Source organism: Streptomyces sp. NPDC001093 (assembly GCF_040298985.1).
In the GTDB taxonomy this organism is placed as follows: Bacteria; Actinomycetota; Actinomycetes; order Streptomycetales; family Streptomycetaceae; genus Streptomyces.
In genome coordinates, this window is record NZ_JBEPBF010000027.1 from 1 (window position 1) to 56,548 (window position 56,548).

The 56,548-nt window shown below is 71.3% G+C and carries 51 protein-coding genes, 1 pseudogene and 1 riboswitch (1 of these 53 cut by a window edge); of the genes and pseudogenes, 36 read left to right on the forward strand and 16 right to left on the reverse strand.

From position 1 onward, the window contains the following. Positions 1–93 (reverse strand): annotated as a pseudogene (locus tag ABT288_RS16160) (DNA-3-methyladenine glycosylase); the annotation flags it as partial. Positions 94–421: 328 nt separating this feature from the next. Between ABT288_RS16160 and ABT288_RS16165 the strand changes: the two are divergent. Together ABT288_RS16165 and ABT288_RS16170 are read left to right on the forward strand one after the other, a co-directional pair. Continuing rightward, entirely contained in the window at positions 422–1,963 is a 1,542-nt protein-coding gene (locus tag ABT288_RS16165) for an RNA polymerase sigma factor (protein WP_351607515.1), read from the forward strand. A gap of 121 nt (positions 1,964–2,084) precedes the next feature. Then, complete coding sequence (locus ABT288_RS16170) at positions 2,085–2,945, forward strand: serine protease (RefSeq protein WP_351607518.1); 861 nt, start codon at positions 2,085–2,087, stop codon at positions 2,943–2,945. Between the two features lie 100 nt (positions 2,946–3,045). Here the strand turns inward: ABT288_RS16170 and ABT288_RS16175 are convergent, their stop codons facing one another. Further along, entirely contained in the window at positions 3,046–3,276 is a 231-nt protein-coding gene (locus tag ABT288_RS16175; protein WP_030735014.1) for a DUF7455 domain-containing protein, read from the reverse strand. 440 nt (positions 3,277–3,716) lie between these two features. Here ABT288_RS16175 and ABT288_RS16180 point away from each other — a divergent pair, with 440 nt between their 5' ends. The 6 genes from ABT288_RS16180 (at position 3,717) to ABT288_RS16205 (ending at position 11,330) form a co-directional block, all read left to right on the forward strand. Next, the gene (locus tag ABT288_RS16180) at positions 3,717–5,840 is read left to right on the forward strand and encodes a DNA gyrase/topoisomerase IV subunit B (protein ID WP_351607521.1); all 2,124 of its coding nucleotides are present in this window, start codon (positions 3,717–3,719) and stop codon (positions 5,838–5,840) included. Between the two features lie 927 nt (positions 5,841–6,767). Continuing rightward, the gene (locus ABT288_RS16185) at positions 6,768–7,289 is read left to right on the forward strand and encodes a DUF1453 domain-containing protein (protein ID WP_351607524.1); all 522 of its coding nucleotides are present in this window, start codon (positions 6,768–6,770) and stop codon (positions 7,287–7,289) included. Continuing rightward, positions 7,286–8,437, forward strand: a complete 1,152-nt coding sequence (locus ABT288_RS16190) for a sensor histidine kinase (RefSeq protein WP_351607527.1) — start codon at positions 7,286–7,288, stop codon at positions 8,435–8,437. Before ABT288_RS16185 ends, ABT288_RS16190 begins: the two co-directional genes overlap by 4 nt. Continuing rightward, positions 8,434–9,123 carry a response regulator transcription factor gene (locus ABT288_RS16195; protein ID WP_351607530.1) on the forward strand — a complete coding sequence of 230 codons (690 nt, stop codon included), beginning with the start codon at positions 8,434–8,436 and terminating at the stop codon, positions 9,121–9,123. The genes ABT288_RS16190 and ABT288_RS16195 overlap by 4 nt, the downstream gene beginning before the upstream one ends. 69 nt (positions 9,124–9,192) lie before the next feature. After that, positions 9,193–9,741, forward strand: coding sequence for a DUF485 domain-containing protein (locus ABT288_RS16200; protein WP_351607532.1), 549 nt, complete (start codon positions 9,193–9,195; stop codon positions 9,739–9,741). Further along, a complete protein-coding gene (locus ABT288_RS16205) occupies positions 9,738–11,330 on the forward strand; it encodes a monocarboxylic acid transporter (protein ID WP_351607535.1) in 1,593 nt (530 codons plus the stop codon). The genes ABT288_RS16200 and ABT288_RS16205 overlap by 4 nt, the downstream gene beginning before the upstream one ends. 27 nt (positions 11,331–11,357) lie before the next feature. Here the strand turns inward: ABT288_RS16205 and ABT288_RS16210 are convergent, their stop codons facing one another. Beyond that, positions 11,358–12,050 (reverse strand): response regulator, encoded by a 693-nt coding sequence (locus ABT288_RS16210; protein WP_351607538.1) that lies wholly within the window; start codon positions 12,048–12,050, stop codon positions 11,358–11,360. 158 nt (positions 12,051–12,208) lie between these two features. On the opposite strand from ABT288_RS16210, the gene ABT288_RS16215 reads away from it, so the two are divergent. The 3 genes from ABT288_RS16215 to ABT288_RS16225 all read left to right on the forward strand — a co-directional run bounded on the left by ABT288_RS16215 (position 12,209) and on the right by ABT288_RS16225 (position 15,134). Next, positions 12,209–13,024, forward strand: a complete 816-nt coding sequence (locus ABT288_RS16215) for an ABC transporter ATP-binding protein (protein WP_351607540.1) — start codon at positions 12,209–12,211, stop codon at positions 13,022–13,024. After that, entirely contained in the window at positions 13,014–13,877 is an 864-nt protein-coding gene (locus ABT288_RS16220) for an ABC transporter permease (RefSeq protein WP_351607542.1), read from the forward strand. Before ABT288_RS16215 ends, ABT288_RS16220 begins: the two co-directional genes overlap by 11 nt. 204 nt (positions 13,878–14,081) lie before the next feature. After that, the gene (locus ABT288_RS16225) at positions 14,082–15,134 is read left to right on the forward strand and encodes an ABC transporter substrate-binding protein (RefSeq protein ID WP_351607544.1); all 1,053 of its coding nucleotides are present in this window, start codon (positions 14,082–14,084) and stop codon (positions 15,132–15,134) included. Positions 15,135–15,152: 18 nt separating this feature from the next. On the opposite strand, the gene ABT288_RS16230 is transcribed toward ABT288_RS16225, so the two are convergent. From ABT288_RS16230 to ABT288_RS16245, 4 genes are all read right to left on the reverse strand, one after another. After that, complete coding sequence (locus ABT288_RS16230) at positions 15,153–15,833, reverse strand: response regulator (protein ID WP_351607547.1); 681 nt, start codon at positions 15,831–15,833, stop codon at positions 15,153–15,155. Beyond that, positions 15,830–17,509: an ATP-binding protein gene (locus tag ABT288_RS16235; RefSeq protein WP_351607550.1), complete on the reverse strand. Its 1,680-nt coding sequence runs from the start codon at positions 17,507–17,509 to the stop codon at positions 15,830–15,832. Before ABT288_RS16235 ends, ABT288_RS16230 begins: the two co-directional genes overlap by 4 nt. Positions 17,510–17,610: 101 nt before the next feature. Continuing rightward, positions 17,611–18,552 carry a ferredoxin family protein gene (locus ABT288_RS16240; protein WP_351607553.1) on the reverse strand — a complete coding sequence of 314 codons (942 nt, stop codon included), beginning with the start codon at positions 18,550–18,552 and terminating at the stop codon, positions 17,611–17,613. Positions 18,553–18,653: 101 nt separating this feature from the next. Next, positions 18,654–19,910 carry a citrate synthase gene (locus ABT288_RS16245; protein ID WP_351607556.1) on the reverse strand — a complete coding sequence of 419 codons (1,257 nt, stop codon included), beginning with the start codon at positions 19,908–19,910 and terminating at the stop codon, positions 18,654–18,656. A 113-nt stretch (positions 19,911–20,023) separates the two neighbouring features. On the opposite strand from ABT288_RS16245, the gene ABT288_RS16250 reads away from it, so the two are divergent. Continuing rightward, positions 20,024–21,190: a citrate synthase gene (locus ABT288_RS16250; RefSeq protein WP_351607558.1), complete on the forward strand. Its 1,167-nt coding sequence runs from the start codon at positions 20,024–20,026 to the stop codon at positions 21,188–21,190. A 66-nt stretch (positions 21,191–21,256) separates the two neighbouring features. Continuing rightward, on the forward strand, positions 21,257–22,351 hold the full coding sequence (locus ABT288_RS16255; protein ID WP_351607560.1) for a CobW family GTP-binding protein: 1,095 nt from the start codon (positions 21,257–21,259) through the stop codon (positions 22,349–22,351). On the opposite strand, the gene ABT288_RS16260 is transcribed toward ABT288_RS16255, so the two are convergent. Further along, entirely contained in the window at positions 22,348–24,807 is a 2,460-nt protein-coding gene (locus tag ABT288_RS16260; RefSeq protein ID WP_351607563.1) for a DNA gyrase/topoisomerase IV subunit A, read from the reverse strand. The genes ABT288_RS16255 and ABT288_RS16260 overlap by 4 nt on opposite strands. Positions 24,808–25,065: 258 nt before the next feature. Between ABT288_RS16260 and ABT288_RS16265 the strand changes: the two genes are divergently transcribed. The 4 genes from ABT288_RS16265 (at position 25,066) to ABT288_RS16280 (ending at position 29,888) form a co-directional block, all read left to right on the forward strand. Further along, entirely contained in the window at positions 25,066–26,460 is a 1,395-nt protein-coding gene (locus ABT288_RS16265; protein ID WP_351607566.1) for a M16 family metallopeptidase, read from the forward strand. Continuing rightward, positions 26,457–27,845: a M16 family metallopeptidase gene (locus ABT288_RS16270; RefSeq protein ID WP_351607568.1), complete on the forward strand. Its 1,389-nt coding sequence runs from the start codon at positions 26,457–26,459 to the stop codon at positions 27,843–27,845. The genes ABT288_RS16265 and ABT288_RS16270 overlap by 4 nt, the downstream gene beginning before the upstream one ends. Positions 27,846–28,083: 238 nt before the next feature. Next, positions 28,084–28,246: riboswitch (cyclic di-AMP (ydaO/yuaA leader) on the forward strand. A 12-nt stretch (positions 28,247–28,258) separates the two neighbouring features. Continuing rightward, complete coding sequence (locus ABT288_RS16275) at positions 28,259–29,002, forward strand: M23 family metallopeptidase (protein WP_351607570.1); 744 nt, start codon at positions 28,259–28,261, stop codon at positions 29,000–29,002. Positions 29,003–29,201: 199 nt separating this feature from the next. After that, positions 29,202–29,888, forward strand: a complete 687-nt coding sequence (locus ABT288_RS16280) for a GntR family transcriptional regulator (protein WP_351607573.1) — start codon at positions 29,202–29,204, stop codon at positions 29,886–29,888. Between the two features lie 145 nt (positions 29,889–30,033). On the opposite strand, the gene ABT288_RS16285 is transcribed toward ABT288_RS16280, so the two are convergent. Then, positions 30,034–30,315 (reverse strand): HPr family phosphocarrier protein, encoded by a 282-nt coding sequence (locus ABT288_RS16285; protein ID WP_003993478.1) that lies wholly within the window; start codon positions 30,313–30,315, stop codon positions 30,034–30,036. A gap of 178 nt (positions 30,316–30,493) precedes the next feature. Between ABT288_RS16285 and ABT288_RS16290 the strand changes: the two genes are divergently transcribed. The 5 genes from ABT288_RS16290 to ABT288_RS16310 are packed head-to-tail and all read left to right on the forward strand — an operon-like array spanning position 30,494 to position 36,260. Then, positions 30,494–33,331, forward strand: a complete 2,838-nt coding sequence (locus ABT288_RS16290; RefSeq protein ID WP_351607575.1) for a bifunctional acetate--CoA ligase family protein/GNAT family N-acetyltransferase — start codon at positions 30,494–30,496, stop codon at positions 33,329–33,331. 13 nt (positions 33,332–33,344) lie between these two features. Further along, entirely contained in the window at positions 33,345–33,758 is a 414-nt protein-coding gene (locus tag ABT288_RS16295) for a hypothetical protein (protein WP_351607579.1), read from the forward strand. A gap of 10 nt (positions 33,759–33,768) precedes the next feature. Then, a complete protein-coding gene (locus ABT288_RS16300) occupies positions 33,769–34,356 on the forward strand; it encodes a DUF5998 family protein (protein WP_351607581.1) in 588 nt (195 codons plus the stop codon). After that, complete coding sequence (locus ABT288_RS16305; protein WP_351607584.1) at positions 34,356–35,552, forward strand: alkaline phosphatase family protein; 1,197 nt, start codon at positions 34,356–34,358, stop codon at positions 35,550–35,552. The genes ABT288_RS16300 and ABT288_RS16305 overlap by 1 nt, the downstream gene beginning before the upstream one ends. Before the next feature lie 57 nt (positions 35,553–35,609). Further along, a complete protein-coding gene (locus ABT288_RS16310; protein WP_351607585.1) occupies positions 35,610–36,260 on the forward strand; it encodes a thymidine kinase in 651 nt (216 codons plus the stop codon). A gap of 38 nt (positions 36,261–36,298) precedes the next feature. Here ABT288_RS16310 and ABT288_RS16315 read toward each other — a convergent pair whose 3' ends face one another. Further along, entirely contained in the window at positions 36,299–37,090 is a 792-nt protein-coding gene (locus ABT288_RS16315) for a VOC family protein (protein ID WP_351607586.1), read from the reverse strand. Between the two features lie 320 nt (positions 37,091–37,410). Between ABT288_RS16315 and ABT288_RS16320 the strand changes: the two genes are divergently transcribed. Beyond that, positions 37,411–38,262, forward strand: a complete 852-nt coding sequence (locus ABT288_RS16320) for a sulfurtransferase (RefSeq protein WP_351607588.1) — start codon at positions 37,411–37,413, stop codon at positions 38,260–38,262. Positions 38,263–38,379: 117 nt separating this feature from the next. Here ABT288_RS16320 and sepH read toward each other — a convergent pair whose 3' ends face one another. The 4 genes from sepH to ABT288_RS16340 form a co-directional block, all read right to left on the reverse strand. Beyond that, entirely contained in the window at positions 38,380–39,420 is a 1,041-nt protein-coding gene (gene sepH / locus ABT288_RS16325) for a septation protein SepH (RefSeq protein WP_351607590.1), read from the reverse strand. Positions 39,421–40,184: 764 nt separating this feature from the next. Continuing rightward, the gene (locus tag ABT288_RS16330; RefSeq protein ID WP_351607592.1) at positions 40,185–40,523 is read right to left on the reverse strand and encodes a hypothetical protein; all 339 of its coding nucleotides are present in this window, start codon (positions 40,521–40,523) and stop codon (positions 40,185–40,187) included. A 23-nt stretch (positions 40,524–40,546) separates the two neighbouring features. Next, on the reverse strand, positions 40,547–41,866 hold the full coding sequence (locus tag ABT288_RS16335) for a D-arabinono-1,4-lactone oxidase (RefSeq protein WP_351607594.1): 1,320 nt from the start codon (positions 41,864–41,866) through the stop codon (positions 40,547–40,549). Further along, positions 41,826–43,064, reverse strand: a complete 1,239-nt coding sequence (locus ABT288_RS16340; protein WP_351607596.1) for an MFS transporter — start codon at positions 43,062–43,064, stop codon at positions 41,826–41,828. The genes ABT288_RS16335 and ABT288_RS16340 overlap by 41 nt, the downstream gene beginning before the upstream one ends. A 172-nt stretch (positions 43,065–43,236) precedes the next feature. Between ABT288_RS16340 and ABT288_RS16345 the strand changes: the two genes are divergently transcribed. Together ABT288_RS16345 and ABT288_RS16350 are read left to right on the forward strand one after the other, a co-directional pair. Continuing rightward, a complete protein-coding gene (locus tag ABT288_RS16345) occupies positions 43,237–44,364 on the forward strand; it encodes a ferrochelatase (protein WP_351607599.1) in 1,128 nt (375 codons plus the stop codon). Positions 44,365–44,372: 8 nt separating this feature from the next. Then, on the forward strand, positions 44,373–45,188 hold the full coding sequence (locus tag ABT288_RS16350) for an inositol monophosphatase family protein (RefSeq protein WP_351607601.1): 816 nt from the start codon (positions 44,373–44,375) through the stop codon (positions 45,186–45,188). A gap of 81 nt (positions 45,189–45,269) precedes the next feature. On the opposite strand, the gene ABT288_RS16355 is transcribed toward ABT288_RS16350, so the two are convergent. Beyond that, complete coding sequence (locus ABT288_RS16355) at positions 45,270–45,443, reverse strand: hypothetical protein (RefSeq protein ID WP_023546087.1); 174 nt, start codon at positions 45,441–45,443, stop codon at positions 45,270–45,272. A gap of 416 nt (positions 45,444–45,859) precedes the next feature. Here ABT288_RS16355 and ABT288_RS16360 point away from each other — a divergent pair, with 416 nt between their 5' ends. The 4 genes from ABT288_RS16360 (at position 45,860) to ABT288_RS16375 (ending at position 49,428) form a co-directional block, all read left to right on the forward strand. Then, positions 45,860–46,513, forward strand: a complete 654-nt coding sequence (locus ABT288_RS16360; RefSeq protein WP_023546086.1) for a response regulator transcription factor — start codon at positions 45,860–45,862, stop codon at positions 46,511–46,513. A gap of 6 nt (positions 46,514–46,519) precedes the next feature. After that, positions 46,520–47,767: a sensor histidine kinase gene (locus ABT288_RS16365; protein ID WP_351607604.1), complete on the forward strand. Its 1,248-nt coding sequence runs from the start codon at positions 46,520–46,522 to the stop codon at positions 47,765–47,767. 436 nt (positions 47,768–48,203) lie between these two features. Next, positions 48,204–48,500: a DUF4193 domain-containing protein gene (locus tag ABT288_RS16370; RefSeq protein ID WP_003997302.1), complete on the forward strand. Its 297-nt coding sequence runs from the start codon at positions 48,204–48,206 to the stop codon at positions 48,498–48,500. A 13-nt stretch (positions 48,501–48,513) separates the two neighbouring features. Continuing rightward, on the forward strand, positions 48,514–49,428 hold the full coding sequence (locus ABT288_RS16375; RefSeq protein ID WP_351607606.1) for a hypothetical protein: 915 nt from the start codon (positions 48,514–48,516) through the stop codon (positions 49,426–49,428). A 37-nt stretch (positions 49,429–49,465) separates the two neighbouring features. Here ABT288_RS16375 and ABT288_RS16380 read toward each other — a convergent pair whose 3' ends face one another. Continuing rightward, positions 49,466–49,930 carry a DUF3093 domain-containing protein gene (locus tag ABT288_RS16380; protein ID WP_351607608.1) on the reverse strand — a complete coding sequence of 155 codons (465 nt, stop codon included), beginning with the start codon at positions 49,928–49,930 and terminating at the stop codon, positions 49,466–49,468. A gap of 113 nt (positions 49,931–50,043) precedes the next feature. On the opposite strand from ABT288_RS16380, the gene ABT288_RS16385 reads away from it, so the two are divergent. From ABT288_RS16385 to ABT288_RS16415, 7 genes are all read left to right on the forward strand, one after another. Continuing rightward, a complete protein-coding gene (locus ABT288_RS16385) occupies positions 50,044–50,628 on the forward strand; it encodes a PaaI family thioesterase (RefSeq protein WP_351607611.1) in 585 nt (194 codons plus the stop codon). Beyond that, positions 50,625–51,176 (forward strand): dUTP diphosphatase, encoded by a 552-nt coding sequence (gene dut, locus ABT288_RS16390; RefSeq protein WP_351607614.1) that lies wholly within the window; start codon positions 50,625–50,627, stop codon positions 51,174–51,176. The genes ABT288_RS16385 and dut overlap by 4 nt, the downstream gene beginning before the upstream one ends. Position 51,177: 1 nt before the next feature. Continuing rightward, entirely contained in the window at positions 51,178–51,942 is a 765-nt protein-coding gene (locus ABT288_RS16395) for a DUF3710 domain-containing protein (RefSeq protein WP_351607617.1), read from the forward strand. Positions 51,943–52,204: 262 nt separating this feature from the next. Further along, positions 52,205–54,763: an ATP-binding protein gene (locus ABT288_RS16400; protein WP_351607620.1), complete on the forward strand. Its 2,559-nt coding sequence runs from the start codon at positions 52,205–52,207 to the stop codon at positions 54,761–54,763. Further along, entirely contained in the window at positions 54,760–55,446 is a 687-nt protein-coding gene (locus tag ABT288_RS16405; RefSeq protein WP_351607623.1) for a response regulator, read from the forward strand. The genes ABT288_RS16400 and ABT288_RS16405 overlap by 4 nt, the downstream gene beginning before the upstream one ends. A gap of 59 nt (positions 55,447–55,505) precedes the next feature. Beyond that, positions 55,506–55,904, forward strand: a complete 399-nt coding sequence (locus ABT288_RS16410; protein WP_351607625.1) for an OB-fold nucleic acid binding domain-containing protein — start codon at positions 55,506–55,508, stop codon at positions 55,902–55,904. Positions 55,905–55,907: 3 nt separating this feature from the next. After that, positions 55,908–56,548 carry the 5' portion of a DUF3159 domain-containing protein gene (locus ABT288_RS16415; protein WP_351607627.1) on the forward strand. The gene runs 136 nt beyond the window's last position, so 641 of the gene's 777 nt are visible here — the first part of the coding sequence; it begins with the start codon at positions 55,908–55,910; its stop codon lies off the right edge, out of view.

Here is a 56,548-nt window from a genome sequence, read left to right on the forward strand (position 1 = left end):
ATGTGCCCGATAGGGGCTCACCGTAGGGTCGCCCGCCACCCAGTAACGCCAGGGATGGATGTCGCCATTCCCGCCTTCGCCGGCGACTCCGGTGCTGGCGGGGTCCAGCGGCGCGACGGGCAGCCGGGGTCATGCGCGCGACCGGGCAGGGCGACAACGGTGATCTCCTCTGCCCATGTCTGACCGCTTTTGGCTGCTTACGGGGTGTGACTCGGGCCACGCAGATTGGGCGTAACACTCGTGGGAACAGCGCGATGACCTAAGAGGTGACAGCCGCGGAGGGAATACGGACGCCATCACAGGCGCTGTGCACCTTCCCGGCCCCCGCCCGCGCCGTCGGCCCATCCCCAGGCCGGTGGTCGGCTCCTGTCCGAAGTGGACGGTGCCGGAAGCCGTTTTCCAACGTTCCGAGAGGTTGTTCGTGTCGGCCAGCACATCCCGTACGCTCCCGCCGGAGATCGCCGAGTCCGTCTCTGTCATGGCGCTCATTGAGCGGGGAAAGGCTGAGGGGCAGATCGCCGGCGACGATGTGCGTCGGGCCTTCGAAGCTGACCAGATTCCGGCCACTCAGTGGAAGAACGTACTGCGCAGCCTCAACCAGATTCTTGAGGAAGAGGGTGTGACGCTGATGGTCAGTGCCGCAGAGCCCAAGCGCACCCGCAAGAGCGTCGCAGCGAAGAGCCCCGCGAAGCGCACCGCCACCAAGACGGTCGCAGCGAAGACGGTGACGACGACGAGGAAGGCCACCGCCACGGCCGCCCCCGCGGCGCCCGTCGCTCCGGCCGCAGCCGATTCCGCCGAGGAAGCCGAATCCGCCAAGAAGGCCGCGGCCAAGAAGACGACCGCCAAGAAGGCGACCGCCAAGAAGACCGTCGCCAAGAAGACGGCGGCCAAGAAGACCACGGCCAAGAAGGACGACGTCGAGCTTCTCGAGGACGAGGTTCTCGAGGACACCAAGGTCGCCGACGAGCCGGAAGGCGCCGAGAGCGCGGGCTTCGTCCTGTCGGACGAGGACGAGGACGACGCGCCCGCGCAGCAGGTCGCCGCGGCCGGCGCCACCGCCGACCCGGTCAAGGACTACCTGAAGCAGATCGGCAAGGTCCCCCTGCTCAACGCCGAGCAGGAGGTCGAACTGGCCAAGCGCATCGAGGCGGGTCTGTTCGCCGAGGACAAGCTGGCCAACGCCGACAAGCTGGCGCCGAAGCTCAAGCGCGAGCTGGAGATCATCGCCGAGGACGGCCGCCGCGCCAAGAACCACCTCCTGGAGGCCAACCTCCGTCTGGTGGTCTCCCTGGCCAAGCGCTACACCGGCCGCGGCATGCTCTTCCTGGACCTCATCCAGGAGGGCAACCTCGGTCTGATCCGCGCGGTCGAGAAGTTCGACTACACCAAGGGCTACAAGTTCTCCACCTACGCCACCTGGTGGATCCGTCAGGCCATCACCCGCGCCATGGCCGACCAGGCCCGCACCATCCGTATCCCGGTGCACATGGTCGAGGTCATCAACAAGCTCGCGCGCGTGCAGCGCCAGATGCTCCAGGACCTGGGCCGCGAGCCCACTCCGGAGGAGCTGGCGAAGGAGCTCGACATGACCCCGGAGAAGGTCATCGAGGTCCAGAAGTACGGCCGCGAGCCCATCTCCCTGCACACCCCGCTGGGTGAGGACGGCGACAGCGAGTTCGGTGACCTCATCGAGGACTCCGAGGCCGTCGTCCCCGCCGACGCCGTCAGCTTCACGCTCCTGCAGGAGCAGCTGCACTCCGTTCTGGACACCCTGTCCGAGCGCGAGGCCGGCGTCGTCTCCATGCGGTTCGGTCTCACCGACGGTCAGCCGAAGACCCTCGACGAGATCGGCAAGGTGTACGGCGTGACGCGTGAGCGCATCCGCCAGATCGAGTCCAAGACCATGTCGAAGCTGCGCCACCCGTCGCGTTCCCAGGTGCTGCGCGACTACCTCGACTAGGTCGCGGTCGTACGGCGGCGAAGGCCCGGCCCCCCTCGCGGGAGCCGGGCCTTCGTGCTGCGCGCCACGGCGCATTGGATCACTCTGGGTTTTCCGGTAACACCGAGAGTGAGGAGTCTGCATGCGCCGTTCCCTAGGGCGGGCACTGGTCGGGCCGCTGGCCCTGGCCGCCGCCATGACCGCCATACCGCTGGTGAACGCGGCTCCGGTGGTCGCCGACAGCGTAGTGGTCGGAGGCTTTCCGATAGACGTCTCCCAGGCCCCGTGGACGGTCGCGCTGTCCAGCCGTGACCGGTTCGGAGGTACGCGGGCGGGCCAGTTCTGCGGCGGCGTCGCGATCGCACCGACGGCGGTGCTCACCGCGGCCCACTGCCTGAGCGAGGACGTCCTCGGGGCGCCCCCGAACCGCGTGCCCGACTTCCGGGTCATCGCGGGGCGCACCGATCTGCTGTCGGATGAGGGCCAGGAGATCGCCGTACGCGACGCCCGGATCAATCCCGGGTACGACAGTGCGACCAACGCCGGCGACTTCGCCGTACTCACCCTGGCCAAGCCGCTGCCGCAGAGCGCGGTCATCGGCATGGCGGGCGCGGGCGATCCGGCCTACAAGGCGGGAACGCAGGCCCTGGTCTCCGGGTGGGGGGACACGACCGGTAAGGGCGCCTATGCGCACAGGCTGTACGCCGCACACGTGCGCGTGCTGCCCGACGACCTCTGCGCCCGCTCCTATCCGAGCGGTCCGGACGGTACCTACCGGGCCGGCAGCATGCTCTGCGCCGGAGAGGCTGCCGGCGGGCCGGACGCCTGTCAGGGAGACAGCGGCGGCCCGCTGGTGGCGGGAGGACGGCTGATCGGGCTCGTGTCATGGGGGAGCGGCTGCGGCAGGCGTGGAAGCCCCGGCGTGTACACACGCGTCTCCGAGGTCGTGAGGACCCTGGAAGGGGCCTCAGGCGGCCGGGAGGGGATCCACGGGCCCTCCTGAAGCGCCGGCACGGGACATGAGCACGGGCGGCCACTCCTGCAGAGGAGCGGCCGCCCGTTCACCGGCCTGTACCGGGGCTGGCTCGTCGTGTGTGCGAGATTCAGCGCTCTTCTTCGGAAGCGGTGTTCGGAACGGACGTCAGCCGCTCCGTCTCGTCCTGTATCTCAGCGGCGATCTTCTTGAGTTCCGGCTCGAACTTGCGACCGTGGTGGGCGCAGAAGAGCAGTTCTCCGCCGCTGAGCAGGACGACGCGCAGGTATGCCTGGGCGCCGCAGCGGTCGCAGCGATCGGCGGCCGTCAACGGGCTCGCGGGGGTCAGAACAGTAGTCACGTCGCCTCTTCTCTAGCTCGACGAGCTGTCGTACCAGGGTCAACATCCAACCAGCCCGAAAACGTTCCCGCTCGTGGCTTTTCCTCGAAAGAATCTTCCGGGGCGGCTGTCTGCTGCCGGTTGGCGGCGAATGTGCCGTAGTGCGTCTCTTGTGGTGCTTACGGTTTCGCGCGGTGTTGTATCTCGGTCCTCCAGGCCGGGTTGCCTGTTGTTCATGAGGACGTGCCCGGAGCCTAAATGGTTCATGCCTCCAATGGAACGTGATATGTACTTCACTCCATCGAGGGATCGAACATGCATGCGATCCTGGACTAGTCTGAGTTCCCGACGAGGGTGGCGTTACACCGGCTCTACCAGGCCTCGGTACCCTCTGAGCGGCGACCGAAGCCGTCCCCTTACCCAGTAGGGGGTCAACTGAAATTCAGCGAGGAGCGAACCGCGTGACCGCCGATACGTCCGTGCCGTCCACAGCGCTGCTGGCAGGAGCAGACCGGGACGGTTCCAACTACACCGCGCGGCACCTGCTCGTCCTCGAGGGCCTCGAGGCCGTGCGCAAGCGCCCAGGCATGTACATCGGCTCGACCGACAGCCGCGGCCTGATGCACTGCCTGTGGGAGATCATCGACAACTCCGTCGACGAGGCCCTCGCGGGCGTCTGTGACCGCATCGAGGTGATCCTCCACGACGACGGCTCCGTGGAGGTGCGCGACAACGGCCGTGGCATCCCCGTGGACGTGGAGCCCAGGACCGGCCTGTCCGGCGTCGAGGTCGTCATGACCAAGCTCCACGCGGGCGGCAAGTTCGGCGGCGGCTCGTACGCCGCCTCCGGCGGTCTGCACGGCGTCGGCGCCTCCGTGGTCAACGCCCTCTCCGCCCGTCTCGACGTCGAGGTGGACCGCGGCGGCCACACGCACGCCATCAGCTTCCGGCGCGGCGTGCCGGGTGCCTTCGCGGCCGACGGCGCCGAGGCGAAGTTCGAGGCCAAGAGCGGCCTGCGGAAGACCAAGAAGATCCCCAGGACCCGCACCGGCACGCGCGTGCGCTACTGGGCCGACCGCCAGATCTTCCTCAAGGACGCCAAGCTCTCCCTGGAGAACCTCCACCAGCGCGCCCGGCAGACCGCCTTCCTGGTGCCGGGCCTGACGATCGTCGTCCGTGACGAGTTCGGTCTGGGTGAGGGGGGCAGCAAGGGCGAGGAGTCCTTCCGCTTCGACGGCGGCATCAGCGAGTTCTGCGAGTACCTGGCGGGTGACAAGCCGGTCTGCGACGTCCTCCGCTTCTCGGGCAGGGGCACCTTCAAGGAGACCGTGCCCGTCCTGGACGAGCACGGCCAGATGACCCCCACCGAGGTCACCCGTGAACTGGGCGTGGACATCGCGCTGCGCTGGGGTACGGGCTACGACACGACCGTCCGGTCCTTCGTCAACATCATCGCCACCCCCAAGGGCGGCACCCATGTCTCGGGCTTCGAACAGGCCGTGACCGGGGTGTTCAACGATGTACTGCGCGCCAAGAAGCTGCTGCGGGTGGCCGAGGACAACATCGTCAAGGACGACGCCCTCGAGGGCCTGACCGCCGTCGTGACCGTGCGCCTGGCAGAGCCGCAGTTCGAGGGTCAGACCAAGGAGGTCCTGGGCACCTCGGCGGCCCGGCGCATCGTGAACAACGTGGTCGCCAAGGAGCTGAAGGCGTTCCTGACCAGCACGAAGCGGGACGCCGCCGCGCAGGCCCGCGTCGTCATGGAGAAGGTGGTGGCCGCCGCCCGTACCCGCGTCGCGGCCCGCCAGCACAAGGACGCCCAGCGCCGGAAGACCGCCCTGGAGTCCTCGTCCCTGCCGGCGAAGCTCGCCGACTGCCGCAGCGACGACGTCGACCGCAGCGAACTGTTCATCGTCGAGGGTGACTCCGCGCTCGGTACGGCCAAGCTGGCGCGGAACTCCGAGTTCCAGGCCCTGCTGCCGATCCGCGGCAAGATCCTCAACGTGCAGCGCTCGTCGGTGACCGACATGCTCAAGAACGCCGAGTGCGGCGCGATCATCCAGGTCATAGGAGCCGGCTCGGGCCGCACCTTCGACATCGACCAGGCCCGCTACGGCAAGATCATCATGATGACCGACGCCGATGTGGACGGCTCCCACATCCGCTGCCTGCTGCTCACGCTGTTCCAGCGCTACATGCGGCCGATGGTCGAGGCGGGCCGGGTCTTCGCCGCGGTGCCGCCGCTGCACCGCATCGAGGTCGTCCAGCCGAAGAAGGGCCAGGACAAGTACGTGTACACGTACTCCGACCGCGAGCTGCGCGACAAGCTCATGGAGTTCCAGAGCAAGGGCATCCGGTACAAGGAGAGCATCCAGCGCTACAAGGGTCTGGGCGAGATGGACGCCGACCAGCTGGCCGAGACCACGATGGACCCCCGTCACCGCACGCTGCGCAGGATCAACCTGTCCGACCTGGAGGCCGCCGAGCAGGTCTTCGACCTGCTGATGGGCAACGACGTGGCCCCGCGCAAGGAGTTCATCTCCAGTTCGGCGGCGACGCTGGACCGGTCGCGCATCGACGCGTAGCCGCTGCGCCGGGCTTCGGCCGACGGGGTTTGCTCGTGATGGGCTGACCTGGTCGGCCGGGGACGTCGAGGGGGATTGGTGGCCGGCGGAGGGGGACGGTGGTCCGCCTCCGCGGGCGGGATGGTCCTTCTCGGTTCGCCGGGCGCTCTTCGGTGGTCGGCTGGAGGGGCTTGCGCCGGTCGTCGAGCGGTCTTCCTGCGCCGCTCGGGCCGGGCGGCCGGTGGGTCGTGGCCTCGACACGGCAGACCGCGTCTTCGTCTGCGAGGAGTACGTCTTCGGCTGCGACGCCGACGATGTCGGGGCCGCCCCCTCTGCCGACACCGCCCCACGGCCTTTCCCACGCGGCCCGACGGAATTCCGTCCTGCCGCCGACGCCCCTGGTAGGCCTTCTCCTCGACGAGCACACTGCCCCGGACGCCGCGCGGTCCGGCGACGTCGTCTTCCTGCCGACGCTTCCCGGCCGCGCGTGGGTTGATCCTGCCCCGGCCGGACGAGGCTCGGTCCGGCGCGGGCGGGGTCGGGGATCGCGGGTGTTCGTGGGCGCTGCCGTCAGCCTCCCCCAATTTCCGGGCCTGCCGTTGTGAGCAGCCGGCGGTCCCCGCGCTTCGAGCGGGTACCGGACATCGGTGGTGGTGCCGGGGGACGTGCACACCCCGTCACCGGCACTGTCGGCCGGCGAGGCACGGCCGCCCAGCGGCCGCCGCGCTCGCGGACGGTTGCCGGAGATCTGCCCCGACCGACCTCCGCCTCCACCTCGGACCGGTAGGCACACCCGCCGGATCTACACCCGTGGGTGGAGACGAGCCGCTCCGGGTTTCCACCCTTGATCCACCCCGGCTCCGATCTCCCGACCTGCGCTTTTCCGTAGCTTCGTAGGTGTCGGCAGCACCCGCTCCCGGCACCACGTTCTCGCTCACGGAGGCTTTGATGTCCGGGCTCGTCAACGCGCTGGTGATCGTGGCCGTCGCCGCCATAGTGATCGCGCGGCAGTTCCGCGCCCGCGCGATCAACACCGACCGGCGCTGGTGGCTGATCCCCGTGGTCCTCGCCGTCGTCGCGCTGCGCGAGCCCGGCATCCTCGACGCCCACCACCGTGCCGAATCCGGCGTGCTGCTCGCGGTGGAGCTGCTCATCGGTCTGGCCACCGGCGCCGGCTGGGCCTGGACGACCCGCATCTGGACGGAACCGGACGGCGTCGTGTGGACCAAGAGCACCAAGGCGAGTGTTGCGGTATGGATCGTGGGCGTAACCCTCCGCATCGGTATCTACGCCGTCGGCGCCGCACTCGGCCTGCGCCAGGACAGCTCCGCCCTGATGTGCGCTCTCGCCGCCACCCTGCTGGTCCGCGGCGGGATCCTGGTCTGGCGGGCGCAGTCCCTCGGCACCGCGAACCGTCCCGCTCCGGCGTACGGTGACGGCATGCGATCGGTCAGGAGGGAACGCGCGTGAAGGAGAACGCCTGGACACGCTGGCCGTCGCGGGAGGCGCTCGGCCGCCAGGGAACCTCCCGTTCTCGGCGCTTGATCGCCTGGCCTGTCAGGATCCTGGTGATCGGCATGCTCCTGTGGGGCGCGTACAACCAGAGGCACGTCGGCACCTGGGGCGGACTCGCCGCGATGGCCGGGGTCCTCGCCACCGCTCTCCTCGCCTGGGCCTTCTTCAGGACCACCTACCAGCACCGGCTGGTGCCCTCCCTGGTGCTGATGTGCGCGATCATGGGCATCGCGGTCATGGCTGAGGCCACGGGGTTCAGAGGCCCGGCCCTCGTGATCTGGTGCGGTTGTGGGATCGGCGCCCTCGAGCGGCTGCCGCTCGCTGCAGCCGCTCCGGTGACCTCGGTGGGCCTGGCCGCATACGCCGCATTCAACAACGACGTCTGGCTGACCACGGCTGCCTCGGTCGCGGGCATGGCTCTCGCCGGATATGTCCTGCGGCTGGACGCCGAGGCCCGCGGCCACGCGCAGCAACTGCTCGCACAGGAGCGTGCCGCCCGGGCGGCCGAGGCGGAGTCCGCTGCGCTGGCCGAGCGAGCCCGCATCGCGCGGGAGATCCACGACGTGCTGGCCCACAGCCTCTCGGCGCAGCTGGTGCATCTGGAGGCGGCCCGGCTGCTGATCGAGAACGGCGCGGACCGTGAACGCATCCTGGAGCGGGTGGTGGCCGCCCGGGGCATGGCCCGGGACGGACTCGCCGAGACCCGGCAGGCCCTGTCCGCGCTGCGGGGCGATCTGACACCGCTGGAGGACTTCCTGAGCGAACTCGTCAGCGGGGCCGACGGCGCCGAGGTCACCGTGACGGGTGAGCGCAGACCCCTGCCGGCCGAGGCCTCCCAGACCGTGCGCAGGGTCGCCCAGGAGGCGCTGACGAACGTCCGCAAGCACGCACAGGGTGCCAAGGTGCATCTGCGACTCGACTACAGCGAGCACGAAGTGACGCTGGATGTACGGGACTCGGGCGGGCGGCCGGGCGAGCTCACCAGGTCCGGAGGTGGGTACGGTCTGCTGGGGATGCGCGAGCGGGCCGAACTGCTCGGCGGCTCACTGGACGCGCGGCCGGACGAGGAGGGGTTCGTGGTGACGCTGAAGGTGCCTGTATGACGGAGACGGAGGGGGAGAAGAAGCCCGCACGGGTGGTGGTCGCCGACGACCAGACCGTGGTCCGGGAGGGCATCGTGATGCTGCTCGGACTGCTGCCCGGTGTGGAGGTCGTGGGTGCCGCGGGAGACGGCGAGGAAGCGGTGCGGCTGGTCGGGGAACTGGCCCCCGATGTCGTCCTGATGGATCTCAGGATGCCCCGCTGCGACGGTGTGGAGGCCACCCGGCGGATCCGGGCGCAGTACCCGGGGACCCAGGTCGTGGTGCTCACCACGTACGCGGACGACGAATCGCTGTTTCCCGCGCTGCGTGCCGGCGCCCGGGGTTATCTGACCAAGGACGCGGGCGGTGACGAGATCGTGCGTGCCGTGGAGAGCGTGCTGTCGGGAGATGCTGGTCTGTCGCCGAGTGTCCAACGCCGGTTGCTGGAACGGCTGTCGCAGCCCGAGCACAGCCCGCCGGCGACCGTCGAGGCGCCGCCCGACGGACTGACCGCTCGGGAGACCGAGGTGCTGCTGCTGATCGCCGAAGGGCTCAGCAATCAGGAGATCGCCCGCAAGCTGCATGTGTCGACCGCGACCGTGAAGACACACATCAACAACCTCTTCTCCAAGACGGGCCTCAAGGACCGGGCGCAGGCGGTGCGGTACGCCTACAGCAAGGGGCTGGTGCGGCCGCCCACCCAGTGAGTCACCTGATGGGGTGAAGAGCCGGAGGAAGAAGAGTCAGGGATCTTCCCGTTCTGTCCATCCTTGGGCATGCAGTCAAGCAACGGTCGTGCCCGTGGAGCCGGGGACGGTCCCGAGAGTTCGCCCGAGAACCAGCAAGACCACGGCGCGCCCTCCCGCGACGCGACGTACGAAGACCCTTGGTACGACGCACTGGCCTACGGCTGGGGCGAGCTGGACGGCACCGGTGCGCCGACGCCGGTGGTGCCACCTGCTCGAGGGGAGCTGAGCGCAGCGGCGGTTCGCGCCCGCGATGTGTACGTCGAGGTGCAACGCAGCGCGGCCTTCCAGGAGGTGCGCACCAGGTACCGGAGGTTCGTCGTGCCGGGGGTCGCCGCCTTCCTCGCCTGGTACGTGGGCTATGTGGTCACGGCCACGGCCGCGCCGGGGCTCATGGCCCGGCCCGTGGCGGGCGCGGTGAACGTGGCCATGCTGGCCGGGCTGGGACAGTTCCTCACCACGTTCCTGCTGACCTGGGCCTATGCCCGGCACGCTCGGCTGCGCCGGGACCGGGCGGCGCTGGAGTTGCGCTGGGACACCCAGGAACTGGCCCGCGAAGTGCGGGGAGATGCCTCATGACCGGTGAGCATCAGACGCTGGCGCTGCTGATGTTCAGCGGTTTCGTGGCCCTCACCCTCGGGATCACGACGTGGGTGAGCCGTCGCCGGCATGGTTCGGCGGAGGAGTTCTACGCCGGAGGGCGGCTCTTCTCTCCGATGGAGAATGGTTTTGCCATTGCGGGTGACTACATGTCGGCCGCCTCCTTCCTGGGGGTCACCGGGCTCATCGCGCTGTACGGGTACGACGGGATGCTGTACGTCGTCGGCTTCCTGGTGGCCTGGCTGGTCGTGCTGTTCCTGGTGGCCGAACTGGTCCGCAACTGCGGGCGGTTCACCCTGGCCGATGTGGTGGCCGCGCGGATGAGCGAGCGGCCGGTGCGGATCGCGGCGGGAACTTCCTCGGTCACGGTGTCCGTTCTGTATCTGGTGGCGCAAATGGTCGGCGCGGGCAGTCTGGTGGCGCTGCTGCTGGGGCGGACGAGCGGGCCCGCGCAGGCCTGGGCGGTCATCGGGGTCGGCGCGCTCATGGTGATCTATGTGTCGTTGGGAGGGATGCGGGCCACCACCTGGATCCAGATCGTGAAGGCGGTGCTGCTGCTGAGCGGCACGATCGCGCTGACCGTCCTCGTCCTGCTCCGCTTCCACGGCGACGTCGACCGTCTGCTGCTCACGGCCGCGGACCGCAGCGGTCACGGAAGGGCGTTCCTGGCGCCGGGCCTGAAGTACGGCGGGACCTGGACCGCCCGCCTGGACTTCATCAGCCTGGGACTCGCCCTCGTGCTGGGCACGGGGGGACTGCCGCACATCCTGTCCCGCTTCTACACCGTGCCCACCGCGCGGGCCGCCCGTCGTTCCGCGGTGTGGTCCATCGGACTGATCGGCGGCTTCTACCTGATGACGATCGTCCTCGGCTTCGGGGCGGCCGCGATGGTGGGGACGGATGCGGTGCGCGGCTCGAACGCGGCCGGGAACACGGCGGTGCCGCTGCTCGCCCTCGACCTGGGCGGCGGCGCGGGCTCCACCGGTGGCACGGTCCTGTTCGCGGTCGTCGCCGCCGTCGCCTTCGCCACCATCCTCGCGGTGGTCGCCGGCATCACGCTCGCCTCGTCGGCGTCGGTGGCGCACGACCTGTACGCGTCGCTGCGGCGCTCGCGCGGCACGGCACGCAGCGAGGTGGCGGTGGCGCGCTGGGCGGCGGTCGGCATCGGTGTCGTGGCGATCGCGCTCGGTCTGCTGGCCCGTGACCTCAACGTCGCCTTCCTCGTCGGCCTCGCCTTCGCCGTCGCCGCGTCGGCGAACCTCCCGGTGCTGCTGTACTCGCTGTTCTGGCGCGGCTTCACCACCCGCGGGGCGGTCTGGGCCGTGTACGGCGGGCTGATCCCGGCGCTCGGGCTGGTGCTGCTCTCCCCGGTGGTGTCCGGCAGCCCGACCTCCCTGTTCCCGGACGTCGACTTCCAGTACTTCCCGCTGCAGAACCCGGGCATCGTCTCCATCCCGCTCGGCTTCCTCGCCGGCTGGCTCGGCACGATCACCTCCGCGGAGATCGCGGACGAGGCCAAGTACGCCGAGACGGAGGTGCGGTCGCTGACCGGCGCCGGTGCCGTGTAGCCGGTCACCGGCGCCGGGCACGGCTCGCTACGGCGCCACCCAGGCGTACCGGTGCTCCGGCCGGCCGGTGTCGCCGTACTTCAGGGAGAGCCGGAGCCGGCCGGCCTGTTCCAGATGGCGGAGATAGCGCTGGGCCGTGGAGCGGCTCAGGCCGGTCCTGGCGGCCACCTCGTGAGCGGACAGCGGCTGGTCGGCGCGGTGCAGGACGCCGCAGATCAGGTCGGTCGTGGGCGCCGAGCGGCCGCTCGGCGGGCCGGGCGCGGACGGTGCGGGATTCGTCCGCAGCGCGCCGAAGATCCGGTCGACCTGCTCCTGCCCGGTCAGGCCGTGGCCGCCGACCCGGTCCACCGTGCGACGCAGCGCCGCATAGGAGTCGAGGCGGGCCCGCAGGGCGGCGAAGGTGAAGGGTTTGACCAGGTAGTGCAGGGCGCCCAGGCGCATCGCCTGCTGCACGGTCGTCACATCGCTGGCCGCGGTGATCATGATGACGTCCGTGCCGTGGCCCTGCTCCCGCATGCGGTGCACGAGATCGAGACCGGTCCGGTCCGGCAGATAGTGGTCGAGCAGGACCAGGTCGATGGTGCCGCGTTCGACGGCGGCCAGGGCCTGGGCGGCGCTGTGCGCGCGGGCGGTCACCCGGAAGCCGGGAACCTTTCCCACGTACTTGGCGTTTATCTCAGCGACGCGGAAGTCGTCGTCCACGACCAGGACGTCAATCATCAGGCCTCTCCTTCAAGGCCGACGAGCGTTGAGCCCGTGTTTCGGCTCCGCAGTTGTAGCGCGAGCAAAAAGAGCACAACAGACTCTTGCAAGCAGAAGAACGGCTTGTGCTCACAAGTCTCCTGCTGTGGCCGGGTCCACACCTACCGTCCCGGGCCATGAGCGCAGACACCAGCCCCGCCATCGAGCTGCGGGGCGCGAGCAAGACCTTCAGAACCCCGTCCGGGGGACTGCACACGGCCGTACGCGGTCTGGATCTCACTGTCCAGCGCGGTGAGTTCGTAGCCGTCGTGGGTCCGACCGGCTGCGGCAAGTCCACCACACTGACGCTGGTCAGCGGTCTGGAGGAGCCCACCGAGGGCGAGGTGCTGGTGGCCGGCGAGCCGGTCGACGGCGTCGGCGACAAGGTCGGTTTCGTCTTCCAGCAGGACGCCACCTTCCCCTGGCGCACGGTCCTGTCCAACGTCATGGCCGGCCCCCGCTTCCGGGGCGTGCCGAAGACCGAGGCCAAGGAGAAGGCCCGGGAATGGCTGGCCCGCGTCGGCCTCGCCGCCTTCGAGGACCGTTACCCGCACCAGCTCTCCGGCGGTCAGCGCAAGCGGGTCGCCCTCGCCGCCACGTTCGTCAACGACCCCGAGATCCTGCTGATGGACGAGCCGTTCTCGGCGCTGGACGTGCAGACCCGGGCGCTGATGTCGGACGAGCTGCTGGAGCTGTGGGAGGGCACGGGCGCCTCCGTCGTCTTCGTCACCCATGACCTGGAGGAGTCCATCGCGCTCGCCGACAAGGTCGTGGTGATGACCGCCGGACCCGCGACCGTGAAGCAGGTCTTCGAGATCGACCTGGCGCGGCCGCGCAAGGTCGAGTCGGTTCGCCTGGAGCCGCGGTTCATCGAGATCTACCGCGAGATCTGGGAGTCCCTCGGCGAAGAGGTCCGCATCACCCGCGAGAGGGGTGCCGCCCGTGTCGCCTGAGGTTCTCAGCACTCCGGTGGCCGACGCCGCCAAAGTCCCCGACCGTGCGCAGACCCGCGCCCAGGTCGCCCGCCGCCGCAAGGCCCTCGTCATCGCCGTACGCGTGGTGCTGCTGGTGGCCGTCCTCGGGCTGTGGGAGGGACTGTCCCGGGCGAAGATCATCGATCCGTTCAACTTCTCGATGCCCTCGGAGATCTGGGACCAGATCCGGACCTGGGTGATGCACGGGACCGCGCTGGGCTCCCTCGGCGAACAGATCTGGTACACGCTCTACGAGGCACTGCTCGGCTGGATCCTCGGTGTGATCGCCGGTGTCCTCCTCGGTATCGCACTCGGGCGGATCAGATTGCTCGCCGAGGTCCTTGGTCCATACATCAAGGTGCTCAACTCGATCCCCAGGATCGTCCTGGCGCCGATCTTCCTGATCTGGTTCGGGCTCGGGCCGTCCTCGAAGGTCGCCTCCGCCGTCGTACTGGTCTTCTTCCCGGTCTTCTTCAACGCCTTCCAGGGCGCCCGTGAGGTGGACCGCAACCTCGTGGCCAACGCCCGCATCCTGGGTGCCAGTGACCGCCGGGTCACGCTCCAGGTGGTCATCCCGTCGGCCACCTCCTGGATCTTCACCAGCCTGCACGTCAGCTTCGGCTTCGCTCTCATCGGCGCCATCGTCGGCGAGTACATCGGCGCGACCAAGGGCATCGGCCTGCTCGTCTCGCAGTCGCAGAACACCTTCAACGCGGCCGGTGTCTACGCCGCGATGGTCATCCTCGCGGTCGTCGCCCTCGCCGCCGAGGGGCTGCTGACCTTCGCCGAGCGCCGCATCTTCCGCTGGAGGCCCGCCGGTTCCGAGGGCTGACCCGGCCCCTCACCGGTCCACCGGCCCCTCACCGGTCCACCGGCCCCTCACCGGTCCACCGGCCCCTCACCGGTCCCCCCGGCCCCTCACCGGTCCCCCCGGCCCCTCACCGGTCCCCCCGGCTTCTCCCCGGCCCACCTCCGGGCCTTCCCGGACCAGCCCCCACCCTTCCCCGTACCGCCCTCTCACAAGGACGTGAACCGCATGCGCAACACCGCCAGACACGCCTCCCTGGCCGCCGCCGGCCTGCTCGCGCTCTCCTCCCTCACCGCCTGCGCCAACGACGCGGCCGGCTCCACCGCCGACACCGGCAACGGCGGCGGCAAGGGCGAGAGCGTCAAGATCATGGTCGGTGGCCTGGACAAGGTCATCTACCTGCCCGCGATGCTCACCCAGCGCCTCGGCTACTTCCGGGCGGAGGGTTTGAATGTCCAACTCCTCAGCGAGCCCGCCGGTGTCCAGGCCGAGACCGCGCTCGTCTCCGGCCAGGTGCAGGGAGCGGTCGGCTTCTACGACCACACCCTCGACCTGCAGGTGAAGGGCAAGTCGGTGGAGTCGGTCGTGCAGTTCTCGCACGCGCCCGGCGAGGTCGAGGTGGTCTCCGACAAGGCGGCGGGCAGCCTCACCTCGCCCAAGGACTTCAAGGGCCGCAAGCTGGGCGTGACCGGGCTCGGTTCCTCCACCGACTTCCTCACCAAGTACCTCGCGGTCAAGAACGGCGTGAACGTCAGCGAGTTCACGCCGGTCGCGGTGGGCGCCGGACCGACGTTCGTCGCGGCCCTCCAGAAGGGGGCGATCGACGGCGGCATGACCACCGACCCGACCGTCGCGACGATCCTGGACAAGAAGGCGGGCAAGGTCCTCATCGACATGCGCACCCCCGAGGGCTCGCAGAAGGCGCTGGGCGGGCTGTACCCGTCGTCAAGTCTGTACATGCAGACGGACTGGGTGGACGGACACAAGGACACCGTCCAGAAGTTGGTCAACGCGTTCGTCAAGACGCTCAAGTGGATGTCCGCCCACAGCGCCGACGAGATCGCCGCCAAGATGCCCGCCGACTACTCCCAGGGCAACAAGACGCTCTACGCGCAGGCCATCAAGAGCACCCTGCCGATGTTCACCGACGACGGCGTGATGCCCCAGGGCGGCCCCGAGACCGTCGAGAAGGTCCTCAAGTCGTTCAACCCGAAGATCAAGAACGCCAAGGTCGACTTGAGCAGGACGTACACGACCGAGTTCGCCGAGGCGGTCAAGTGACCGCCGCGTGAAGCGCGCTCAGCCGCGGGTCGCCCACACGTAACGGTGTTCCGGGCGGCCCGCGTCGCCGTACTTGAGGGTCAGCCGCGCCCGTCCGGTGCGCTCCAGGAGCTTCAGATACCGCTGGGCCGTCTGCCGGCTCACCCCCGTCCGCTCGGCGATCTCCTGGGCGGACAAGGGGCCTTCGGCGTTCATCAGCGACTGTCGCACCAGTTCGGCCGTCGTGGGGGAGTGCCCCTTCGGCAGCCCGGGCTCCGAAGGCGCGGACAGGGCACCGAAGATGCGGTCCACGTCCGCCTGTTCGGCCTCGCCGCCGCGGTCCAGGGTCCGCCGCAGCCGGGCGTACGCCTCCAGCTTGGCGCGCAGACCGGCGAAGGTGAACGGTTTCACCAGGTACTGCAGCGCGCCCTGCCGCAGCGCGGCCTGGACGGTGGTCATGTCCCGCGCCGCCGTCACCATGATCACGTCGGCCTGGTGGCCGCGCCGGCGCATCTCGCGGACGACCGCGAGACCGGTGTCGTCGGGCAGGTGGTGGTCCATGAGGACCAGGTCCAGCCGCGGCAGCGTCTCCACCTGCCGCAGCGCCTCGGCGGCGCTGTGCGCCTCGCCGGCCACATGGAATCCCGGCACCTTCGCCACGTACGCGGCGTTGACCCGGGCGACCCGGGTGTCGTCGTCCACGACCAGGACCTCGATCATCGGGTCTCCTCCTCGGTGACGGCAGCGGGCTCGAGGGACTTCTCGCGCACCGTGGGTTCCAGCTCCGGCTCGGTCAGCGCCTCCGGCAGGACCACGGTGAACTCCGCACCGCCCCCGTCCGCGGCGCCCACGGTCGCGCTGCCGCCCTGGCGTTCGGCGAGCCGGCGCACCAGCGAGAGCCCGATGCCCCGTTTGCCGTGCGCGGGCGGGGTCTTGGTGGACCAGCCCTCGGTGAAGATCAGCTCCCGTCGGCCGGCCGGGACACCGGGGCCCGTGTCGCGCACCGCGAGGACGACCGTACGGCCCTCGGTGCGCAACTCGACCTCCACGCGCGCGTGCAGCGTGCCGGCCACCGCGTCGAGGGCGTTGTCCACCAGGTTGCCCACGACCGTGACCAGACCCCGCGGATCGATCAGCCGGTCGGGCAGCAGCGTGTGCTCCGACACCCACAGCGCGACGCCCCGCTCGGCCGCCACGGTCGCCTTGCCGACCAGCAGGGCCGCGAGCAGGGGATCCTGGATCTTCTCGGTGACCTGCTCGGCGGTGACCCGGTGGTCGCCGACCACCTCGCCGACGAACTCCACGGCGTCGTCGTACATCTCCAGCTCCAGCAGCCCGAGCAGGGTGTGCATCCGGTTGGCGTGCTCGTGGTCCTGGGCGCGCAGGGCGTCGATCAGCCCGCGCGTGGAGTCGAGTTCGCGCCCCAACTGCTCCAGTTCGGTGCGGTCGCGCAGGGTCGCGACGGCGCCGCCGTCATCGGTGGGCATACGGTTGGCGACCAGCACGCGCCGGCCGCGCACGGTGAGCAGGTCGGTGCCGGTCACCCGGCCGGCCAGCACGTCCGTCGTACGGCCCGTGCCGAGCGCCTCGTCCGGGGTCTGTCCCACGGCCTCGTCGCCGATGCCGAGCAGCCGACGGGCCTCGTCGTTGAGGAGGCGGACACGACCGCCGCGGTCGAGCGCGACCACGCCCTCACGGATGCCGTGCAGCATCGCCTCGCGCTCCGCGAGCAGCGCAGAGATGTCGGAGAAGGCCAGGTCCCGGGTCTGCCGCTGGACCCGCCGGGAGATCAGCCAGGCGGCCAGCGCGCCCACCGCGAGAGCGCCTCCGGCGTACGCGAGCAGGCCCGGGATCGCGCTGATCAGCCGCGCCCGCACGCTGTCGTAGGCGATACCGACCGAGACCGCCCCGATGATGCGGTGGCGCGTGTCGTACAGCGGCACCTTGCCGCGCGCGGAGCGGCCCAGGGTGCCGTTGTCGATCTCCATGACCTCATGACCGGCCAGGGCCTGCCTGGGGTCGGTGGAGACGTGCCCGCCGACCTCCGAGAGGGTGGTGTGCGACCAGCGCATGCCCCGCCGGTCCATCACCACGATGTACTCCGCGTGCGTGGCCCGTCGGATCCGCTCGGCCTCCTTCTGCACCGGACCGTTCACGGTCGGCGGGGTGGTCAGCACACCCTCGGCGATCTGCGGGTCCTGGGCGGTGGTCTGCGCGATGGCCAGCGCGCGGCGCTCCGCCTCCTGGTCGAGCTGCCTGCTCAGCGGCGCCAGGAACAGCCCGGTCGCGAGCACCGCGACCCCCGCGGCGATCGCCACCTGCATCAGCAGCACCTGCGAGAACACCCGCCGCGGCAGACCGAGACGCAGACGGCGTGCGGGGGGAGTGGGGCTCATGCCCACGACGGTAGTGGGGTGGTCCGACGCACCCCAGGGGATGTGGTGGGGATCTCTTGACCAGTTCTTGAAAGAGGCGGTCGTTGCGGGAAGGCGGTCGCTCAGCTCGCCAGCGCCGTCGTCCTCAGCTCGCGCACGGCCACGACGTCCATCCGGGCCGGCGTGCCGAGCACCGTCGCTCCGCAGCTCTCCGGGCGGGGCGGCAGCGACGCCCCCTGCGCCACGGTCACCCGCCAGCGGCGGCCGTCGGCGTGCCCGACGGTGACCTCCCAGCGCGGGGCCGCACCGTCGGTCGTCACGACGCTCAGCAGCCCCGCCCGGTACTCGCCCGCCACCGACCGGACGGCCAGCTCGGCCGCCTGACCGGGCCGTTCCCAGGCGGAGCAGCCGCGGCACCCGTCGACCACCACGCGCCCCTCCTGCACGCCGTGCAGCGCCTCCTTGATGGTGTGCGCCTCGGCGCGGCCGTAGGCGTAGCCGTACGGCAGGACGAGCACGGTCGGCGAGAAACGATGTCCACCCAGATGGGTGACCTCCCAGACTCCGCGCACCCCCGAGGCGCACAGTTCGGCGGCGAGGGGACGGCCCAGGAGAGCGCAGCAGCGGTCGCGTTTGCCGTTGGTGCACACGAACGCCAGCGGGTCGCCCCGGTACGGCTGTCCGCCGAGCGCGGCGGCGAAGGAACGGTGATCCCCCGTTCCCAGGGCGGCGAAGTCGAGGCCGAGCAGGCGACGCGGATCGCGGGTCGTGGCGCTGTGCAGCCACACGCGGCCCGGCACGGTGTGCGCGGCGTACACCTGCCGGACGGCGGGCCCGCCGGGGTCGGCGTGGCGTCCGGGGCGGCGGATGAGCGCGACGCGGACGCCGGTTCCCTCGGCGGCCGCCTCCAGGCTCCGCCCGACGGCGGGGTCCAGGTGGCTCGAAGTGAGCGCCTTGACGCCCCACGGGCCGGGCTGTTCCAGCAGCAGCCAGGTCGTCGCCGTGGCCGCGGTACCGGAAACGGGCTCGTCGAGGCTCCGGGAGACGGTCGCGCACCTACTCACAGAGGTGAGCCTAACCTGACTCTCCGTGGGGCGACTTCCGGCCGTGGTCGTGTCCTGCTCGGGGAGGGTTCGGCCGCTAGTGGAGGCCGTGCACCGACGACCTACTCCGGCAGGGGCCGCGGGGGCCGCGGACCGACGTACTGGCCCACCGGGCGCATGCGGAGCGGGCGCTCGCCGTACTCCTCCAGGGCGTGTGCGATCCAGCCCGCCGTCCGGGCGACGGCGAAGATCGTCTCGCCGGCCGTGGCGGGCATGCCGCTGGACGCGGTGAAGACCGCCAGGGCGAGGTCGACGTTGGCGTGCAGCGGGGTGTGCCGGGCGGTGGTGGCGACGATGTCCCGGGCGGCGAGCAGGGCGGACTCCGCGCGCGGGACCTGCTCCAGGAGGCCGAACAGTACGCTCGCGCGCGGGTCCTCGCCGGTGTAGAGCCGGTGGCCGAGCCCAGGGACCCGGCGTCCCCCGCGCAGTTCGCCGGCGATCACGGGGACCGCCGTGCCCTGGTCGAGCACGTCGAGGAGCATGCGGTGGGCGTCGCCGCTCGCGGCGCCGTGCAGCGGGCCCTCCAGGACGCCGAGCCCGGCCGAGACGGCAGCGTAGGCGTGCGCGCGGGCCGAGGCGGCGACGCGGACGGCGAGCGTGGAGGCGGCCAGATCGTGGTCGGCGAGCAGGGCGAGCGCGGTGTCCAGGACCCGCAGGGACGCCTCGTCGGCGGGATGGCCGGTCAGCCGGACCCAGAGCCGGTGGGCGAGCGGAGCGTCGTCCTTGTGGTCGCGCCGGGCCGGCGGCAGCGCGGCGACGAGCGTGGGGATCAGGATCCGCGCGGTGTTCAGCACGGCGTTCTCGGACAGGTCGAAGCGCAGCGGGTCCTCGGCCGCCGCGGCGACGGCCGCCACACGGAGCCGGTCGGTGGGGGAGGCGTGCTCGGACAGCGCGTCCACCGCGCGGCGCGCGACCTCGACGGTGGGGCCGGGCGCGGTGAAGGTCACGCCCGGGGTGAGCCGGCCCGTCCACAGCCACTCCGCGACCTCCTCGTAGGAGTGACGGAGCGCCAGCTCGACGGCGTCCACGCCCCGGAAGTAGTACCGGTCGTGCTCGATCAGCGTGATCCGGGTCCGGACGGACAGGTCCCCGCCGGAGCCCGGGGTTCCGGCCGCCTCACGGCGGTGACGCCGGGCGAGGGCCTCGACCTCCTTCGCCTCGAAGGTGCTGGCACGGCCGCCGGGCTCGCGCCTGCTGCTGAGCAGGCCGCGGCTCACGTACGCGTACACCGTCTCCGGCTTCACGCCGAGCAGTTCGGCGGTCTCCTTGGTGGTCAGCCTGCGCCCGGGACGGCCGGGAGCGGGTTCGTGATCGCGCATGGAGGTCACGGTAGCCGCCTCTGCACATGTTGATCGGCATGCATTGATTAAATCAATATTGACAAGCAATTAGTCAAGCATGGACAGTCGGATCAAGTCCAGGGAGGAGAACCATGGCCATCAACAGGACCGCGAGCCCGCTCATCGACGCACCGCGCGGACTCGCCGGCGTCGTCGTCACCGAGACCGAGATCGGTGACGTCCGGGGACGCGAGGGCTTCTACCACTACCGCCAGTACTCGGCCGTCGAACTCGCGCGGACCCGCGGCTTCGAGGACGTCTGGCACCTCCTGGTCCACGGCACGCTCCCGGACGCCGAGCGCCGCGCCGCCTTCGCCCACGAGACCGCGACGCTGCGGCGGCTGCCCGAGGAAGTCCGCGCGGCACTGCCCGAGATCGCCGCGGCGAGCCGCGTCTCCGGCCCGCTGTCCGGGCTGCGCACGGCCCTGTCCCTGCTGGGCTCGGCGCGGGGGCTGCGACCGGTGTACGACATCGACGCCGACCGGCGCCGCGCCGACACCCTGGCCGTCTGCGCGGCCGTACCCACGCTGCTCACCGCGCTGTACCGGCTGGGGCAGGGGCTCCACCCTGTCGAGCCGCGTGACGACCTCACGTACGCGGCCAACTACCTGTACATGCTCACGGGTGTGGAACCCGAACCGCGACGGGCGCGTGCGGTCGAGCAATATCTGATCTCAACCATTGATCATGGGTTCAATGCATCAACCTTCACGGCCCGCGTGATCGCCTCCACCGGAGCCGACGTGGCCGCCTGCCTGACCGGAGCGGTGGGTGCCCTGTCCGGGCCGCTGCACGGCGGCGCGCCCAGCCGGGCCCTGGACACCCTGGACGCCATCGGCACGCCGGAGCGGATCGACCCGTGGATCCGCGAGCGGGTGCTCGCCGGTGACCGGATCATGGGCTTCGGACACGCCATCTACCGCACGGAGGACCCCCGTTCGCGGATGCTGCGGGAGATCGCCCTCGGCTTCGGCGGTCCGCGCGTCGACTTCGCGGTGGAGGTCGAGCGCCGCGTCGAGGCGATCCTCGCCGAGCTGAAGCCCGGCCGCGAACTCCACACCAACGTGGAGTTCTACGCCGGTGTGGTCATGGAACTGTGCGGACTGCCCCGCGAGATGTTCACCCCCACCTTCGCGGCGGCACGCGTGGTGGGCTGGAGCGCCAACATCCTGGAACAGGCGGCCGACTCGAAGATCATCCGGCCGGTCGCGCGCTACGTGGGGCCGACGCCGCCGGTCGCGGTGCCGGCCACCGGCTGACGCACCCGCCCCAGGAGCCCCTCCTATCCTGGACCGGCAGTCGGTCCACACGAGAGAGGTCACCCGTTGGGGAACAGCAGCGGTCCGCAGATCCCGGTCGTCGTGCTCGCCGGATTCCTGGGCTCCGGGAAGACCACCCTCCTCAACCACCTCCTGCACCGCAGCGGAGGCAGCCGGATCGGGGCGATCGTCAACGACTTCGGGGCCATCGAGATCGACGCGATGGCCGTCGCGGGCGCCCTCGGCGACTCGACCGTCTCGCTCGGCAACGGCTGCCTGTGCTGTGCCGTCGACGCCGGTGAACTCGATCTCTACCTGGAGCGGCTCGCCGACCCGGGCACCGGCATCGACGTGATCGTCATCGAGGCCAGCGGGCTCGCCGAGCCGCAGGAACTGGTGCGCATGGTGCTGGCCTGCGAGCACCCGAGGGTCGTCTACGGCGGCCTCGTCGAGGTCGTGGACGCCGCCGAGTTCGACGACACCCGCGCCAGGCACCCGGAGATCGACCGGCATCTGGCCCTCGCCGACCTGGTCGTGGTCAACAAGCTCGACCGGGCCGCCGACGGTGACCGGGTGCTCGGTCTGGTGCGCTCCCTCGCCGACCGCGCCGCCGTGGTCCCCGCCACCTACGGCCGGATCGACCCGGAGTTCCTCTTCGACTGCAGGCCGAGCGAGGAGCGGATCGGGCAGCTGTCCTTCGACGACCTGCACGAGCCCACGGAGCACACCGAGGCCGACGGGCACGATGAGCACGCGGGTCATCTGCACACCGGCTACGACAGCCTCTCCTTCGCCTCCGAGGCGCCCCTGGAACCCCGCCGGCTCATGCGCTTCCTCGACAGCCGGCCCGAGGGGCTGTACCGGATCAAGGGCTACGTCGACTTCGGGCCGTACGACCCCCTCAACCGGTACACCGTGCACGCCGTCGGCCGCTTTCTGCGCTTCTACCCGGAACCCTGGGGCGGTGCCGGCGACCGGCTCACCCAGCTCGTGCTGATCGGTTCCGGCATCGACACCGAGGCCCTCGGCCAGGAGCTCAAGGGGTGCGAGAACGACGCCCCACACGCCGACGAACGCGGCATGTGGGGCGTCCTGCGCTACGTCCAGGGCTCCGAGGAGGAGCCCGACGCGCAGCCGTACGAGGCGTCGTACGAGGCCTAGAGCACCGGTCCCGCGATCACCGCCACCGTCTTCGGCAGCGACGTGCCCGAACCGTCCCGGCGCGGGTCCAGCTCCGGCAGCTCCGCCGGGGTGCCGTTCTTCTGCGCCGCGCGCGCGGGAGCCGGGCCCGCCCAGCCCAGCGACAGGCAGTCCTCGCCCTTCAGGAACCGCTGGCAGCGCACGCCGCCCGTGGCCCGGCCCTTGCGCGGGTACTGGTCGAACGGGGTCAGCTTGGCGGTCGTCTGCACCGAGTCGTCCAGCGTGCCGCGCGAGCCCGCGACCGTGAACACCACCGCGTCGGCCGCCGGGTCGACCGCCGTGAAGGAGATGACCTTCGCGCCCTCGGCGAGCTTGATGCCCGCCATACCGCCGGCCGGACGGCCCTGCGGGCGCACGATGGACGCCTGGAAGCGCAGCAGCTGCGCGTCGTCGGTGATGAACACCAGGTCCTCCTCGCCGGTGCGCAGCTCCACCGCGCCGACGATCCGGTCACCCTCCTTCAGCGTGATGACCTCCAGCTCGTCCTTGCTGGACGGGTAGTCGGGCACCACACGCTTGACGATGCCCTGCTCGGTGCCGAGCGCCAGGCCCGGGGACGACTCGTCCAGCGTGGTCAGGCAGACCACCGTCTCGTCGTCCTCCAGGGAGACGAACTCCGCCAGCGGCGCCCCTCCGGAGAGGTTCGGCGCGGCCGCCGTCTCCGGCAGCTGGGGCAGGTCGACCACGTTGATCCGCAGCAGCCGGCCCGCCGAGGTCACCGCGCCGATCTCGCCGCGCGCGGTCGCCGGCACCGCCGAGACGATCACGTCGTGCTTGACGCGCTTGGCGCCGGCCTGCTCCGGGAACGGCTCGGCGGTCGCCGTACGGGCCAGCAGACCCGTCGAGGACAGCAGCACCCGGCACGGGTCGTCGGCCACCTGCAGGGGCACCGCGGCCACGGGGGCGCCCGCGGACTCCAGCAGGACCGTACGCCGGTCGGTGCCGAACTTCTTGGACACGGCGGCCAGTTCGGCCGAGACCAGCTTGCGCAGCTCCGCGTCGGACTCCAGGATCCGGGTCAGCTCCGCGATCTCCGCGGTGAGCTTGTCCTTCTCCGACTCCAGCTCGATGCGGTCGTACTTGGTGAGCCGGCGCAGCGGCGTGTCGAGGATGTACTGCGTCTGCACCTCGCTCAGCGAGAAGCGCTGCATCAGGCGCTCCTTGGCCTGCGCGGAGTTCTCGCTGGACCGGATCAGCCGGATGACCTCGTCGATGTCGACCAGCGCGGTCAGCAGGCCCTCGACCAGGTGCAGCCGGTCGCGGCGCTTGGTGCGGCGGAACTCGCTGCGGCGCCGGACGACGTCGAAGCGGTGGTCGAGATAGACCTCCAGCAGCTCCTTCAGGCCCAGCGTGAGCGGCTGGCCGTCGACCAGCGCGACGTTGTTGATGCCGAAGGTCTCCTCCATCGGGGTCAGCTTGTAGAGCTGCTCCAGGATCGCCTCCGGCACGAAGCCGTTCTTGATCTCGATGACCAGGCGCAGGCCGTGCTCGCGGTCGGTGAGGTCCTTGACGTCGGCGATGCCCTGGACCTTCTTCGCGTTGACCAGGTCCTTGATCTTCGCGATGACCTTTTCGGGGCCCACCGTGAAGGGCAGTTCGGTGACGACCAGGCCCTGGCGGCGGGCGGTCACCGTCTCGATCGAGACCGTCGCGCGCATCTTGAAGGTGCCGCGGCCCGTCGCGTACGCGTCCCGGATGCCGTCCAGGCCGACGATCCGGCCGCCGGTGGGCAGGTCCGGGCCCGGGACGTGCTTCATCAGCGCGTCCAGGTCCGCGTTCGGGTACTTGATCAGGTGGCGGGCGGCCGCGACGACCTCGCGCAGGTTGTGCGGCGGCATGTTCGTCGCCATGCCGACCGCGATGCCCGAGGAGCCGTTGACCAGCAGGTTCGGGAAGGCGGCGGGCAGCGCCACCGGCTCGCGCTCCTGGCCGTCGTAGTTCGGCGCGAAGTCGACCGTGTCCTCGTCGATCGACTCGGTCATCAGACTCGTCGCCTCGGCCTGCCGGCACTCGGTGTACCGCATGGCGGCCGGCGGGTCGTCGTTGCCCAGCGAGCCGAAGTTGCCGTGGCCGTCGACCAGCGGCACGCGCATGGAGAAGGGCTGGGCCATGCGCACCAGGGCGTCGTAGATCGACGCGTCGCCGTGCGGGTGCAGCTTGCCCATGACCTCGCCGACGACACGCGCGCACTTCACATAGCCGCGGTCGGGGCGCAGGCCCATCTCGTTCATCTGGTACACGATCCGGCGGTGCACCGGCTTGAGGCCGTCACGGGCGTCCGGCAGGGCGCGCGAGTAGATGACCGAGTACGCGTACTCGAGGTAGGAGCCACGCATCTCGTCCACGACGTCGATGTCGAGGATCCTCTCCTCGAACGAATCGTCGGGCGGCGGGGTCTTCGTGCTGCGGCGGGCCATCGCTGCCGGCTCCTTGCTGAAGCGATTGACTGATCTGACGCGGACCATTGTGGACCGCGGCACTGACAACCCGTACCACGACCCGGTCCCGGGAGGTTTCCCAGCATCCCCGGGCGGGTCCGGCCAGGGCCGCGGGATCCGCTGTGGGCGTACGTCCCGCCGGAACTTCGTCGAGGTCCCGCACGGTTTGCATACAGTGGCAGGAACGGCAGGAAAACCGCGGTTTCCACAACCGCCTCCGCTCGCGAAGGGATGTACATGCCCATGGGTCACACGACCACAGCCGAGGCAGGCTCCGGGGGCCTGACAGCGACCGAGCACCGCCTGGCCAACGGTCTGCGCGTGGTGCTCTCCGAGGACCACCTGACCCCGGTCGCGGCGGTCTGCCTCTGGTACGACGTCGGCTCCCGCCACGAAGTCAAGGGGCGTACCGGCCTGGCTCACCTTTTCGAGCACCTGATGTTCCAGGGCTCGGCGCAGGTCAAGGGCAACGGTCACTTCGAGCTCGTGCAGGGCGCCGGAGGCTCGCTCAACGGCACCACCAGCTTCGAGCGCACCAACTACTTCGAGACCATGCCCGCCCACCAGCTGGAGCTCGCCCTCTGGCTGGAGGCCGACCGCATGGGCTCGCTGCTCGCCGCCCTGGACGACGAGTCCATGGAGAACCAGCGGGACGTCGTCAAGAACGAGCGCCGTCAGCGCTACGACAACGTGCCCTACGGCACCGCCTTCGAGAAGCTGACCGGCCTGTCGTACCCGGAGGGCCACCCCTACCACCACACGCCGATCGGCTCGATGGCGGACCTGGACGCGGCCACCCTGGAGGACGCCCGCCAGTTCTTCCGCACCTACTACGCGCCGAACAACGCGGTGCTCTCCGTGGTCGGCGACATCGATCCCCGGCAGACCCTCGCCTGGATCGAGAAGTACTTCGGGTCGATCCCCTCCCACGACGGCAAGCCCGCCCCCCGCGACGGCTCCCTGCCGGAGGTCATCGGCGAGCAGAAGCGCGAGGTCGTCGTCGAGGAGGTCCCGGCGCGCGCCCTGATGGCCGCCTACCGCCTCCCGCACGACGGCACGCGCGCGTGCGACGCCGCCGACCTCGCCCTGACCGTCCTCGGCGGCGGCGAGTCCTCCCGCCTCTACAACCGGCTCGTGCGCCGCGACCGCACGGCCGTCGCGGCCGGCTTCGGCCTGCTGCGGCTCGCCGGCGCGCCCTCCATGGGCTGGCTGGACGTGAAGACCTCCGGTGACGTCGAGGTGCCGGTCATCGAGACCGCCATCGACGAGGAGCTGGCCCGGTTCGCCGAGGAGGGCCCCACGCCCGAGGAAATGGAGCGCGCCCAGGCCCAGTTGGAGCGCGAGTGGCTGGACCGGCTCGGCACGGTCGCCGGCCGCGCCGACGAACTGTGCCGGTACGCCGTCCTGTTCGGTGACCCGCAGCTCGCCCTCACCGCCGTCAAGCGCGTCCTGGAGGTGACCCCCGAGGAGGTCCAGGCGGTCGCCCAGGCCCGCCTGCGCCCCGACAACCGCGCGGTTCTGGTCTACGAGCCGAAGTCCCCGGAGAAGGCCCCGGACGCCGACGTCCCCGAGGACCCGGAGCAGGAAGCCACCGTAGAGGCCGGTAACGAGAACGAGGAGACGGCCAAGTGACCCAGCTCGCCACCATGGACTTCCACCCCCAGCCGCAGCCCGGCGAGGCCAAGCCGTGGGCGTTCCCGGCGCCCGAGCGCAGCGCGCTCGACAACGGCCTGACCGTGCTGCGCTGCCACCGCCCCGGCCAGCAGGTCGTCGCCGTCGAGGTGCTGCTCGACGCGCCCCTGGACGCCGAGCCGGCCGGTCTGGACGGCGTCGCCACGATCATGGCGCGGGCCTTCTCCGAGGGCACCGACAAGCACTCCGCCGAGGAGTTCGCCGCCGAGCTGGAGCGCGCGGGCGCCACGCTCGACGCGCACGCCGACCACCCCGGCGTCCGGCTCAGCCTGGAGGTCCCGGCCTCCCGCCTGGCCAAGGGCCTCGGCCTGCTCGCCGACGCGCTGCGCGCGCCCGCGTTCGCCGACAGCGAGGTGGAGCGGCTGGTCCGCAACCGCCTGGACGAGATCCCGCACGAGCTGGCCAACCCCTCCCGCAGGGCCGCGAAGGAGCTCTCCAAGGAGCTGTTCCCGGTGGCCGCGCGCATGTCGCGCCCGCGCCAGGGCACCGAGGAGACGGTCGAGAAGATCGACGCCGCCGCCGTACGCGCCTTCCACGGCCGGCACGTACGCCCGGCCACCGCCACCGCGGTCGTCGTCGGCGACCTCACCGGCGTCGACCTGGACGCGCTGCTCCTCGACACCCTGGGCGCCTGGACGGGCACCCCGGGCGAGCCGCGGCCCGTGCCGCCGGTGACCGCCGACGACACCGGACGCGTGGTCATCGTGGACCGGCCCGGCGCCGTGCAGACGCAGTTGCTCATCGGCCGCGTCGGCCCCGACCGGCACGACCGTGTGTGGCCCGCCCAGGTGCTCGGCACCTACTGCCTCGGCGGCACCCTCACCTCCCGCCTGGACCGCGTCCTGCGCGAGGAGAAGGGCTACACCTACGGTGTGCGCGCGTTCGGCCAGGTCCTCAGGTCCGCGCCGGACGGCACGGGCGCGTCGATGCTCGCCATCAGCGGCTCCGTGGACACCCCCAACACCGGCCCGGCGCTGGAGGACCTGTGGAAGGTGCTGCGCACCCTCGCCGCGGACGGGCTGACCGACGCCGAGCGGGACGTGGCGGTGCAGAACCTCGTCGGGGTGGCGCCGCTGAAGTACGAGACCGCGGCCGCCGTCGCGAGCACGCTGGCCGACCAGGTCGAGCAGTACCTGCCCGACGACTTCCAGGCGACGCTGTATCAGCAGCTGGCCGCGACGGGCACGGTGGAGGCCACGGCGGCCGTCGTGAACGCCTTCCCGGTGGACCGTCTGGTGACCGTCCTCGTCGGTGACGCCGCCCAGATCAAGGCACCGGTGGAGGCGCTGGGGATCGGTGAAGTGACCGTGGTGGCGGCCGAGTAGTCCCCGTAGGGACGGCTGCTGAGTGACGGCACACGCGCGTGGGGCCCTGACGACCGACTCGTCGTCAGGGCCCCTGCTGTTCCACTCCCTTCTCCAGATGCCCGATTTGAGACGGAGGTTGCCTGTCTGCCCTGTGGGATGCGCTACAAAGGCCCGGATCGGTTTGGGGTTCGAAGCAGGCTTCCGTAGCGTCGTCCGGGCTGTTCGTCGGTAGGCAGTGCGCCGCACCCGCGGCACCGGACAGCCATCGCCGAGTCCCCGTACGGCGCGAGCCAGGGGAGCCGGGGACCCACGCAGTCCCTGGGGTGAATCGGGCGCCCGCGCCAGCGCGAGGGAGTCCGTAGGAGACCTTCCTGCTCCGAACCCGTCAGCTAACCCGGTAGGCGAGAGGGAAGGAAAGGACCAGCCACTCCATGGCGTTCATGTGCGCCACCGGGAAGCACCGCAAGCCCGGCCGGGTCAAGCGCACCACCGCTCAGGCGGCAGGCGTCGCGGCCCTCACCACCACCGGTGTCATCGGCACCCTCGCCGCCTCCCCGGCGCTCGCCGCCGAGAACACGGTGGAGCAGACCGGCCTCACGCCCGTCCTCGCCGTGAGCGACGACGTCGCCGAGCACATCGACGCACAGGCCACCGCGCAGCAGCGGGCCGCCGAGCAGAAGGCGGCCGAGGAGGCCGCGGCCAGGAAGGCGAAGGAGGAGCGCGAGGCCAGGGCCCGCGCCGCCCGGGAGGCCGAGCGCGAGCGCCTGAACGCCTTCGTCGCCCCGATAGCCGACTCCTACGTCTCCACCGGCTACCAGGCCAGCAGCTCCCTGTGGTCCTCCGGCCGCCACACGGGCATAGACTTCCACGCCGCCAGTGGCACCCCGGTCCACGCGGTCGGCTCCGGCACGGTCGTCTCCACCGGCTGGGGCGGCGCGTACGGCAACCAGATCGTGATCAGGATGGCCGACGGCATGTACACCCAGTACGGCCATCTGTCGTCCATCGGCGTCTCGGTGGGCCAGCAGGTCACCCCGGGCCGGCAGATCGGCCTGTCCGGCGCGACCGGCAACACCACGGGCCCGCACCTGCACTTCGAGGCCCGTACGACCCCCGACTACGGCTCGGACGTCGACCCCGTCGCCTACCTCCGCAAGCACGGCGTGAACGTCTGACGCCTCGTCGCACTGCATGCGAAGCCCCGGCTCACCGAGCCGGGGCTTTCGCCGTCTTTTCACGGGCGCCACCCGATCCGCTGACCAAAAAATATCCATGGATTCCGGCCCGCCGTCGGAAATTCCGGCTCATTGGAATAGAGTCACGGAACAGGCGTCCATCGTCGACGTTTCACGGGGATTAAGGCGGAGGTCGGTCATGCGTATTCCGGCGCACTCGGTGTGCACGGCCATCCGGGACGACATCGTCGCGGGTGTCTACGAGCGCGGCGGCCGGCTGACCGAGGAAGTCCTGGCCCGCCGCTACGGCGTCTCGCGCGTCCCCGTCCGCGAGGCTCTGCGCACCCTGGAGGCCGAGGGCTTCGTGGTGACCCGCCGGCACGCGGGCGCGTGCGTGGCCGAGCCGACCGAGCAGGAGGCCGCCGACCTGCTGGAGATGCGCCTGCTGCTGGAGCCGCTCGGGGCCGCCCGGGCCGCGCAGCGGCGCACCGAGGCCCATCTGAAGGTGCTGCGTGGCCTCGTCAGGCTGGGCCAGGAGCGGGCCCGCAGCGGCAACAGCGGCGACCTGCGCTCGCTGGGCGGCTGGTTCCACGAGACGCTCGCCCAGGCCTCGGGCAGCCCCTCGCTGACGGCGATGCTCAGCCAGCTGCGGCACAAGATCTCCTGGATGTACGCGGTGGAGGCGCCGTCGAGCCCGGTGGAGTACTGGGCGGAGCACGGCGCCATCGTCGACGCGGTGGCGCGCGGCGACGGCGAGCGCGCGCGGGCGGTCACGGCGCTGCACACCGAGCGCGCGACCGCCGCGCACCGGCTGCGTTTTTCCGGGGGCGCCGAGCGTGTGAGGACTTCGCAACATGCCGTAAACATGTCGGGCCTTCGGCATTAACACGGGCGCCGTATACAAAGAAGAGGTATTCGGTCGCGAAGTATTTCCGCTGCCTCAATTCCGGTGTGCGCGCAATGAGCCCGGAAACACAGAGCCGCGCCGCCCGAAAAGGCGGCGCGGCTCCGCTGTATCAGTGCGCTGGTGTTCAGACCGTCTCGGGCAGTTCCTCGAGGCCCTCGGAGACCAGCTTGGCCAGACGGTCCAGGGCGGCGTCGGCGCCCTCGGCGTCGGAGGCGAGGACGATCTCCTCGCCGCCCTGGGCGCCCAGGCCCAGGACAGCCAGCATGGAGGCCGCGTTGACGGGGTTGCCGTCAGCCTTGGCGATCGTCACCGGGACGCCTGCGGCCGTGGCGGCTCGGACGAAGATGGAGGCGGGACGGGCGTGGAGGCCCTCGGCCCAGCCGACGTTGACGCGGCGCTCAGCCATGTGTTGCTGCCCTTCAGTCTTCAGGGTTGTCTAGACCAGTTTCCCATATCGCGAAGCGTGCCCGGAGCGGACCTTCGTCCGCTCCGCCGTGGCGCCGGAACCGCGGCCTCGGTTCCGGCTTCCGTCCTCCACAGACTGCCCCGCGCCGTTGTCGGACGCGAGCCGTACTCTGGGGCCCATGCAGACCTCGGCGGACCGGCAGGACCGGCACCAATACCCCGCCCACTGGGAGGCGGACGTGGTGCTGCGCGACGGGGGTACCGCGCGCATCAGGCCCATCACCGTTGATGACGCCGACCGCCTGGTCAGCTTCTACGAGCAGGTCTCGGACGAGTCGAAGTACTACCGCTTCTTCGCGCCGTACCCCAGGCTCTCCGCCAAGGACGTCCACCGCTTCACGCACCACGACTTTGTGGACCGGGTGGGACTCGCGGCCACCATCGGCGGCGAGTTCATCGCCACCGTACGCTACGACCGCATCGGCGCGGACGGCATGCCCGCCTCCGCCCCCGCCGACGAGGCCGAGGTCGCCTTCCTGGTGCAGGACGCCCACCAGGGCCGCGGGGTCGCCTCCGCGCTGCTGGAGCACATCGCGGCGGTCGCCCGCGAGCGCGGCATCCGTCGCTTCGCCGCCGAGGTGCTGCCCGCCAACACCAAGATGATCAAGGTATTCACGGACGCCGGCTACACCCAGCAGCGCAGCTTCGAGGACGGCGTCGTCCGCCTGGAGTTCGACCTCGAACCCACCGACCGCTCCCTCGCCGTGCAGCGCGCGCGGGAGCAGCGCGCCGAGGCCCGCTCGGTACGGCGGCTGCTCATGCCCGGCTCGGTCGCGGTCGTCGGCGTCGGCCGCGCCCCCGGCGGCGTCGGCCGCAGCGTCCTCGGCAACATCCGGGACGTCGGCTACGGCGGCCGGCTGCACGCCGTGAACAAGGCCTTCCCCGAGGACCTGGAGAAGGTCGACGGCGTGCCGGCGCACCGGCGCGTGCGGGACATCGGCGGTCCGGTGGACCTCGCCGTGGTCGCCGTACCGGCCGAGCACGTGCCCGCCGTCGTCACCGAGTGCGGGGAACACGGGGTGCAAGGGCTCGTCGTGCTCTCCGCCGGGTACGCCGAGAGCGGGCCCGAGGGGCGCGAGCGGCAGCGGGCCCTCGTCCAGCAGGCACGCGCGTACGGCATGCGGCTCATCGGCCCGAACGCCTTCGGGATCATCAACACCGCGCCGGACGTGCGCCTCAACGCCTCCCTCGCCCCGGAGATGCCCCGGCCCGGCCGCATCGGGATGTTCGCCCAGTCCGGCGCCATCGGCATCGCCCTGCTGTCCCGGCTGCACCGGCGCGGGGGAGGGGTCACCGGGGTCACCGGCGTGTCCACCTTCGTGTCCGCCGGCAACCGCGCGGACGTCTCCGGCAACGACGTCCTCCAGTACTGGTACGACGACCCCGAGACCGACGTCGCCCTCATGTACCTGGAGTCCATCGGCAACCCGCGCAAGTTCACCCGCCTCGCGCGCCGGACGGCGGCGGCCAAGCCGCTGGTCGTGGTGCAGGGCGTCGGTTCCGCGCCGCAGGGGCACACGGTGCGGGCCACCCGGCTGCCGCACGCCACCGTCTCCGCCCTGCTGCGGCAGGCCGGGGTGATCCGGGTCGACACGATCACCGAGCTGGTCGACGCGGGGCTGCTGCTCGCCCGGCAGCCGCTGCCGGCGGGGCCGAGGGTGGCGATCCTGGGGAACTCCGAGTCACTGGGGGTGCTGACGTACGACCGGTGCGTGGCGGAGGGCCTGCGGCCCTCGCGTCCGCTGGACCTGACGACCGGGGCGACGGCGGAGGACTTCCACCGGGCGCTGGGCGCCGCGCTGGCCGACGAGACCTGCGACTCCGTCGTGGTGACGGCGATCCCCGCGATCGGGGAAGCCTCGCCGGGGGAGGCGGAGCTGGCCGAGGCGCTGAGGTCGGCCGCGGCTGCCGTTCCGGGGAAGCCGGTGCTGGTGGTGCATGTGGAGCTCGGGGGGCTCGCGGAGGCGTTGTCGGCCGCGGCGAGCACCGCACCACAGGCCGCTGACACGGCACCCGGCGCGGAGGGCGGTGCCCCCCCGTTCCGCCGCCCTGTGGAACGACCGCCCACCGCGCCGACGGTCCCTCCGGAAGGCACCCACCTCATCCCCGCCTATCCCGCAGCCGAGCGGGCCGTTCGCGCCCTCGCCGAAGCGGTCCGGTACGGGCAGTGGCGGCGGGAGGCCATGGACCCCGGGAAGGTACCGGAGTACGACGACATCGACGAGAAGGGGGCCGCGCGGCTGATCGGTGAGCTGCTCGCGCGCGGGGAAGGGCTCACCATCCCCGACGCGGAGACCTGCGGCCTGCTCGGCACGTACGGCATCCCCGTGCGGCGCGCGCTGCCCGCGCCCACCCCGGACGCCGCCGCCGAGGCCGCCCGAGCCCTCGGCTACCCGGTCGCCCTCAAGGCCACCGCCCCGCATCTGAGGCACCGCGCCGACCTGGGCGGCGTACGCCTCGACCTGGCGGACGAGGAGCAACTGCGCCGGGCGTACGCCGAGTTGACCGAGCTGTTCGGCGAGCCGGAGGGGCTGCGGCCGGTGGTGCAGGGCATGGCACCGCGCGGCGTCGACACCGTCGTACGAGCCGTGATCGACCCGGCGGCCGGGGCCGTGCTGTCGTTCGGGCTCGCCGGGGCCGCCTCCCAGCTGCTCGGGGACATGGCGCACCGGCTGATCCCGGTCACCGACCGGGAGGCGACCTCGCTGGTGCGGTCGATCCGTACGGCACCGCTGCTGTTCGGCTGGCGCGGCTCCACGCCCGTCGACACCCCGGCGCTGGAGGAGCTGCTGCTGCGGGTGTCCCGGCTGGTCGACGATCATCCGGAGGTGGTCGCCGTCACCCTGGAACCGGTCGTCGTCGCCCCGCACGGGGTGAGCGTCCTCGGCGCCACGGTACGGCTCGCGCCGCCACCGGCCCGCGACGACCTGGGCCCGCGCACGATGCCGGCCTACTGATCAGGGGGACCGCATGGACATCGCCGGCCGCCCGCTGCCCGAGGGCAGCTGGTGGGACTGGAAAGTGATCGTCCGGCACGGCGGGCAGCTGCGGCTGGCCGCCGGGTACGACCTCACCTACCACCACGGCCTGGAGATCGTTTTCACCGCCCCGGGCTTCGTCGCGTGTCCCTCCGCCTTCCAGGACCCCGTCTTCCGTGAGCCCACCGCCGACGAGACGGCACGGCTGCGGGGAGCACTGGGCGAAACGCTGCCCGTCGTGGTCGCGTTCGAGGCGGACGGCGGCGGGCCCGAACCCGTCTCCTGCCTGATCGCCGCGGAGGGGCTGGACATCCTGCCGGGGCTCGTCCAGCGGCGCCCACGCGCGCGTGCGCAGGCCGACCCCGGTCTCCGCGACTGGCCCGGACCCCCCTTGCCCACGGATTAGGATGGACGCCATGGCCAAGACCAGTACGACGACCCAGGGGCTGCGCTCGGCGATCGAGCGCAGCGGCTACTACCCGGCCCTCGTGGCCGAGGCGGTGGAGGCCGCTGTGGGCGGCGAGCCCATCCGGTCGTACCTGGTCCACCAGGAGACCACCTTCGATCAGAACGAGGTGCGGCGGCATGTGACCGTGCTCGTTCTCACCGGCAACCGCTTCATCGTCAGCCACACCGACGAGCAGGCCGCCGACAGCACCTCCCCGACGCCGTACGCCACCACCTCCACCGAGTCCGTGAAGCTGGGCCGGATCTCGTCGGTCGTGGTCAGCCGGGTGGTCGCGAATCCCGAGCAGTACGCGCCGGGCACCCTGCCCCGCGAGGTCGTGCTGACCATCGGCTGGGGCGCGGTCAGCCGCATCGACCTGGAGCCCGCAGCCTGCGGCGACCCCAACTGCGACGCCGACCACGGCTACACCGGCAACTCCACGGCGGACGACCTCAGCCTGCGCGTCAGCGAGGCCGGGGACGGCCCGGAGACGGTGCGCCAGGCGCTCGCCTTCGCACAGGCCATCTCGGAGGCGACCGCGGACATCGCCCGCTGATGTCCGCGCTCTCCGCCTGGGACCACCCGGAACCCCTCGCCCTGGACACCGCGCCGCTGCCCGAGTACGGCACCGGCTCCCTCGCCGACCTGCTGCCCACCCTGGCCGCCCGCATGGGCGTCCCCGGCATGACCGCCACGATCCGGGAACTGACCGCGGCCGACCGGGTCTGCGTCCTCCTGATCGACGGGCTCGGCTGGGAGCAGCTGCTGGCCCACCGGGACGAGGCCCCCTTCCTGACCTCGCTGCTCGGCACCTCGCGCGGCGGCACGGGGCGCCCGCTCACCGCCGGCTACCCGGCGACCACCGCGGTGTCCCTCGCCTCCGTCGGCACCGGCCTGCCGCCCGGCGTCCACGGCCTGCCCGGCTACACCGTGCGCAACCCGGCCACCGGCGAGCTGATGAACCAGCTCCGCTGGCAGCCGTACACCGATCCGCGCGCCTGGCAGCCGTACCCCACCGTCTTCCAGCTGGCGCAGGACGCAGGGGTGCACGCGGCCCAGGTGACCTCGCCCGTCTTCGAGCACACCCCGCTCACCAAGATCGCGCTCAGCGGCGGCAGCTTCCACGGCCGGCTGAGCGGCGAGGAGCGCATGGACCTCGCGGCCGAGCAGCTGGCGGCCGGGGACCGCTCGCTGGTCTACACGTACTACTCCGAGCTGGACGGCGCCGGACACCGCTACGGCGTCGCCTCCGACACCTGGCGCGGCCAGCTGATGTACGTCGACCGCCTCGCCCAGCGCCTCGCCGAGCAACTGCCGCCGCGCAGCGCCCTCTACGTCACCGCCGACCACGGCATGGTCGACGTCCCCTTCGACGACGAGCACCGCATCGACTTCGACACGGACTGGGAGCTGCGCGCCGGGGTCGCCCTGCTGGGCGGCGAGGGCCGGGCGCGGCACGTGTACGCGGTGCCGGGCGCCGAGAACGACGTACTGACCGTCTGGCGCGAGGTGCTCGGCGAGCAGTTCTGGGTGGCCTCGCGGGACGAGGCGATCGCGGCGGGCTGGTTCGGGCGGCCCGGCGAGTGCGCCGAGCGGGTGTACCCACGGCTCGGTGACGTGGTCGCGGCCGCGCACGACGACGTCCTGATCATCGCGTCCGAGCGGGAGCCGAAGGAGTCGTCGCTGGTCGGCAACCACGGTTCCATGACGCCCGCCGAGCAGCTGGTTCCCCTGCTCGAAGTACGCTCCTGACGCTCGCCTCCCTGTGACTACTCGTGTGACTACTCGCCGAAAGGTGCTCAACTCCTCATGCCCGAGCTGGTGTTCTTCTCCGGAACGATGGACTGCGGGAAGTCGACGCTGGCTCTGCAGATCGAGCACAACCGCTCCGCGCGCGGGCTCGTCGGCATGATCTTCACCCGCAACGACCGCGCGGGCGAGGGCAAGCTGTCCTCCCGGCTCGGCCTGGTCACCGACGCGGTCGAGGTCGCCGCCGACCAGGACCTGTACGCCTCTCTCGTGGAGCACCTCTCGCAGGGCCGCCGGGCCGACTACGTGATCGCGGACGAGGCGCAGTTCCTCGCTCCCGAGCAGATCGACCAGCTCGCGCGCGTGGTGGACGATCTCGGCCTCGACGTGTACGCCTTCGGGATCACCACCGACTTCCGCTCCAAGCTCTTCCCCGGCTCGCAGCGGCTGGTGGAGCTGGCCGACCGCATCGAGGTCCTCCAGGTGGAGGCGCTGTGCTGGTGCGGCGCCCGCGCCACGCACAACGCCCGCACGATAGGCGGTGAGATGGTGGTCGAGGGCGCCCAGGTGGTCGTCGGCGACGTCAACCAGGCGGCCGGCGAAGTGGGCTACGAGGTGCTGTGCCGCCGCCACCACCGCCGTCGGATGACCGCCGCGACGGCACGGGCGGCGGCCCTCTCCCCGGACGTCCTGCCCGTCTCCTCCGGCTGAGCCCGACCAGGGCGGCCGGCCGGTCCCGCCCCGAGGGCTCAGTGCGGGTTCTGGATCACCGAGAACTCCGCGCCCTCCGGGTCCGCCACGGTCGCCACCCGGCCGTGCGGGCTGTCGTGCGGCTGTCTGATCACGCGGCCGCCGAGGTCCGCCACGTGCCGCACCGTCGCGTCGGCGTCGGCGACCTCGAAGTACGTCTGCCAGTGCGGTCCGCGATCGCGGGGAAGGGCGTGCCCGACCCCGTGCAGCCCGGCCACCGGGCGGCCGGCGAGATGGAGGGTCACGTAGTCGAAGTCCGCGGAGATCATCGGCTCCCGCTCGTAACCGAACACGGTCGCGTAGAACTTGGAGACGCTCTCGGTCTCGAAGGTCACCAGCTCGTTCCACGCGGGCGTGCCGGGCACTCCGGTGATCGTGGTGCCGAGGTGCGTGGCGCCCTGCCAGATGCCGAACACGGCCCCGGAGGGGTCCGCCGCGATGGCCAGCCGCCCGGCCTCGGCGGCGTCCAGCGGTCCGACGGCCACGGTGCCGCCGCACTCCCGTACGGTGTCGGCCGTCTGGTCCACGTCGTCCGCGGCGAGGTACGGCGTCCAGGCGATCGGCAGCCGGCGGTCCGGCGGCAGCTGGCCCATGCCGGCCACCTCGTGCCCGTCCAGCAGCGCCCGCACATACGGGCCGAGCTGCTGCGGGCCAGGCTGGAACTCCCAGCCGAACAGCTCACCGTAGAACTCCTCGGTGGCGTCCAGCCCGTGCGCCATCAGGCTCACCCAGCAGGGCGTGCCGGGCGCGCGCCGCGCGTGCGGGCCGGCCGGCTCCCGTGCCTCGGTCATCGATCACTCTCTCCCCGGCCCCTCGCGGTGGCCGTGTCGCTTCCGCTCCCCGGAAGGGCTGTCCATGCCGGCGGCGGGTACGCCCGTGCCGCTGCCCGCATCCTCCACGCCGCGACGGGACTTACCGCGCCGACGCTCGGCTGTACCTACGGGAGGATGCCCGGTCTGCCGTCTTCCGCCGCTTCCTGACGATGGCCGGCGGGCGTCCGCCGGTTGTACAACACGTGCTCGATCCCGTACGCCCGGTGATCGAGCCTGTCCGGCCGAGCAGAGTAGTCGGACCTGGACGCCGCGGCCACCCCTGGCGTATGCATGGCGCCATGACAGCCATCATCACTACAACCCAACTCGCAGCCGACCTGACCGGCGACCGCCCGCCGGTGCTGCTGGACGTGCGCTGGCAGCTGAGCGTGGCGAAGGCGGCGGGTGCGCCGGCCTTCGACGGGCGGGCCGAGTACGCGGCCGGGCACATCCCCGGTGCGGTCTTCGTCGACCTGGACCGGGAACTGGCCGGAGAGCCCGGCCGGAACGGCCGGCATCCGCTGCCGGACCTCGCGGAGTTCGGCGCCGCGATGCGCCGTGCGGGCGTGTCGGCCGGCCGTCCGGTCGTCGTGTACGACGGCGGCCAGGGCTGGGCGGCGGCGCGCGCCTGGTGGCTGCTGCGCTGGACGGGTCACCCGGACGTGCGGGTCCTCGACGGCGGATTGCCCTCCTGGGAGGGCGACCTGTCGAACGAGGTGCCGGATGTGGCCGAGGGAGACTTCCGGCCGGTTCCTGCCGCGTCGGGTCTGCTGGACGCGGACGGGGCCGCGGCCCTTGCCCGCACGGGTGTGCTGCTGGACGCGCGGGCGGGGGAGCGGTACCGCGGTGAGGTGGAGCCGATCGACCGGGTCGGCGGCCACATCCCGGGCGCGGTGTCGGCACCGACGACGGAGAACGTGGGCCCCGACGGCCGTTTCCTGCCCCCGGCCGAGCTGCGGGACCGCTTCAAGGCCCTGGGCGTCTCCACGGACACCGAGGTCGGCGTGTACTGCGGCTCGGGCGTCTCCGGCGCCCACGAGGTCCTCGCGCTCGCGGTGGCCGGCATTCCGGCGGCGCTGTACGCCGGTTCCTGGTCCGAATGGTCCTCGGACCCGTCCCGTCCGGTGGCGGTGGGCGCGGATCCGCAGTAGCGCCAGCCGGGGAGCGGGGCACACACGCGTGCGGCCGGAAAGCCGGGCACGCACGCGTGCAGCCGGAAGGTGGGGGCACGCACGCGTACCCCCACTTTTCCGTTTCCGTACGGCCGGTTACTCCTGCTTCTTGCGGCGCGTGCCGAACACGATCTCGTCCCAGCTCGGCACGGCGGCACGGCGGCCTGGGCGGACGCCGTCGGCCTCCGCCTGGCGGTCGGTGGCGCCGATGAGCCGGTCGCGGTGGCTGCCGACGGAGCGGGGCATGAGGACGTCCGCGTAGGCCGAACCGGCCGAGGCGGCGGGGGCCGGCGGCTCCTCGGCGGCCGGTTCGTCGGCGGGCTCCTCCGGTGTCTCCGCCGGGCGCTCCGGGACCACCAGGTCACCCCGGAAGCTCGGCACCGCCTCCAGCAGGCTGGTCAGCGAGTCGCGTTCGCCCGTGCTCTCCTCGGCGGGCTCGGACGGCTGCGCGGGCAGGCTCGGCCGCTCCCGCTCGCTCCGCTCCAGCGCGCGGTCCATCGAACGCTCGCGTGGCAGGCGGGCGATGCGCGGCACGAACGGGAAGCTCGGCTCGGGCACGGCGAGGTCGTCGGACTCGCCGATCAGCGAGCGTGCCTCGTCGTCCACGGCCTGCACGAGCCGCCGGGGCGGGTCGTACGTCCAGCTCGCCGAGTGCGGTTCGCCCGCGACGCGGTAGACGAGGAGCACCTCCCAGGTGCCGTCGTCGCGGCGCCAGGAGTCCCACTGCACGGTGTCCTTCTCGGCGCCGCGCAGCAGCAGCCGCTCCTGCACCGCCTCGCCGAGCAGCGGCCCGGAGTTCTCGCCGGGGCGGCGGACCGGGGTCTTGCGGGCGCGCTCGGCCATGAAGGCACGCTCGGCCAGCACGGGACCCTCGAAGCGGCGGACCCGGTCGACGGGGATGCCGGCGAGCTGCGCGACCTCCTCCGCGGTGGCACCCGCGCGTATACGCGCCTGGATGTCACGCGGGCGCAGATGGCTCTCGACCTCGATCTCGATCTGGCCGAGGCGCGGCCGGTCGCCGCGCACGGCGGCGCGCAACCGTTCGTCGATCGGAAGGGTGTACTCCGTTGCGTCGGCAGCCTTGAGCACCAGCCGTGTGCCGTCATTCGAGACGGCCACGACACGCAGTTCGGGCATGGGGACCTCCCGGGTGGTGCCTGCCGACGTCACGTGCGTCGCTGCTTCCGCTAGTCGAGTGTGGCCTGCCCGGGTGCAGCCTGCCACAACCTTGCCGAGTTGCCCGGCGTGTCGGGCACGGGCCCTGGGTCGCCGTTATGGCACGGTTACCTATTCGCAACGCTAAGTGACCAAAACTGTCACCCTGTGCAACTAGCCCCCTCCCGGCGGTCCTTCAAGGCCGCGGACACCCTGGTGGGGGACCGGACCCAGGGCTCGCAACAGTACTCCATTTGGACCATGTGCGTGGATGGGCGCGCCGCCCAACTTCTGGCAAGGCTCGCGACTTGGCCGCCGGCAAGCGGTTTTGCCGATCACGAACGTGGCGAACTTCACGCAATCGCCAGAAACGGAACTAATGGTTTCTGGCGCGCGTCCCTCTTTCGTGCAGCCGGTGGACCGATGTCGATCAAGTACGGGAAAGGCGGGCAAGTTCCGGGTATGCGTGAAACGCCCGATGCGGGTCGCAAACGGATCGACCTGAGCGTCCCCCAGGTCGCGGGCGGTGCCCTCGCGGCCGTCGTGGCGGCCAAACTGGCGTCGTACTTCGGGGTGTACGGCACCATCCTCGGCGCGGGTGTCGTGAGTGCCGTCGCCACCTGCGGGGGCTCGCTGTTCCAGCACTTCTTCAAGCGGACCGGGGAGCAGTTGAGGGAGGCGACGGTCACGGCCCGTCCCAGGGGGCAAGTGCCACCGGCTCCGGGCGAGTTCACCGAGGGCACCGTCTACCGCGCGGGAGTGAGGAGCCGACGGCGGCCGGTGATCGCGGCCGCCGTCGTGTTCGGGGTGACCATGGCCGGTGTCACGACGTACGAACTGGTGTCCGGCAATGCCTTCAGCGGCGGCAGGGGCACGACGGTCAGCGACGCCGTCACCGGCCGGAGCTCGCACTCCTCGACGTCCGATGCGCCCGCCGGGTCCGGGGACGCACCGCCGCCTTCGCGCATCCCGTCCCGCGCACACACACCCGATGCCGGCGGCGGTACGGCCCACAGCGCGACGCCGACGCCCGGCGACTCCCCGGGCGGGCAGGCCGGCGGCCCGAGCCCGTCCCCGACCCCCACGCCCAGCGGATCCGCCCAGACGCCTACGACCCCAGAACCCTCCGCAAGTAGTCGTTCTGGAACAGCCGTTCCGGGTCAAGGCGGTCCCTCAGCGCGGTGAACTCGCCGAAGCGCGGGTAGACGCGCGCGAAGTACTCGGCGTCCCGGGTGTGCACCTTGCCCCAGTGCGGCCGGCCCTCGTGGGCCGTGAAGATCCGCTCGGCGGCGGTGAAGTAGGCCTGGTACGGCGTGCCCCGGAACATGTGAACGGCGACGTAGGCGCTGTCCCGCCCCGAGGCGGTGGAGAGGGTGATGTCATCGGCCGGGGCGGTGCGCACCTCGACGGGGAAGCTGACGCGCAGCCCCGAGCGTTCGACCATGGACTTCAGCTCGCGCAGCGTCTCCGCCAGGGCCGCGCGGGGGACGGCGTACTCCATCTCCACGAAGCGCACCCGGCGCGGCGAGGTGAAGACCTTGTAAGGGATGTCCGTGTACGTCCGCGCGGACAGCGCCTTGCTGGAGATCCGCGCGATGGCCGGAACGGCGGCGGGGGCGGCGCGGCCGACCCACTGGGCCACCTGGAAGACGCCGTTGGACAGGAACTCGTCCTCGAACCAGCCGGCCAGCTGCCCCACGGGCTGTTCGGGACCGGCGCTGCGGTTGTTCCGCTTGGTGTTGGTGTTGCCGGTGTGCGGGAACCAGTAGAACTCGAAGTGCTCGTTCTCCGCCCAGAGTTGGTCGAACTCGGCGAGGACCCGGTCGAGGGGCATCGGCTCCTCGCGCGCGGTGAGCAGGAACAGAGGTTCCACGGCGAAGGTGATCGCGGTGACGATGCCGAGGGCACCGAGGCCTATTCGGGCGGCCGCGAAGACCTTCGGATTCTCCTTCTCGGAGCAGGTCAGCACCGAGCCGTCGGCCGTGACGAGTTCGAGCCCGGTGATCTGGGCGGCGATCGAGGCCGACTCACGGCCCGTGCCGTGTGTGCCGGTGCTGGTGGCCCCGGAGACCGTCTGCTCCATGATGTCGCCCATGTTGGTGAGCGACAGTCCCTCGCGCGCCAGAGCCGCATTGAGTCTCTTGAGCGGGGTGCCGGCCTCCACGGTGACCGTCATGGCTTCACGGTCAATCTTGCGGATTCCGGTCAACAGTTGAGGGCGGATCAACACACCGTCGGTGGCCGCGATGGACGTGAAGGAGTGCCCGGTCCCGACCGCCTTCACCTTCAGACCGTCCTCGGCGGCCCGGCGTACCGCGGCGGCCAGCTCCTCCACCGACGCCGGCGCGACCTGCCGGGCGGGCCGGGCGGAGACGTTCCCGCCCCAGTTACGCCAGGTGCCGTTCTTCCCGCTCGCTGTGCTGCTCAACGGTGCCTCCCCGACCCGCGGCCGGCCTGCGCAGCCGGCGGTACCCGAGGAAACCGACCGCGACCGCGACGGCCCCGGACACGGCCGGAACCCCGTACCCGGCCCGTGCCCCGGCGGCGTCGATCACCGAGCCGGCCACGGAGGAGCCGAGCGCGACACCGACCGCGAGGCCGGTGCTCACCCAGGTCATGCCCTCGGTGAGCCGCGCGCGAGGTACGTGCTCTTCGATGAGGGACATCGTCGTGATCATCGTCGGTGCGATGGACAGCCCCGCAACGAACAGCGCCACGGCCAGAAGCGGCAGGTTTCCGACCAGTAGGAGGGGGATCATACTCACGGCCATCGCCGCCACGCCCAGCAGCCAGCGGCGTTCCGGCGCCCCGGTGAACCGCAGCAGCCCGAAGACCGCCCCGGCCACGCAGGATCCGGCCGCGTACAGCGCCAGGACCACGCTGGCGGCGCCCTTGTGGCCGCGCTCGTCGGCGAAGGCGACGGTGACCACGTCCACCGAGCCGAAGATCGCACCGGTCGCCATGAAGGTCGCCACCAGCACCTGGAGCCCGCCCGAGCGCAGGGCCGTACCGCCGCCGTGCTGCTCGCGCGGGTGCGGTTCGGGTTCGGTGGCGCGCTGGGCGGTGAGCCAGAAGACGCCGGCGGCCAGGAAGCAGGCGGCGAGCAGCGGGCCGGCCTCCGGGAACCAGGCCGTGGACAGGCCGATCGAGATGATCGGGCCGAAGATGAAGCAGATCTCGTCGACGACCGACTCGAACGAGTACGCGGTGTGCAGCTTGCCGGTGCCCCGGTACAGCGCCGCCCAGCGGGCCCGGATCATCGCGCCCAGGCTCGGCACGGAGCCGATCCCGGCGGCGCAGACGAACAGCACCCACTCCGGCCACTTGGCGTACGCCGCGAGCAGCAGCCCGGCCGCCGCCGTGAGGGCCACCAGGGTCGCGGGGCGCAGCACCCGGCGCTGCCCGTGCTGGTCGACGAGCCGGGAGATCTGCGGCCCGATCACCGCGGCGGACAGCGCGATGGTGGCCGACAGCGCGCCTGCGAGCCGGTACCGCCCGGTCAACTGGGAGACCATCGTGACCACGCCGATGCCCATCATCGACAGCGGCATCCGGCCGAGGAATCCCGCGGCGGAGAACGCCTTGGTGCCGGGTTCGGTGAACAGGGCTCTGTAGGGGCTGGGCACGGGGTCTCCGAAGCGGCTCGGTAAGGCGCGAATGCGGCTGATACAGGTTACGAGTTAGGCGACCCTAAGCGCACCTTGTTGGCCGGCAGGAAAAACCGGCATAAACCGACTGGAACCCGACTCGTCACCCTGCTGTTTCCTGGCTGTCAGCACCGAGTGGCAGGATCGAGACATGCCAGACGCGCTCGATGCCACCCCGTACGACGCCCTGCTCCTGCTCTCCTTCGGCGGTCCCGAAGGCCCGGACGACGTGGTCCCGTTCCTGGAGAACGTCACGCGCGGACGCGGCATCCCGAAGGAACGCCTGAAGGAAGTCGGGCAGCACTACTTCCTGTTCGGCGGGGTCAGCCCCATCAACGACCAGAACCGCGCCCTGCTGGACGCCCTGCGCAAGGACTTCGCCGAGCACGGCCTGGACCTGCCCGTCTACTGGGGCAACCGCAACTGGGCGCCGTATCTGACGGACACCCTGCGCGAGATGGCCGCCGACGGCCGCCGCCGCATCCTGGTGCTGGCCACCAGCGCCTACGCCTCCTACTCGGGCTGCCGCCAGTACCGCGAGAACCTCGCGGACGCGCTGGCCACGCTGGAGGCGGAGGGCCTGGAGCTGCCGAAGATCGACAAGCTCCGGCACTACTTCAACCATCCGGGCTTCGTCGAGCCCATGATCGACGGTGTGCTGCGCTCCCTCGAAGACCTCCCCGAGGACGTTCGCGCCGACGCCCACATCGCCTTCACGACGCACTCCATCCCGACCTCCGCCGCCGACACCTCCGGCCCCGTCGAGGTCCACGGGGAGGGCGGCGCCTACGTCGAGCAGCACCTGGACGTGGCCCAGCTGATCGCCGACGCCGTCCGCGAGCGCACCGGCGTCGACCACCCCTGGCGGCTCGTCTACCAGTCACGTTCGGGCGCCCCGCACATCCCGTGGCTGGAGCCGGACATCTGCGACCACCTCGAGGAGCAGCACGCGGCGGGCGTCCCGGCCGTGGTCATGGCGCCCATCGGGTTCGTCTCCGACCACATGGAGGTCCTGTACGACCTCGACACCGAGGCCAAGGCCAAGGCCGAGGAGCTGGGCCTGCCGGTGCGCCGCTCGGCCACCGTGGGCGCCGACCCCCGGTTCGCCGCCGCCGTCCGGGACCTGATCATGGAGCGCGCCGCCGTGGCGCGCGGTCAGGAGGTCACCCCGTGCGCCCTGGGCACGCTGGGCGCGAGCCACAACCTCTGCCCGGTCGGCTGCTGCCCGGCCCGTGCGCCCCACCCGGCCGCCGCCGGCGCCGACAGCCCCTACGCGTGAGGAGACCCGTGACCGACCCCCTGCACCGGGAACTGCTGGAACTGGCCCAGGAGGCCGCCCGCCGCGCCGGTGAGCTGCTGCGGGACGGCCGCCCGGCCGACCTGGCCGTGGCGAGGACCAAGTCCAGTCCGATCGACGTCGTCACCGAGATGGACATCGCGGCGGAGAAGCTGATCACCGATCTGATCTCCGGCCGGCGGCCCGACGACGGCTTCCTCGGCGAGGAGGGCGCCTCCGTGGCCGGCACCAGTGGTGTGCGCTGGGTGATCGACCCGCTCGACGGCACGGTGAACTACCTGTACGGGCTGCCGACCTGGGCGGTGTCCATCGCGGCCGAGCGGGACGGGGAGACGGTCGTCGGGGTGGTCGCCGCCCCGATGCGCGGCGAGACGTACCACGCGGTACGAGGCGGCGGCGCATGGGCCACCGGCGCATGGGAGGGCGACCGGGCGCTCGCCTGCCGTCCCGCGCCCCCTCTCGACCAGGCGCTGGTCTCCACCGGCTTCAACTACGTCGCCGAGGTCCGCGCCCACCAGGCCCAGGTGGCCGGCCGGCTGATCCCGCTGCTGCGGGACATCCGCCGCAGCGGCTCGGCGGCGGTGGACCTGTGCGATGTGGCCTGCGGCCGGCTCGACGGGTACTACGAGCGGGGCCTGAACGCGTGGGACTTCGCGGCAGGTGACCTGATCGCCCGGGAGGCGGGCGCGCTGGTCGGTGGACGGCCCGGGGAGCGGCCGTCACGCGATCTGACCGTCGCCGCCTCCCCGGGGGTGTTCGAGCCGCTGCAGGGGCTGCTGGAGGAGTTCGGGGCGTGGCACGACTGAGCGCGACCGTCCCCGGCCGCTGAACGCAAAGGGACCCCGGCGCTGGATTCGCCGGGGTCCCCTCTTGCGCTTTCGGGCCGATCAGACGCGTGACGCGCCGACCTCCACACCGTGTTCGGCGGCGAGGCGTCGCAGGTCGTCGAGCTCTGCCTGCTCCACTTCGACGAGGAAGTCGTCACCCTCGTCACGAGCCCGCGACAGGTCGGACTCGGTCGCCCTTATGCGCTGCAGAAGTCCTGCGGTGAAAGCGTCCATGCTGCGCCCCCTCGTCCTGGGTCGTGGGTCGGTGGCACGGGGGTGTGCCTGTTGGGAAAAGGACGATCACGTCTCTCACGGGTGCCCAGCGCTGCCCTGCCGGGCGGCGACGGTGCCGGACACCCGCGCCCACTCTGCGGAAGCGGATCGCGGAGTACCGCATGGTGCTGCGGCACATGCAGAGCGTGATCGCGGGGTGTAAAGCCGTCCTCCCCCCGCTCCCTCACCCGGAAACCTCAACCGGAGGAGAAAATCTCGTATTCCTGCCCCGGGGCACCGATCTGTGCGGTCCACAACCCGCCTTACAGCCGACTTACGGCCGAAAAGGGCAGGATGGAGGTCACACCCCACGAACACCCCTGCCCGCACGCGCCGACGGCGCGCTACGCGGGTGGACATGAGGAAGGACAAGCGACGTGCGCGTACTCGTCGTCGAGGACGAGCAGCTGCTCGCCGATGCGGTGGCCACCGGACTGCGCCGGGAGGCCATGGCCGTCGACGTCGTGTACGACGGTGCGGCCGCCCTGGAGCGCATCGGCGTCAACGACTACGACGTGGTCGTCCTCGACCGCGACCTCCCGCTGGTGCACGGCGACGACGTCTGCCGCAAGATCGTCGAGCTGGGCATGCCCACCCGCGTGCTCATGCTCACGGCGTCCGGCGACGTCAGCGACCGTGTCGAGGGCCTGGAGATCGGCGCCGACGACTATCTGCCCAAGCCCTTCGCGTTCAGCGAACTGATCGCGCGCGTGCGCGCCCTCGGCCGCCGTACGAGTGTTCCCCTGCCGCCGGTCCTGGAGCGCGCCGGCATCAAGCTGGACCCGAACCGCCGCGAGGTGTTCCGCGAGGGCAAGGAGATCCAGCTCGCGCCCAAGGAGTTCGCGGTGCTGGAGGTGCTCATGCGCAGCGAGGGCGCCGTGGTCTCGGCCGAGCAGCTGCTGGAGAAGGCCTGGGACGAGAACACCGACCCGTTCACCAACGTCGTACGGGTGACCGTGATGACCCTGCGGCGCAAGCTGGGCGAGCCGCCGGTGATCGTCACCGTCCCCGGCTCCGGCTACCGGATCTGATCGGCCATGGCCGCCACCCCCGCGCCGCCCCAGGCGCCACCGAAACCCACCTGGGACCCCAGAAGGCCGCAGGCCCCCTTCCCGTGGCTGCGCCCGACCATCCGCATACGGCTCACGCTGCTGTACGGCGGCATGTTCCTGATCGCCGGCATCCTGCTGCTGTCGATCATCTACCTGCTGGCCGCGCAGGCGATCAGCACCGGCAACCAGCCGCTGTTCAAGATCGTCAGTGGTACGTCGATCCGGGTCTCCAGCGACAACTGCCCCGCGATCAACACCACCAGCCTGCCGCTGTCGGAGTTCAACGACGCGATCGCCCAGTGCGTGGACCACCAGCGCCAGGCGGCCCTGGACGACCTGCTCAGCCGTTCGCTCCTGGCCCTGCTGGGCCTCGCCGTGATCGCGTTCGCGTTCGGTTACGCGATGGCCGGCCGGGTGCTGTCCCCGCTCGGCCGGATCACCCGTACCGCCCGCCAGGTGGCCGGTTCCGACCTGTCCCGCCGGATCGAGCTGGACGGCCCGGACGACGAGCTGAAGGAGCTGGCGGACACCTTCGACGACATGCTGGAGCGGCTGCAGCGGGCCTTCACCGCCCAGCAGCGCTTCGTCGGCAATGCCTCCCACGAGCTGCGCACCCCGCTCGCGATCAACAGAACGCTCCTCGAGGTGCATCTGTCGGACCCGAACGCACCCATGGAGCTGCAGCAGCTCGGAAAGACCCTGCTGGCCACCAACGAGCGCAGCGAGCAACTGGTCGAGGGCCTGCTGCTGCTCGCCCGCAGCGACAACCAGATCGTCGAGCGGGGGCCCGTCGACCTGGCCGAGGTCGCCACCCAGGCCATCGACCAGGTGCACGCCGAGGCCGAGGCCAAGGGCGTGAAGATCCGCGGCGAGCGCAAGCCGGCGGTGGTGCAGGGCAACGGCGTGCTGCTGGAGCGGATCGCGCTGAACCTGGTGCAGAACGCAGTCCGGTACAACGTGGCCGAGGATGGCTGGGTCGAGGTGAACACCGAGGTCCAGCACGGGCAGGCGGTGCTGATCGTCACGAACACCGGGCCGGTGGTGCCGGCGTACGAGATCGACAACCTCTTCGAGCCCTTCAGGCGGCTCCGTACGGAGCGCACGGGCAGCGACAAGGGGGTGGGCCTCGGCCTGTCCATCGTCCGGTCCGTGGCCCGCGCGCACGGCGGCCACATCGTGGCGCAGCCCCGCGAGGGCGGCGGCCTGGTGATGCGGGTCACGCTTCCGCTGTGATCCGTGACCGAGCGTGACCGGGCCGTCCGACCGGGTGGCGCGGGCTCGGGCCGACACACGCGGGAGATGTTCGCTTGACGCGGAATTTTCCAGCCGCCGAATGGGCTTGCTGTTGTGTGATCGATCACATGGGCGGATTTTCAGCCATGTACGCTCCGTGATCATGAAACATGGCGGAAAGCCGGGAAAGTCCTGGTTTTCAGGGCACTTGATCACGGGAAGTACACGGTGAGGCGCCTTTGAGGTGCGGCATTGGAACCGTGTACGGTCCTCACCGCCATCCAAGCCGATCACTCTTGAGGGGTCGGGTTGGGTGTCGATTGAGTAACAGACCTTGATGTGAGGCAAAATCTCCGCCTCAGGTCGGGCACAAGTCCGGCCTCTCACGCGTTACGTGCGCTGGAGACACCGCAGACACCCAGAGGGGGAGAGCGATATGGCAACCGATTACGACACTCCACGCAAGACCGACGACGACGTCGACTCGGACAGCCTTGAAGAGCTGAAGGCCCGGCGGAACGACAAGTCCACCTCGTCGGTGGACGTCGACGAGTTCGAGGCCGCCGAGGGTCTCGAGCTGCCCGGCGCCGACCTCTCGAACGAGGAGCTGGCCGTCCGGGTGCTGCCGAAGCAGCAGGACGAGTTCACCTGCATGAGCTGCTTCCTGGTGCACCACCGCAGCCAGCTGGCCAGGGAGAAGAACGGTCAGCCGATCTGCCGCGACTGCGACTGAGGTCGGGTCGGCCGTGTCTGGCTCGACCCCTCCCCGGAAGCGCCGCTTCCCCCTGGGGCAAGCGGACGAAGGGCCGTCCGACGGCCCGCACGGCGCGCGTGACGACGAGCGGGGCGCACCCGGAGTGGTGGCCCCGCTCGAACCGGCGACCGACCGGGCAGACCACCCGGCGCCGGTACGGCAGCCCGCGCCCGTCGCCCGGCGGCGGGCCGCGGTGATCAGCGAGAGAGCCCGGGACATGGCCCGGGAAGGGGTCCGCAGGGGCGGCAGCCGTGCTCGCGCGGGCCTGGGCTACCTCGTGGACCGGATCATCGAGATCGCTCCGCGGGTCCCCGTGCGCGACCTCGCGACCCTGCGCCGGCAGTTCCCGGGCGTCGGGCCCGAAGAGCTCGCCGACAAGCTGGTGGCGGGCGCGGCGGCCGGCACCTCGACGGTCGGAGCGGGGATCGGAGCGGCGGCGATGCTGCCGGTGCCGCCCGCGATGCCGACCGAACTGGCCGCGGAGATCACCGGAGTCGCCGCGATCGAGCTGAAGCTCATCGCCGAGCTGCACGAGGTCTACGGCGTACGGCCGCCCGGGAACCTCAAGACCCGCAGTACCGCGTATCTGTCCTCCTGGTCGGGGGAGCGCGGGATCGACGTGATGAAGCCGTCGACGTACGACACCGCCCTCGGCGGCCGCATGAAGCGCGAACTGCGCCAGCAGATCATGAAGCGGATGGTCCGGGACCTGCCCAACCTGATGCCGTTCATGGTCGGCGCGGCGGTGGGCGCCGTCATGAACCGCCGGGACACCAAGAGGCTCGCCGCCCATGTCCGGGCCGACCTGCGCAAGATCCAGGTGCCGTGGGACGAACTGCCCGAGCTTCCGCCGCTGGAGGAGCCGGCCGAGCCCTTGAAGCTGCGCGACCTACCCGAAGAGCTCTAGACATCCGCCAAGAGCGTCCTGGCGCCCACCAGGGCCTTCAGGCGTTCGCCTTGCGCGCGGCCTCGATCGCCGCCGCCAGCCGCTCCGGCTCCCGCGTCGACAGGTACAGGTACGGCGTGGGGTCCTCCGGGTCGGTGACCTCCACCCGCAGCGCCGTCGGGATGTAGGCGCGCAGCAGCAGAAAGGCGCGGGTGTCGGCCTTGTACGTCCGCCAGGCGCGGGCCTCCTCCGCGTCCAGCACCTCGGACTCGCCCAGCGCCGACACCGGGATCTTCGCCTCGCCCGCGACCAGCGAGTCGCCCACCACCCGGATGCGCTGGGAGCCGTACGCGCTCGCGACCACCGCCGCCGCGGCGGTACCGCCGACCAGGCCGCCGAGCAGCGGCAGGGTGCCGAAGGGAAGCAGGATCAGGGCGAAGGAGACGCCCACGAGAAAGCTGATCAGCCACCACGAGCGGGGGGTGGTGAGACGTTCTTCGTAGGGGGTGGCGGAGAGCTGCATGGAGCCAAGCTTGGCACGGGATCCGAAGTTGGCCACGGTCAGGGGCAGTCAGCGCGAAGCGCGGTCAGGCAGGGCGGTGGTGGGTGACGGACGGGCGGGTAAGGTCTGCGCCTGTGAGTGGTAGTTCCGTAAGCCTTCAGCCTCCCGCCGACGCGGTGAAACCGGTACGGCACCCCGACGCGCCCGCGCCCGGAGAACTCCTCGGCGCCCATTACGAACACTGTTTCGGGTGTGGCCCCGGGCAGCCGCACGGACTGCACCTGGAGGCCCGGGCCGGCGAGGGTGTCTCGCTGACCGCCGAGTTCACCGTCCAGTCCGCCCACCAGGGCGCCCCGGGCCTCGCGCACGGCGGAGTGCTGGCCACGGCCCTCGACGAGACCCTCGGCTCGCTGAACTGGCTGCTGCGGACCATCGCCGTCACCGGCCGGCTGGAGACCGACTTCGTGCGGCCCGTGCCCGTCGGCACCACGCTGTACCTGGAGGCCGAGGTCACCGCCGTCGCCGGCCGGAAGATCTACTCCACCGCCACCGGACGCATCGGCGCCCCCGACGGGCCCCTCGCGGTCCGCGCCGACGCCCTCTTCATCGAGGTCAAGGTCGACCACTTCATCGACCACGGCCGCACGGAGGAGATCCAGGCCGCCATGAGCGACCCGGACCGGATCCGGCGTACCCGCGCCTTCGAGGTGAACCCGTGAGCCGTGGTCCCCTGAACGTGCTGCTCCGCCGCGTCGACCCCGACGTACCCCTTCCGGCGTACGAGCATCCGGGGGACGCCGGAGCCGATCTGCGCACGACCGAGCCGTGCGAACTGGGACCCGGGGAGCGGGCCGTCCTCCCCACGGGTGTGTCGATCGCCCTGCCCGAGGGGTACGCGGCCTTCGTGCACCCGCGTTCCGGGCTCGCCGCTCGCTGCGGTGTCGCCCTCGTGAATGCCCCGGGGACGGTTGATGCCGGGTACCGTGGGGAGATCAAGGTGATCGTGGTGAATCTCGACCCGCGCGAGTCCGTGCGGTTCGAGCGCTTCGACCGGATTGCCCAACTGGTCGTCCAGCAGGTCGAGAGGGTCCGCTTCCAGGAGGTCGCGGAGCTTCCCGACTCCACGCGGGCCGAAGGGGGCTTCGGGTCCACCGGCGGCCATGCCGCGGTGGGCGGCGAGAGCGGCACAAGCGGTCAGACCGCCGATGGCGGTCCGACGGGTGGGAATCGATACGCTTCGGTCGTATCCGACCGGGAAGGACAGTGACGTGTTCGGACGTCGCAAGAAGAAGGGTGCCGCCGAGGACGCGGCCGGCGAGGCCGAGCAGGTCGTCGACAGCGTCGACACCGAGGCGGACGAGGAAGAAGAGGCCGAGCGCGAGCGCGTCCGGCTGGAGCCCGGGCCCCGGCCCGACGGGCCCTGGGACAGCAGCGAGGTGCGCGACCCGGCCGAGGGCCGCGTGGACCTCGGCGGACTGTTCGTACCGGGCGTCGACGGCATGGAGCTCAGGGTCGAGGTCGCCGGTGACGCGATCGTCGCCGCGACTGTCGTGCTGCGCGACAGCGCCATCCAGCTGCAGGCCTTCGCCGCGCCCAAGCGCGAGGGCATCTGGGGCGAGGTCCGCGAGGAGATCGGGTCCGGCATCACCCAGCAGGGTGGCATCGTCGACGAGGTCGAGGGCCCGCTCGGCTGGGAGCTGCGTGCGCAGGTGCCGGTGCAGCTGCCGGACGGCACGGGCGGTTTCCAGGTCGTGCGCTTCGTGGGCGTGGACGGCCCGCGGTGGTTCCTGCGGGGTGTGATCTCCGGGCAGGGCGCGGTGCAGCCGCAGGCCGCGGGGCTGCTGGAGCAGATCTTCCGCGACACGGTCGTGGTGCGCGGTGAGGGGCCGATGGCGCCCCGCGACCCGATCGTCCTGAAGCTGCCGAACGACGCGCAGATGGTCCCCGAAGGGGTGCAGCAGGAGGAGTCCTCCCGCTTCTCGGGCGGGATGGGCCAGCTGCAGCGCGGCCCGGAGATCACAGAGGTCCGCTGACGGCTTCAGCGGGGATGCATGGGCCGTGCCCTTCCGGGGGTGCGGCCCGTTTTCTGCGGGGTCGCGCCGTTGCCAATCCGTTCGTGGCCGTGTGGGGCACGCCGTCGTGGGGTTGCTGCGGACCGTCGTCCGCAGCAGGTCAGCGGGCTCATCAGAGTTGCGTCAAAGTTGTCCGCCGCACGCCCTCCTGTCCCGTTTGCCGTGATTGTTGGCCGTAAGGTCGACGCTGCGTAGGCGGCAGTCACGGGAAGAGAATGGAGTCATGGCACGCGGCAAGCTTCGGATCTACCTCGGTGCGGCACCCGGCGTGGGCAAGACCTACGCCATGCTCTCCGAGGCGCATCGCCGCGTGGAGCGGGGCACCGACTGTGTCGTGGCCTACGTCGAGCACTACGACCGGCCGCGCACCGAGGTGATGCTGCACGGTCTGGAGCAGGTGCCGCGCAAGCGGCTGGAGTACCGGGGCACCACCTTCGGCGAGATGGACGTCGACGCCGTCCTGCGCCGGGCGCCGGCCGTCGCCCTGGTGGACGAACTCGCCCACACGAACATCCCCGGCTCGCGCAACGCCAAGCGCTGGCAGGACGTGGAGGAGCTGCTGGCCGCCGGGATCGACGTCGTCTCGACCGTCAACATCCAGCATCTGGAGTCACTCGGCGACGTGGTCGAGTCGATCACGGGGATCCGGCAGCGCGAGACCGTCCCGGACGAGGTCGTACGGCGGGCCGACCAGATCGAGCTGGTCGACATGTCCCCGCAGGCCCTGCGCCGCCGGATGGCGCACGGCAACATCTACAAGCCCGACAAGGTCGACGCGGCCCTGTCCAACTACTTCCGCCCCGGGAACCTGACCGCCCTGCGCGAACTGGCGCTGCTGTGGGTGGCCGACCGGGTCGACGAGTACCTGAACGCCTACCGCAGCGAACACCGGGTCTCCAAGATCTGGGGCTCCCGCGAGCGGATCGTGGTCGGCCTGACCGGCGGCCCCGAGGGGCGCACCCTGATCCGCCGGGCCGCGCGGCTCGCCGAGAAGGGCGCCGGCGGCGAGGTGCTCGCCGTGTACATAGCCCGCAGCGACGGGCTGACCTCGGCCTCCCCGAAGGAACTGGCCGTCCAGCGCACCCTCGTGGAGGACCTGGGCGGCACCTTCCACCACGTCGTCGGCGACGACATACCGGCCGCCCTGCTGGACTTCGCGCGGGGTGTGAACGCCACCCAGATCGTGCTGGGCTCCTCACGCCGCAAAGCCTGGCAGTACGTCTTCGGGCCCGGCGTCGGTGCCACGGTCGCCCGCGAGTCCGGTCCCGACCTGGACGTCCACATCGTCACCCACGAAGAGGTCGCCAAGGGCCGCGGACTGCCCGTGGCCCGGGGCGGACGGCTCGGGCGGGCACGGATCATCTGGGGCTGGGCGGTGGGCCTGGTGGGTCCGGTGGTCCTCGCGGTGCTGCTGAACTCCGTCGACCTCGGCCTCGCCAACGACATGCTGCTGTTCCTGTCCGTCACCGTCGCGGCGGCGCTGCTCGGCGGTCTGATGCCCGCGCTGGCCTCGGCGGCCTTCGGCTCACTGCTGCTGAACTACTTCTACACCCCGCCCCTGCACCGGCTGACCATCGCCGACCCCAAGAACATCGTCGCCATCGCGATCTTCGTCGGGGTCGCCGTGTCCGTGGCCTCGGTGGTGGACCTCGCCGCCCGGCGCACCCACCAGGCCGCCCGGCTGCGCGCCGAGTCGGAGATACTCTCCTTCCTCGCCGGGAACGTGCTGCGCGGCGAGACCAGCCTGGAGGAGCTGCTGGAGCGGGTCCGGGAGACCTTCGCGATGGAGTCGGCCGCGCTGCTGGAGCGGGCGGGCGACGTCGAGCCGTGGACCTGCGCCGGGCGGGCCGGATTCGGGCGCCCGCTGGAGCGGCCCGAGGACGCCGACGTCGACATGCCCGTCGGCGACCACATGGCGCTCGCGCTCACCGGCCGGGTGCTGCCCGCCGAGGACCGCCGGGTGCTCGCCGCCTTCGCCGCACAGGCCGCCGTCGCCCTGGACCGCCGGCGCCTGCAGGAGGAGGCCGACCAGGCCCGGGCGCTCGCCGAGGGCAACCGCATCCGCACCGCGCTGCTCGCCGCCGTCAGCCACGACCTGCGCACGCCCCTGGCCGGCATCAAGGCGGCGGTGTCGAGCCTGCGCTCCGACGACGTGTCCTGGTCCGAGGAGGACCAGGCGGAGCTGCTGCAGGGCATCGAGGAGGGCGCCGACCGGCTGGACCACCTCGTCGGCAACCTCCTCGACATGTCCCGCCTGCAGACCGGCACGGTCACCCCGCTGATCCGCGAGATCGACGTGGACGAGGTCGTACCGGTGGCCCTCGGCGGCGTACCCGAGGACAGCGTCGAGCTGGACGTGCCGGAGTCGCTGCCCATGGTCGAGGTCGACCCCGGGCTGCTGGAGCGTTCGGTGGCCAACCTGGTGGAGAACGCCGTCAAGTACAGCCCGAAGGGCCGGTCCGTGGTGGTCTCCGCCAGTGCCATCGCCGACCGGGTCGAGGTGCGGGTGGTGGACCGCGGGCCGGGCGTGCCGGACGCGGCCAAGGACCGCATCTTCGAGCCGTTCCAGCGGTACGGTGACGCCCCGCGCGGCGCCGGGGTCGGGCTCGGCCTCGCGGTCGCCCGGGGCTTCGCCGAGGCCATGGGCGGCACCCTCAACGCCGAGGACACGCCGGGCGGCGGACTCACCATGGTCCTCAGCCTCCGCGCGGCAGGATCGCGTCCCGAGCCCCTCGAAACAGGCCGGGACCTCGCAGAACCAGAAAGGCAGACGACTCTATGACCCGGGTGCTCGTGGTCGACGACGAGCCGCAGATCGTGCGCGCCCTCGTGATCAACCTCAAAGCGCGCAAGTACGAGGTCGACGCGGCGCCCGACGGCCGTACCGCCCTGGAACTCGCCGCCTCCCGCCATCCCGACGTGGTCGTGCTCGACCTGGGTCTGCCCGACATGGACGGCGTCGAGGTGATCAGGGGCCTGCGCGGCTGGACCCGCGTGCCCATCCTGGTCCTGTCCGCCCGGCACTCCTCGGACGAGAAGGTCGAGGCGCTGGACGCGGGCGCCGACGACTACGTCACCAAGCCCTTCGGCATGGACGAGCTGCTGGCCCGGCTGCGGGCCGCCGTACGCCGGGCCGAGCCGGTCGGGCCCGGCGAGGACGACCTGACGACCGTCGAGACCGAGGGCTTCACGGTCGACCTGGCCGCCAAGAAGGTCAACCGCGCCGGCAGGGACGTCCGCCTCACCCCGACCGAGTGGCACCTGCTGGAGGTGCTGGTCCGCAACACCGGCCGCCTGGTCAGCCAGAAGCAGCTGCTGCAGGAGGTGTGGGGGCCGTCGTACGGCACCGAGACCAACTACCTGCGGGTGTACATGGCCCAGCTGCGGCGGAAGCTGGAGACGGACCCCTCGCACCCGAAGCACTTCATCACCGAGCCGGGTATGGGATATCGCTTCGAGAAGTGAGCGGGCCGCGAAGTGAGCTGGGCTACGGCGCTGTCGGTGGGCCCCGGTACGCTTCACGTATGAGTGCTGTTCCTCGTTCCGAAAAGCCGGCCGGCCGGTTCCGGCGCATGCTCGACCGGCTCTCCTCGTCGCAGGAGGACCTGGAGTCCGAGGAGCTGCGTGAGGACGCCGAGACCTCGGGCTGTACCAAGATCGGCGACTGCCACGACCGGCAGATCGTCACCGTAACTGGTACCTTGCGCACGGTCACCCTGCGTCCCCGCGCCGGGGTCCCCGCCCTGGAGGCCGAGCTGTTCGACGGCTCCGCGGCGCTGGACGTGGTGTGGCTCGGCAGGCGTTCCATCGTGGGCATAGAACCGGGGCGCAAGCTGATCGCATCGGGCCGGATCTCGATGAGCCGGGGCCGCCGGGTGCTGTTCAACCCGAAATACGAACTGCGACCCCTCGGACGGGAGTAGCCGGTGACGTCCCTCGACAAGCCGACCGAAGGCACCGACCAGAGTCCGCCCGACGAGACCGGCGATGCCCGTGCGGTGACCGAGGCCGCGCTGTTCGAGGCGTTCGGCGGTGTCCGCGGCATGGTCGAGACGGTCGTGCCCGGCCTGCTCTTCGTCGCGATCTTCACGGTGAACAAGAACCTGCACGTGTCGGCGATCGCCGCGCTGGCCGTGTCCCTGGTCCTGGTCGTGGTCCGGCTCGCGATGAAGGACACCGTCAAGCATGCCTTCAGCGGCGTCTTCGGCGTGGCCTTCGGTGTCGCGTTCGCGATGTTCACCGGGAACGCCAAGGACTTCTACCTCCCCGGCATGCTCTACACGCTGGGCCTGGGGCTGGCCTACATCGTCACGACCCTCGCCGGGGTGCCCCTGATCGGCCTCATCCTCGGCCCGGTCTTCAAGGAGAACCTCTCCTGGCGCACCCGCAACCCGGGCCGCAAGAAGGCCTACGCGAAGGCCAGTTGGGCCTGGGGCCTGATCCTCCTCGCCAAGTGCGCGATCCTCTTCCCGCTCTACTGGTGGTCCGACACCACCAAGCTGGGCTGGGTGCTGGTCATCCTGAAGATCCCGCCGTTCCTGCTGGCGGTCTGGCTCACCTGGGTCTT

Excerpts from the sequence above, each read along its gene's own strand:
- ABT288_RS16295 (WP_351607579.1), top strand. The coding sequence starts at position 33,345 with ATGGACATCGCCGGCCGCCCGCTGCCCGAGGGCAGCTGGTGGGACTGG.
- ABT288_RS16285 (WP_003993478.1), bottom strand. The coding sequence starts at position 30,315 with ATGGCTGAGCGCCGCGTCAACGTCGGCTGGGCCGAGGGCCTCCACGCC.
- ABT288_RS16290 (WP_351607575.1), top strand. The coding sequence starts at position 30,494 with ATGCAGACCTCGGCGGACCGGCAGGACCGGCACCAATACCCCGCCCAC.
- ABT288_RS16410 (WP_351607625.1), top strand. The coding sequence starts at position 55,506 with ATGAGTGCTGTTCCTCGTTCCGAAAAGCCGGCCGGCCGGTTCCGGCGC.
- ABT288_RS16400 (WP_351607620.1), top strand. The coding sequence starts at position 52,205 with ATGGCACGCGGCAAGCTTCGGATCTACCTCGGTGCGGCACCCGGCGTG.
- ABT288_RS16230 (WP_351607547.1), bottom strand. The coding sequence starts at position 15,833 with ATGATCGAGGTCCTGGTCGTGGACGACGACACCCGGGTCGCCCGGGTC.
- ABT288_RS16200 (WP_351607532.1), top strand. The coding sequence starts at position 9,193 with ATGCAGTCAAGCAACGGTCGTGCCCGTGGAGCCGGGGACGGTCCCGAG.
- ABT288_RS16315 (WP_351607586.1), bottom strand. The coding sequence starts at position 37,090 with ATGACCGAGGCACGGGAGCCGGCCGGCCCGCACGCGCGGCGCGCGCCC.
- ABT288_RS16215 (WP_351607540.1), top strand. The coding sequence starts at position 12,209 with ATGAGCGCAGACACCAGCCCCGCCATCGAGCTGCGGGGCGCGAGCAAG.
- ABT288_RS16245 (WP_351607556.1), bottom strand. The coding sequence starts at position 19,910 with ATGCGCGATCACGAACCCGCTCCCGGCCGTCCCGGGCGCAGGCTGACC.
- ABT288_RS16365 (WP_351607604.1), top strand. The coding sequence starts at position 46,520 with ATGGCCGCCACCCCCGCGCCGCCCCAGGCGCCACCGAAACCCACCTGG.
- ABT288_RS16225 (WP_351607544.1), top strand. The coding sequence starts at position 14,082 with ATGCGCAACACCGCCAGACACGCCTCCCTGGCCGCCGCCGGCCTGCTC.
- ABT288_RS16405 (WP_351607623.1), top strand. The coding sequence starts at position 54,760 with ATGACCCGGGTGCTCGTGGTCGACGACGAGCCGCAGATCGTGCGCGCC.
- ABT288_RS16275 (WP_351607570.1), top strand. The coding sequence starts at position 28,259 with ATGGCGTTCATGTGCGCCACCGGGAAGCACCGCAAGCCCGGCCGGGTC.
- ABT288_RS16300 (WP_351607581.1), top strand. The coding sequence starts at position 33,769 with ATGGCCAAGACCAGTACGACGACCCAGGGGCTGCGCTCGGCGATCGAG.
- ABT288_RS16310 (WP_351607585.1), top strand. The coding sequence starts at position 35,610 with ATGCCCGAGCTGGTGTTCTTCTCCGGAACGATGGACTGCGGGAAGTCG.
- ABT288_RS16205 (WP_351607535.1), top strand. The coding sequence starts at position 9,738 with ATGACCGGTGAGCATCAGACGCTGGCGCTGCTGATGTTCAGCGGTTTC.
- ABT288_RS16320 (WP_351607588.1), top strand. The coding sequence starts at position 37,411 with ATGACAGCCATCATCACTACAACCCAACTCGCAGCCGACCTGACCGGC.
- ABT288_RS16265 (WP_351607566.1), top strand. The coding sequence starts at position 25,066 with ATGCCCATGGGTCACACGACCACAGCCGAGGCAGGCTCCGGGGGCCTG.
- ABT288_RS16185 (WP_351607524.1), top strand. The coding sequence starts at position 6,768 with ATGTCCGGGCTCGTCAACGCGCTGGTGATCGTGGCCGTCGCCGCCATA.
- ABT288_RS16370 (WP_003997302.1), top strand. The coding sequence starts at position 48,204 with ATGGCAACCGATTACGACACTCCACGCAAGACCGACGACGACGTCGAC.
- ABT288_RS16305 (WP_351607584.1), top strand. The coding sequence starts at position 34,356 with ATGTCCGCGCTCTCCGCCTGGGACCACCCGGAACCCCTCGCCCTGGAC.
- ABT288_RS16210 (WP_351607538.1), bottom strand. The coding sequence starts at position 12,050 with ATGATTGACGTCCTGGTCGTGGACGACGACTTCCGCGTCGCTGAGATA.
- ABT288_RS16235 (WP_351607550.1), bottom strand. The coding sequence starts at position 17,509 with ATGAGCCCCACTCCCCCCGCACGCCGTCTGCGTCTCGGTCTGCCGCGG.
- ABT288_RS16250 (WP_351607558.1), top strand. The coding sequence starts at position 20,024 with ATGGCCATCAACAGGACCGCGAGCCCGCTCATCGACGCACCGCGCGGA.
- ABT288_RS16355 (WP_023546087.1), bottom strand. The coding sequence starts at position 45,443 with ATGGACGCTTTCACCGCAGGACTTCTGCAGCGCATAAGGGCGACCGAG.
- ABT288_RS16260 (WP_351607563.1), bottom strand. The coding sequence starts at position 24,807 with ATGGCCCGCCGCAGCACGAAGACCCCGCCGCCCGACGATTCGTTCGAG.
- ABT288_RS16380 (WP_351607608.1), bottom strand. The coding sequence starts at position 49,930 with ATGCAGCTCTCCGCCACCCCCTACGAAGAACGTCTCACCACCCCCCGC.
- ABT288_RS16345 (WP_351607599.1), top strand. The coding sequence starts at position 43,237 with ATGCCAGACGCGCTCGATGCCACCCCGTACGACGCCCTGCTCCTGCTC.
- ABT288_RS16195 (WP_351607530.1), top strand. The coding sequence starts at position 8,434 with ATGACGGAGACGGAGGGGGAGAAGAAGCCCGCACGGGTGGTGGTCGCC.
- sepH (WP_351607590.1), bottom strand. The coding sequence starts at position 39,420 with ATGCCCGAACTGCGTGTCGTGGCCGTCTCGAATGACGGCACACGGCTG.
- ABT288_RS16170 (WP_351607518.1), top strand. The coding sequence starts at position 2,085 with ATGCGCCGTTCCCTAGGGCGGGCACTGGTCGGGCCGCTGGCCCTGGCC.
- ABT288_RS16280 (WP_351607573.1), top strand. The coding sequence starts at position 29,202 with ATGCGTATTCCGGCGCACTCGGTGTGCACGGCCATCCGGGACGACATC.